Source organism: Corynebacterium kalidii (assembly GCF_022869005.1).
GTDB classification, from domain to species: Bacteria; Actinomycetota; Actinomycetes; order Mycobacteriales; family Mycobacteriaceae; genus Corynebacterium; species Corynebacterium kalidii.
Genome location: NZ_JALIEA010000012.1, coordinates 1 through 56,202, shown reverse-complemented (window position 1 = coordinate 56,202; position 56,202 = coordinate 1). Strand labels below are relative to the sequence as shown.

General features: G+C 69.0%; 54 protein-coding genes and 4 tRNA genes (1 of these 58 only partly in view). 25 read left to right on the top strand and 33 right to left on the bottom strand.

Features of this window, described 5'->3' with window-relative positions; all coding sequences use genetic code 11:
- The 6 genes from MUN33_RS06075 to MUN33_RS06050 form a co-directional block, all read right to left on the bottom strand.
- Window positions 1–127, bottom strand: the beginning of a protein-coding gene (locus tag MUN33_RS06075) for a DUF8185 domain-containing protein (protein WP_244804017.1). The gene continues 611 nt to the left of window position 1, outside the view; 127 of the gene's 738 nt are visible here — the first part of the coding sequence; its start codon is at window positions 125–127; its stop codon lies off the left edge, out of view.
- 55 nt (window positions 128–182) lie between these two features.
- The gene (locus MUN33_RS06070; protein ID WP_244804016.1) at window positions 183–686 is read right to left on the bottom strand and encodes an acyl-CoA thioesterase; all 504 of its coding nucleotides are present in this window, start codon (window positions 684–686) and stop codon (window positions 183–185) included.
- 101 nt (window positions 687–787) lie between these two features.
- The gene (gene ettA, locus MUN33_RS06065; protein WP_244804015.1) at window positions 788–2,458 is read right to left on the bottom strand and encodes an energy-dependent translational throttle protein EttA; all 1,671 of its coding nucleotides are present in this window, start codon (window positions 2,456–2,458) and stop codon (window positions 788–790) included.
- A gap of 217 nt (window positions 2,459–2,675) precedes the next feature.
- Window positions 2,676–3,605: a putative endonuclease domain-containing protein gene (locus tag MUN33_RS06060; RefSeq protein ID WP_244804014.1), complete on the bottom strand. Its 930-nt coding sequence runs from the start codon at window positions 3,603–3,605 to the stop codon at window positions 2,676–2,678.
- Window positions 3,606–3,749: 144 nt separating this feature from the next.
- Window positions 3,750–4,352 carry a single-stranded DNA-binding protein gene (locus MUN33_RS06055; protein WP_244804013.1) on the bottom strand — a complete coding sequence of 201 codons (603 nt, stop codon included), beginning with the start codon at window positions 4,350–4,352 and terminating at the stop codon, window positions 3,750–3,752.
- A gap of 226 nt (window positions 4,353–4,578) precedes the next feature.
- Window positions 4,579–6,783: a bifunctional copper resistance protein CopD/cytochrome c oxidase assembly protein gene (locus MUN33_RS06050; protein ID WP_244804012.1), complete on the bottom strand. Its 2,205-nt coding sequence runs from the start codon at window positions 6,781–6,783 to the stop codon at window positions 4,579–4,581.
- An 80-nt stretch (window positions 6,784–6,863) separates the two neighbouring features.
- Here MUN33_RS06050 and MUN33_RS06045 point away from each other — a divergent pair.
- Window positions 6,864–6,937 (top strand) — tRNA-Arg (locus MUN33_RS06045).
- 56 nt (window positions 6,938–6,993) lie between these two features.
- Here the strand turns inward: MUN33_RS06045 and MUN33_RS06040 are convergent.
- The 3 genes from MUN33_RS06040 to MUN33_RS06030 all read right to left on the bottom strand — a co-directional run bounded on the left by MUN33_RS06040 (window position 6,994) and on the right by MUN33_RS06030 (window position 10,866).
- The gene (locus MUN33_RS06040) at window positions 6,994–8,043 is read right to left on the bottom strand and encodes an acyltransferase family protein (RefSeq protein ID WP_244804011.1); all 1,050 of its coding nucleotides are present in this window, start codon (window positions 8,041–8,043) and stop codon (window positions 6,994–6,996) included.
- Window positions 8,044–8,088: 45 nt separating this feature from the next.
- Window positions 8,089–9,195 carry an acyltransferase family protein gene (locus MUN33_RS06035; protein WP_244804010.1) on the bottom strand — a complete coding sequence of 369 codons (1,107 nt, stop codon included), beginning with the start codon at window positions 9,193–9,195 and terminating at the stop codon, window positions 8,089–8,091.
- Window positions 9,196–9,282: 87 nt separating this feature from the next.
- Window positions 9,283–10,866 carry an SLC13 family permease gene (locus MUN33_RS06030; RefSeq protein WP_244804009.1) on the bottom strand — a complete coding sequence of 528 codons (1,584 nt, stop codon included), beginning with the start codon at window positions 10,864–10,866 and terminating at the stop codon, window positions 9,283–9,285.
- Window positions 10,867–11,084: 218 nt separating this feature from the next.
- On the opposite strand from MUN33_RS06030, the gene cmrA reads away from it, so the two are divergent.
- The 3 genes from cmrA (at window position 11,085) to MUN33_RS06015 (ending at window position 12,737) form a co-directional block, all read left to right on the top strand.
- Entirely contained in the window at window positions 11,085–11,918 is an 834-nt protein-coding gene (cmrA, locus tag MUN33_RS06025; protein ID WP_244804008.1) for a mycolate reductase, read from the top strand.
- A gap of 19 nt (window positions 11,919–11,937) precedes the next feature.
- Window positions 11,938–12,567 (top strand): oligoribonuclease, encoded by a 630-nt coding sequence (gene orn, locus MUN33_RS06020; protein WP_244804007.1) that lies wholly within the window; start codon window positions 11,938–11,940, stop codon window positions 12,565–12,567.
- Window positions 12,568–12,664: 97 nt separating this feature from the next.
- A tRNA-His gene (locus MUN33_RS06015) sits at window positions 12,665–12,737 on the top strand.
- A gap of 115 nt (window positions 12,738–12,852) precedes the next feature.
- Here MUN33_RS06015 and MUN33_RS06010 read toward each other — a convergent pair.
- Window positions 12,853–14,082, bottom strand: a complete 1,230-nt coding sequence (locus MUN33_RS06010) for an NADH:flavin oxidoreductase/NADH oxidase family protein (RefSeq protein ID WP_244804006.1) — start codon at window positions 14,080–14,082, stop codon at window positions 12,853–12,855.
- Window positions 14,083–14,216: 134 nt separating this feature from the next.
- Window positions 14,217–14,546 (bottom strand): CHY zinc finger protein, encoded by a 330-nt coding sequence (locus MUN33_RS06005; protein ID WP_244804005.1) that lies wholly within the window; start codon window positions 14,544–14,546, stop codon window positions 14,217–14,219.
- Window positions 14,547–14,892: 346 nt separating this feature from the next.
- Between MUN33_RS06005 and MUN33_RS06000 the strand changes: the two genes are divergently transcribed.
- The 3 genes from MUN33_RS06000 to MUN33_RS05990 all read left to right on the top strand — a co-directional run bounded on the left by MUN33_RS06000 (window position 14,893) and on the right by MUN33_RS05990 (window position 18,662).
- Complete coding sequence (locus MUN33_RS06000; RefSeq protein WP_244804004.1) at window positions 14,893–17,022, top strand: RecQ family ATP-dependent DNA helicase; 2,130 nt, start codon at window positions 14,893–14,895, stop codon at window positions 17,020–17,022.
- A 147-nt stretch (window positions 17,023–17,169) separates the two neighbouring features.
- A complete protein-coding gene (gene lplAB, locus MUN33_RS05995) occupies window positions 17,170–18,237 on the top strand; it encodes a lipoate-protein ligase LplAB (protein ID WP_244804003.1) in 1,068 nt (355 codons plus the stop codon).
- Between the two features lie 47 nt (window positions 18,238–18,284).
- Window positions 18,285–18,662, top strand: coding sequence for a PH domain-containing protein (locus MUN33_RS05990; protein ID WP_244804002.1), 378 nt, complete (start codon window positions 18,285–18,287; stop codon window positions 18,660–18,662).
- A 123-nt stretch (window positions 18,663–18,785) separates the two neighbouring features.
- Here the strand turns inward: MUN33_RS05990 and MUN33_RS05985 are convergent, their stop codons facing one another.
- Entirely contained in the window at window positions 18,786–19,685 is a 900-nt protein-coding gene (locus tag MUN33_RS05985) for a cytochrome b/b6 domain-containing protein (RefSeq protein WP_244804001.1), read from the bottom strand.
- 122 nt (window positions 19,686–19,807) lie between these two features.
- Between MUN33_RS05985 and MUN33_RS05980 the strand changes: the two genes are divergently transcribed.
- The 9 genes from MUN33_RS05980 to MUN33_RS05940 all read left to right on the top strand — a co-directional run bounded on the left by MUN33_RS05980 (window position 19,808) and on the right by MUN33_RS05940 (window position 27,866).
- Window positions 19,808–19,996: a hypothetical protein gene (locus MUN33_RS05980; protein ID WP_244804000.1), complete on the top strand. Its 189-nt coding sequence runs from the start codon at window positions 19,808–19,810 to the stop codon at window positions 19,994–19,996.
- Window positions 19,997–20,920: 924 nt separating this feature from the next.
- Window positions 20,921–21,424, top strand: a complete 504-nt coding sequence (locus MUN33_RS05975; protein ID WP_244803999.1) for an HdeD family acid-resistance protein — start codon at window positions 20,921–20,923, stop codon at window positions 21,422–21,424.
- A 21-nt stretch (window positions 21,425–21,445) separates the two neighbouring features.
- A complete protein-coding gene (locus tag MUN33_RS05970; RefSeq protein ID WP_244803998.1) occupies window positions 21,446–22,441 on the top strand; it encodes an LLM class flavin-dependent oxidoreductase in 996 nt (331 codons plus the stop codon).
- 326 nt (window positions 22,442–22,767) lie between these two features.
- On the top strand, window positions 22,768–23,793 hold the full coding sequence (locus tag MUN33_RS05965) for a siderophore ABC transporter substrate-binding protein (protein ID WP_244803997.1): 1,026 nt from the start codon (window positions 22,768–22,770) through the stop codon (window positions 23,791–23,793).
- Window positions 23,794–23,859: 66 nt separating this feature from the next.
- Window positions 23,860–24,879 (top strand): ABC transporter permease, encoded by a 1,020-nt coding sequence (locus tag MUN33_RS05960; RefSeq protein ID WP_244803996.1) that lies wholly within the window; start codon window positions 23,860–23,862, stop codon window positions 24,877–24,879.
- Window positions 24,869–25,909, top strand: coding sequence for an iron chelate uptake ABC transporter family permease subunit (locus tag MUN33_RS05955; protein ID WP_244803995.1), 1,041 nt, complete (start codon window positions 24,869–24,871; stop codon window positions 25,907–25,909). Before MUN33_RS05960 ends, MUN33_RS05955 begins: the two co-directional genes overlap by 11 nt.
- Complete coding sequence (locus tag MUN33_RS05950) at window positions 25,906–26,661, top strand: iron ABC transporter ATP-binding protein (protein WP_244803994.1); 756 nt, start codon at window positions 25,906–25,908, stop codon at window positions 26,659–26,661. Before MUN33_RS05955 ends, MUN33_RS05950 begins: the two co-directional genes overlap by 4 nt.
- 15 nt (window positions 26,662–26,676) lie before the next feature.
- The gene (locus MUN33_RS05945) at window positions 26,677–27,300 is read left to right on the top strand and encodes an ABC transporter permease (protein ID WP_244803993.1); all 624 of its coding nucleotides are present in this window, start codon (window positions 26,677–26,679) and stop codon (window positions 27,298–27,300) included.
- Between the two features lie 17 nt (window positions 27,301–27,317).
- On the top strand, window positions 27,318–27,866 hold the full coding sequence (locus tag MUN33_RS05940) for a flavin reductase family protein (protein ID WP_244803992.1): 549 nt from the start codon (window positions 27,318–27,320) through the stop codon (window positions 27,864–27,866).
- Between the two features lie 24 nt (window positions 27,867–27,890).
- Here the strand turns inward: MUN33_RS05940 and MUN33_RS05935 are convergent, their stop codons facing one another.
- Window positions 27,891–29,084: a L,D-transpeptidase gene (locus MUN33_RS05935; RefSeq protein ID WP_244803991.1), complete on the bottom strand. Its 1,194-nt coding sequence runs from the start codon at window positions 29,082–29,084 to the stop codon at window positions 27,891–27,893.
- A gap of 359 nt (window positions 29,085–29,443) precedes the next feature.
- On the opposite strand from MUN33_RS05935, the gene MUN33_RS05930 reads away from it, so the two are divergent.
- Window positions 29,444–29,516: transfer RNA gene (locus MUN33_RS05930), tRNA-Lys, on the top strand.
- A gap of 358 nt (window positions 29,517–29,874) precedes the next feature.
- A complete protein-coding gene (locus MUN33_RS05925) occupies window positions 29,875–31,110 on the top strand; it encodes an MFS transporter (protein ID WP_244803990.1) in 1,236 nt (411 codons plus the stop codon).
- Window positions 31,111–31,153: 43 nt separating this feature from the next.
- Here the strand turns inward: MUN33_RS05925 and MUN33_RS05920 are convergent, their stop codons facing one another.
- The 3 genes from MUN33_RS05920 to MUN33_RS05910 all read right to left on the bottom strand — a co-directional run bounded on the left by MUN33_RS05920 (window position 31,154) and on the right by MUN33_RS05910 (window position 33,018).
- On the bottom strand, window positions 31,154–31,570 hold the full coding sequence (locus MUN33_RS05920; protein ID WP_244803989.1) for a phage holin family protein: 417 nt from the start codon (window positions 31,568–31,570) through the stop codon (window positions 31,154–31,156).
- 30 nt (window positions 31,571–31,600) lie between these two features.
- Complete coding sequence (locus MUN33_RS05915) at window positions 31,601–32,668, bottom strand: AbrB family transcriptional regulator (protein WP_369414939.1); 1,068 nt, start codon at window positions 32,666–32,668, stop codon at window positions 31,601–31,603.
- Window positions 32,669–32,736: 68 nt separating this feature from the next.
- On the bottom strand, window positions 32,737–33,018 hold the full coding sequence (locus tag MUN33_RS05910) for a DUF3618 domain-containing protein (protein ID WP_244803988.1): 282 nt from the start codon (window positions 33,016–33,018) through the stop codon (window positions 32,737–32,739).
- Between the two features lie 161 nt (window positions 33,019–33,179).
- Between MUN33_RS05910 and bcp the strand changes: the two genes are divergently transcribed.
- Window positions 33,180–33,662 (top strand): thioredoxin-dependent thiol peroxidase, encoded by a 483-nt coding sequence (gene bcp / locus MUN33_RS05905; RefSeq protein ID WP_244803987.1) that lies wholly within the window; start codon window positions 33,180–33,182, stop codon window positions 33,660–33,662.
- Window positions 33,663–33,693: 31 nt separating this feature from the next.
- Here the strand turns inward: bcp and MUN33_RS05900 are convergent, their stop codons facing one another.
- The 3 genes from MUN33_RS05900 to MUN33_RS05890 all read right to left on the bottom strand — a co-directional run bounded on the left by MUN33_RS05900 (window position 33,694) and on the right by MUN33_RS05890 (window position 37,504).
- Window positions 33,694–34,941: an RNA polymerase sigma factor gene (locus MUN33_RS05900; RefSeq protein WP_244803986.1), complete on the bottom strand. Its 1,248-nt coding sequence runs from the start codon at window positions 34,939–34,941 to the stop codon at window positions 33,694–33,696.
- A 16-nt stretch (window positions 34,942–34,957) separates the two neighbouring features.
- A complete protein-coding gene (locus MUN33_RS05895; RefSeq protein WP_244803985.1) occupies window positions 34,958–35,314 on the bottom strand; it encodes a YciI family protein in 357 nt (118 codons plus the stop codon).
- A 129-nt stretch (window positions 35,315–35,443) separates the two neighbouring features.
- Entirely contained in the window at window positions 35,444–37,504 is a 2,061-nt protein-coding gene (locus MUN33_RS05890; RefSeq protein WP_244803984.1) for a neutral/alkaline non-lysosomal ceramidase N-terminal domain-containing protein, read from the bottom strand.
- A 203-nt stretch (window positions 37,505–37,707) separates the two neighbouring features.
- Between MUN33_RS05890 and MUN33_RS05885 the strand changes: the two genes are divergently transcribed.
- Window positions 37,708–38,253, top strand: a complete 546-nt coding sequence (locus MUN33_RS05885) for a hypothetical protein (protein ID WP_244803983.1) — start codon at window positions 37,708–37,710, stop codon at window positions 38,251–38,253.
- An 18-nt stretch (window positions 38,254–38,271) separates the two neighbouring features.
- Here MUN33_RS05885 and MUN33_RS05880 read toward each other — a convergent pair whose 3' ends face one another.
- The gene (locus MUN33_RS05880; protein ID WP_244803982.1) at window positions 38,272–38,412 is read right to left on the bottom strand and encodes a hypothetical protein; all 141 of its coding nucleotides are present in this window, start codon (window positions 38,410–38,412) and stop codon (window positions 38,272–38,274) included.
- A gap of 445 nt (window positions 38,413–38,857) precedes the next feature.
- A tRNA-Leu gene (locus MUN33_RS05875) sits at window positions 38,858–38,941 on the bottom strand.
- A 90-nt stretch (window positions 38,942–39,031) separates the two neighbouring features.
- Here MUN33_RS05875 and MUN33_RS05870 point away from each other — a divergent pair.
- Complete coding sequence (locus MUN33_RS05870) at window positions 39,032–39,487, top strand: hypothetical protein (RefSeq protein WP_439647837.1); 456 nt, start codon at window positions 39,032–39,034, stop codon at window positions 39,485–39,487.
- Window positions 39,488–39,495: 8 nt separating this feature from the next.
- Window positions 39,496–39,879 carry a DUF3817 domain-containing protein gene (locus tag MUN33_RS05865; protein WP_244803981.1) on the top strand — a complete coding sequence of 128 codons (384 nt, stop codon included), beginning with the start codon at window positions 39,496–39,498 and terminating at the stop codon, window positions 39,877–39,879.
- Between the two features lie 24 nt (window positions 39,880–39,903).
- Here MUN33_RS05865 and MUN33_RS05860 read toward each other — a convergent pair whose 3' ends face one another.
- The 9 genes from MUN33_RS05860 to clpS form a co-directional block, all read right to left on the bottom strand.
- Entirely contained in the window at window positions 39,904–41,274 is a 1,371-nt protein-coding gene (locus tag MUN33_RS05860) for an amidohydrolase (RefSeq protein WP_439647836.1), read from the bottom strand.
- A gap of 90 nt (window positions 41,275–41,364) precedes the next feature.
- Entirely contained in the window at window positions 41,365–42,009 is a 645-nt protein-coding gene (locus tag MUN33_RS05855; RefSeq protein ID WP_244804415.1) for a non-canonical purine NTP pyrophosphatase, read from the bottom strand.
- Between the two features lie 2 nt (window positions 42,010–42,011).
- Window positions 42,012–42,782, bottom strand: a complete 771-nt coding sequence (gene rph, locus MUN33_RS05850; protein ID WP_244803980.1) for a ribonuclease PH — start codon at window positions 42,780–42,782, stop codon at window positions 42,012–42,014.
- An 11-nt stretch (window positions 42,783–42,793) separates the two neighbouring features.
- Complete coding sequence (locus MUN33_RS05845) at window positions 42,794–43,621, bottom strand: MBL fold metallo-hydrolase (protein WP_244803979.1); 828 nt, start codon at window positions 43,619–43,621, stop codon at window positions 42,794–42,796.
- A 100-nt stretch (window positions 43,622–43,721) separates the two neighbouring features.
- Window positions 43,722–44,564: a glutamate racemase gene (murI, locus tag MUN33_RS05840; protein ID WP_244803978.1), complete on the bottom strand. Its 843-nt coding sequence runs from the start codon at window positions 44,562–44,564 to the stop codon at window positions 43,722–43,724.
- Window positions 44,565–44,712: 148 nt separating this feature from the next.
- Entirely contained in the window at window positions 44,713–45,372 is a 660-nt protein-coding gene (locus tag MUN33_RS05835; protein ID WP_244803977.1) for a rhomboid family intramembrane serine protease, read from the bottom strand.
- Window positions 45,373–45,389: 17 nt separating this feature from the next.
- A complete protein-coding gene (locus MUN33_RS05830; protein ID WP_244803976.1) occupies window positions 45,390–46,439 on the bottom strand; it encodes a P1 family peptidase in 1,050 nt (349 codons plus the stop codon).
- Entirely contained in the window at window positions 46,432–47,067 is a 636-nt protein-coding gene (locus MUN33_RS05825; protein ID WP_244803975.1) for a DUF2017 domain-containing protein, read from the bottom strand. Before MUN33_RS05825 ends, MUN33_RS05830 begins: the two co-directional genes overlap by 8 nt.
- 9 nt (window positions 47,068–47,076) lie before the next feature.
- Entirely contained in the window at window positions 47,077–47,391 is a 315-nt protein-coding gene (gene clpS, locus MUN33_RS05820) for an ATP-dependent Clp protease adapter ClpS (RefSeq protein ID WP_244803974.1), read from the bottom strand.
- Between the two features lie 32 nt (window positions 47,392–47,423).
- Between clpS and MUN33_RS05815 the strand changes: the two genes are divergently transcribed.
- From MUN33_RS05815 to MUN33_RS05805, 3 genes are all read left to right on the top strand, one after another.
- On the top strand, window positions 47,424–48,788 hold the full coding sequence (locus MUN33_RS05815; RefSeq protein WP_369414929.1) for a nicotinate phosphoribosyltransferase: 1,365 nt from the start codon (window positions 47,424–47,426) through the stop codon (window positions 48,786–48,788).
- A complete protein-coding gene (locus MUN33_RS05810; protein ID WP_244803973.1) occupies window positions 48,785–50,866 on the top strand; it encodes an ATP-dependent DNA helicase in 2,082 nt (693 codons plus the stop codon). Before MUN33_RS05815 ends, MUN33_RS05810 begins: the two co-directional genes overlap by 4 nt.
- Before the next feature lie 171 nt (window positions 50,867–51,037).
- Window positions 51,038–52,603, top strand: coding sequence for an AMP-binding protein (locus MUN33_RS05805; protein ID WP_244803972.1), 1,566 nt, complete (start codon window positions 51,038–51,040; stop codon window positions 52,601–52,603).
- 10 nt (window positions 52,604–52,613) lie between these two features.
- Here the strand turns inward: MUN33_RS05805 and MUN33_RS05800 are convergent, their stop codons facing one another.
- From MUN33_RS05800 to MUN33_RS05790, 3 genes are all read right to left on the bottom strand, one after another.
- Window positions 52,614–53,453, bottom strand: coding sequence for an aminoacyl-tRNA hydrolase (locus MUN33_RS05800; RefSeq protein ID WP_244803971.1), 840 nt, complete (start codon window positions 53,451–53,453; stop codon window positions 52,614–52,616).
- Between the two features lies 1 nt (window position 53,454).
- Complete coding sequence (gene serB, locus MUN33_RS05795) at window positions 53,455–54,726, bottom strand: phosphoserine phosphatase SerB (RefSeq protein WP_439647835.1); 1,272 nt, start codon at window positions 54,724–54,726, stop codon at window positions 53,455–53,457.
- Window positions 54,727–54,810: 84 nt separating this feature from the next.
- On the bottom strand, window positions 54,811–56,202 hold a 1,392-nt coding region (locus MUN33_RS05790; RefSeq protein ID WP_244803969.1), incomplete at its 5' end, for a cbb3-type cytochrome c oxidase subunit I.

Below are 56,202 nucleotides of genomic sequence, written 5' to 3'. Positions count from 1 at the left end.
CACGCGTCGCCACCGCCGCGGTCCTCCGCAGCTCGGACGCCAGGGACGGGGCCCGGCCGTCCGCCGCCCCGGTCAGCGTCAACGACAGTTCTTCAGCGGCGCCGGACCCCGGCAGGTTGAGCATCATGGTCCCAGCGTATCGCCCTCCCCCACGGCGGGCACAGGACCCCCGCCGCGTCCTGCTACCGGCCCCGGCTCCCGACGACGGTACCGCCGCCGGACACCCCGTCCGCCGCCGCCTCGTCGTCGTCCAGCGGGATCAGGAACTTGTCGATGACCTCGATGTCACTGTCCGACCAGGCGCGGCTCTTCCCCGAGATCGGGTCGATGCCGACGTTGACGGTGTCGACCACGGCGACCAGCCGGTGCTGCGAGTTCCTGATGTACTGCCGCATCTTGAAGGACTTCACCCCCACCTGGTAGATGAAGGACTCCACCACCACGGCCACCTCGCTTGAGGACACCGACTTCTGGTAGTCGACCGACGCCCACCGCACGACGAACGCCGGCACCGCCATGTCGATCTCGGTGACCACGTCGCGGACGAAGTCGATCCGGGCATCCTGGGAGAACTCCAGGTACGCTGCGTTGTTGACGTGCTGGAACTGGTCGAAATCCGACCAGCGGAGGTTCACACGTGTGCTGTGGTAGCGGGTACCGGTGGCCTCGTGGTCAACAAAAGGCATCGAAGTCTCTCCTTACACAGGCCAAGGACCCCAGCGAATGACGCTGAGGCCCTGCCTGGACGGCTACGCCGCAGTAGTCCTGTTTTGTCTCCTAGAGGATTCTATCGGGAAAGGCGGCGATGTGTTACCCGGGTCGGACGCGCGGCCTCCGCACCGAGTCGCTCCACCTTGTTCTTCTCGTAGTCCTCGAAGTTGCCCTCGAACCAGAACCACTGCCCCTCGGCCACATTGCCCTCCCAGGCGAGGATGTGGGTACAGGTGCGGTCCAGGAACCACCGGTCGTGGGAGATCACCACGGCGCAGCCCGGGAACTTCTGCAGCGCGTTCTCCAGGGAGCTCAGGGTCTCGACGTCGAGGTCGTTGGTCGGCTCATCCAACAGGATCAGGTTGCCGCCCAGCTTCAGGGTCAGCGCGAGGTTCAGGCGGTTGCGCTCACCACCGGAGAGGACCTTCGCCGGCTTCTGCTGGTCGCCGCCCTTGAATCCGAAGGCGGAGAGGTACGCACGCGACGGCATCTCGTTCTGCCCGACGATGATGTAGTCCAGGCCGTCGGAGACGATCTCCCAGACCGTCTTCTCCGGGTCGATGTTCTCGCGGTTCTGGTCGACGTAGCTGAGCTGCACCGTCTTACCCACGACGACCTCACCGGCGTCCGGCTCCTCCAGACCGACGATGGTCTTGAACAGCGTGGACTTACCGACACCGTTCGGGCCGATCACGCCCACGATGCCGTTCCGCGGCAGGGTGAAGGACAGGTCCTTGATCAGGGTGCGGCCGTCGAAGCCCTTGGTGAGGTTCTTCACGTCGACGACCTGGTTGCCCAGGCGCGGCGGCGTCGGGATCTGGATCTCCTCGAAGTCGAGCTTCTTGTACTGCTCGGCCTCCGCCGCCATCTCCTCGTAGCGCTGCAGACGCGCCTTGTTCTTGGCCTGGCGGGCCTTGGCACCGGAACGCACCCAGGCCAGCTCCTCCTTCAGCCGCTTCTGCAGCTTCTGGTCCTTCTTGCCGGCGACCTCGAGACGCTCCGCCTTGGTCTCCAGGTACTTCGAGTAGTTGCCCTCGTAGCCGTGGAGCTTGCCGCGGTCGACCTCGCAGATCCACTCGGCGACGTGGTCCAGGAAGTACCGGTCGTGGGTGACCGCCAGGACAGCACCCTTGTAGTTGGCGAGGTGGTTCTCCAGCCACAGGACACTCTCGGCGTCCAGGTGGTTGGTTGGCTCGTCCAGCAGCAGCAGGTCGGGCTCGCTGAGCAGCAGCTTGGCCATGGCCACGCGACGACGCTCACCACCGGAGAGGTGGGTCACCATGTCCTCGGACGGCGGGCAGCGCAGGGCGTCCATCGCCTGCTCGATCTTGGAGTCGAGCTCCCAGGCGTCGGCGGCGTCGATCTTCTCCTGGAGTTCGGTCATCTCCTCCATGAGCTCGTCGGTGTAGTTCGTCGCCATCTCCTCGGCGATGGCCTCGTACCGGGTCTTGATCTCGAAGATCTCCCCGAGCCCCTCCTCCACGTTCCCGCGGACGGTCTTCTCCTCGTTCAGCGGCGGCTCCTGGAGCAGGATGCCGACGGTGGCGCCCGGGTCGAGGAAGGCGTCACCGTTGGAGGGCTGGTCGATGCCCGCCATGATCTTCAGGAGCGAGGACTTGCCGGCGCCGTTCGGCCCGACCACGCCGATCTTCGCACCCGGGTAGAAGCTCATGGTGACGTTGTCCAGGACAACCTTCTCGCCATGCGCCTTGCGTACGTTCCTCATCGTGTAGATGAACTCGGCCAATGTGTTCCCTCCGGTTCGCGCGGCTGCGTGCACCTGTGCATCCAGCCCTGTCGTATACGGTTGACGAGCCTACCCCACCGGACCGGGGTTCCCCGAAGCTGCGCTCCGGCGGTCGCTCGTCCGGGGCCGACGGCGTCCGGTGGATGGACGAAGTCGAGCCTGGAGGCGTAGCGACAGCCCCTCCGGACCATCCTGTGCTCGATTCGGCACGCACGGTTCAGCCGGACCACCTCAGCGCCGGATGCCACGTCCAGACCGCCCCCGGCAGACCGTCATCCTGCACCTCCGACCGTCCCCGGATGCGGGGCAGGACCGCCCGCCGTATGTCCTCGGCCACCTGTGCGGCCGCGAAGCGGATGCAGGCGTCCGTGTAGTGCTGCAGCACCCAGCCACGGTGGGTCGCCTCGTTGTCCTTCCACCGCTCCTTGACGAAACTCCGTAGCGTGGACCCCTGCCCCGTGGCGGCGTGGTACATGTAGCTGTCGATCTCGACGGCGACCTTGGCCTCGGGGATCACCAGGTCATAGCAGTAGTTGCCGACCATCTGGTTGAGCAGCACGGTCACCGGGAGGTCCGCCAGCGCCTCCCGGACGATCCCGAAGGCCTGTCTCTCCAACAGGCTCACCGCGCCGACGGGCGTGTCCTGGACCAGGGCCCTGGCACGACTCCGGTGTCCTGCCAGTACAGACAGGTCGTTCTCCAGGGCGTGCCCTCCGCCTCTACCGTGGTACGCGTCCGCCAGGAACGCCCGGAGGTCCTCGTCCGGGAGGTCGGCGTCCATCACCGCCTGCAACGGACTGACCAGGGTGATCCCCTGGCTCTCCCGGAGCCCGCCGGGGATCCCCGACCGGACGACCGCGCAGTCGGTGGTCCGGCCCGGCCCCCGGTGCCTGGCCTGCACCGGCCAGGTGACGGGCGCACCGACGTAGAGGTCCATGGCCGTCCGCCCCGTGTAGACCAGGCCCCGGTGTTCGTGCAGTCCCCGTAGGGTGAGCATGTCGTCCGGCTTCTCGGTGCTGTAGATCCCCCGGACGAGAGGGTGCAACGTCCCGTCACGGACCTCCCGTTGGATCTGCCTTCTCGTCTTGGTGGCCAGGAGCTGGCCCGTCGTCCAGAAGGTCCTGTCTGCGCCGTCTGTGCCGTCCATACCGTCCATCCCGTCCATCCCGGCGTGTCTCCCCCTCCTCCGCGGCGTCGGCCGCGACCGGCCCGTACCGAGTCGAGCCCGGAGCCGGTCAACTACTGCTCGTCGCCGGCTCCAGGCTCGATTCCGTACACCCCCGTCAGGACGTCAGAACGGTGCCGACGAGTCGCCGGCGGTGGCGAGTTCCTGGTCGGCGTCCCCGGACGCCGCTCCCCCGGCGCCGTCACCGTCACCCTCGGCGACGGCGGAGAATCCGCCGAACGACGACGCCTCCGCACCGCCCGCACCGCCCGCACCGCCAACACCGCCGGCACCACCGGCACCGCCGTCCCCGGACGTAGCGCCCTGGCCGTCCTGCGGCTCCCTGATCCTGTCCCGCAACGACCAGGTCGACACCGAGTGGCTCAGGTCCAGACCCACGTTGGTGGCGGTCAGTCGCCAGACGGTCTCGGGGACCTCCTTGCCGTCCTTGTTCGTCCGCGGGTTCTCCGGGACGTAGGAGTAGGAGTTCATCCTCCCCGCGATCACCAGAGGCGCCCCGGTCACCACGCCGGTCAGCACATTGTCGGCCAGCCGGCCCCAGCACTGGACCTCGATGAACAGGGTACCGGCGTCCTTCCATTCGCCGTTGTCGTTCCAGCTCGGCGTGGACGCCATCCGGAACGTCACGAGCTTCGTGATCGTCCGGTGTCGTGCAGGGTGGGTCGCGGCGAACCCCGTCATCGTCACGGACATCTGTTGTGTCGCCATTTCCGGCACACTCCTCCCCCGGGTCCCCCGGGATCCACGGCCCCCGTCGGCCGGTGGGGCCACGGACACCTCCCGGCGGACGGTGGAGCCCTCCCCCACCACTCATTCCCCCGGTGGAGTCATCCTCCCCACTGCCGTGTCACCGGGTCAACGACTCCCCTCGCAGCTGTGGACAACACGCCGGAAATCGGACGGAATCTGTCCACAGCCTCCCCGACGCCGTGTATTAGACCGGTCCCGGGCCGCCGTCGCGGTGCCGCTGCCCCCGCTTGGCCTTCTCACTGTGCACGTACCCCTGCACCTCGTCCCCGCGGTACTCGGTGCGGTAGTACGCCTCAGCGTCGGCGTCGCGTCCCTCCCGGAGTCCGGCGAGCATCGCGTTGTACTCGTCCAGGTCGGCGTCGTTGTCGCGCTCGGCCTTGCGGTCGTACCGGGCGGCCTCCTTGCGGTCCTGCCGCAGCCACTGCACGGCGTGGGCGGTGCTGACCACCAGCAGCGGGAGCTCGCTGAGCCCCCAGGCGATCGCCCCTCCGGTGTGCTGCTGCTCCATCAGGTCGACGTCGAACGGCAGCTGCAGCGACAGGTAGTACGACTCCGCCAGCGGCTGCGCCATCTGCATCATCGCGATCCCGAACCAGGCGTGGAACGCCATCGACGCCAGCGTCATCAGCAGTTTCATGAACGGGCTCAGCTGGCGCGGCGCGGCGTCGACCCCGATGACGACCCAGTAGAAGATGTACCCGGAGATCAGGAAGTGCAGCATCATGAACAGGTGGCCCGCATGCTCGGCGGCGAGGTCACTGAACAGGTCCGAGAGGTACAGGGCGTAGAACCCGACGACGAACTGGAAGGACGCGACGATCGGGTTGGTGAGGAACCGCGACACCGGGTTGTTGATGAAGACCACCAGCCACTCGCGCGGCCCCTGCAGGCCGTCGCGTCCGGCCGGACGCAGCGCACGCAGCAGCAGGGTCATCGGCCCGCCCAACACCCAGAACACCGGGATCAGCATGGTCAACGCCATGTGCTGCAGCATGTGCGGGGCGAACATCGCCATGGAGTACATGCCCAGGCCGGAGCAGGTGACGAAGATCAGCACCAGGTTGGCCAGCGTCCACCAGACCACACGGCTGGTCCTCCACTCCACGCCCCGGCGACGCACGGTGATCCACGCCCACATGTACACGCCCTGGAGCAGCAGGGCGATCGTCCCGAAGACCATGTCGAAACGCCAGGTGGTCAGCACGGCGACCAGGCTGAAGGGTTCGGTGACGTCGAAGCCCATGATCAGCTCGGCCGGGGTGATGTCCGCGACGACCTCCACGGGCGGCGGGATACGGGTCAGCGACAGCGCGACGCCCACCGTCGCCGCCATCACGAAGATCTCCACGAGCGCCAGACGGACGAAGGGACGTCGCCACCAGGCACCGGCGGCCGGCGCGTCCAGCTGCGGGATCGTCGACCGCCGGTGGGCGAACCCGATCGCGGCGAGGATGAGCGTCAGCACCGCCTTCGCGGCGATCACGCGGCCGTAGTCCGTGGTGAACCATTCGGTGAACGACAGGCGGATCCCCGCGTTGATCAGCCCGGACAGTGCGATACCGATGATGCAGAACAGGGCGACCACGCTGTAGCGCCGGGTGATCTCCGCCAGGAACGGTCCGCGTCGGGCGGCGTGCGCGACCAGGGCCATGAGCCCGCCGATCCAGATCGCCGACAGGACGACGTGCCACAGCAGCGAGTTCACGCCGTAGTCGTGGTTGCCGCCGGACGCGGAGTGCCCCTCCAGGGCCACCGGGACCAGGGAGGCCACGGCGATGACGAAGAACACCGGCTGCCAGATCCACCGGCGCGTCAGCAGGGACAGGACGGTGACCGCGCCGGCGATGATGGCGATCCACAGCATCGCCTTCGCCGTCGAGACCTGCGCGATCGCGAAGCCCCACATGTCGGGGCGCAGCGTGTCCAGCAGCGGCTGGCTCGAGGCGTCGGAGAGGTAGAGCGGCACCAGCAGTAGTGCGCACACCGCCCACGCGGCCATCGCCCACGTGCCGGTGCGGGACGCCCGGAACCCGTCGAGGTCGAGGTAGCCGTCCTTGCGCGGCTGGGCACCGAAGGCGCTCATCATGAACGACCCGATGCCGAGGCAGGCCATCACCGTGCCGATGCCCCGGACGAGCGGCACACCCCAGGACGTCACGGGGCCGGGATCCGGGATACCCAGGGCAGCGAGCGACTGCCCGAGGAACGCATCACCGATCAGGGCGGCGACGAGGCCGCCCATGACCGCGGCGATGATGTAGAGCCCGATCGGCGAACCGAGACGTCCGGCGGTGCGTGCAGCGGACGGGGGGTTCCCGGCTGGGGATCCGGTGGCTGGTGCAGGGGCTGATTCGGGGGTTGGTTCGGTGCCTACGGCCGCGTCTGACATGCCCTGAACGTTACTATCCAGACCCCCTCTACCCCGATTCCACGCCGCACCACCCGTGTGCATTACGATGACTACCGCAAGCCTCCGTAGCTCAGTGGATGAGAGCAACCGGTTTCTACCCGGTCGGTCGCGGGTTCGAATCCTGCCGGGGGCGCTATTACCCACCGGACGCCGCAGCCTGCTGCCGCTGCGTCCTGGTGGCCCGGGGGTTCAGGTCGGTGCACCACCGCGGGTGCGCGTGGAATCCGCACCCACCCCGGCGGCCGGACGTAAGGACCGGAACGGCGACAGCAGCAGGTCGGCGACGGTGGAGGCGTACCGCCGCAGCGCGCGGTCGAGCGGTTCCCAGGCCAGCAGCCACGTCGACACGACCGACAGGACGACGCAGATGCCCAGCACCGTGAGCGACCCGTAGGCGGCGATGCTCCCGTCGAGCACGGGCTGCAGGGCGCGGACGACGAAGCCGTGGAGGACGTAGACCGAGAGGCTGTGCCGGCCGATGGTGGCCAGCGGCGAATTCCGGTCACCGACCCACGCCAACAGGGCCAGTGTCATGAGCAGCGCGGCGACGTCGAGGACGAGCCTGATGCCCACCCCCTCGGGGACACCGACGTCGACGTGGGCGAACCTCTCCTTGCCGTAGAACCAGTCGTTGTCGAACTCGTCGAGGTAGAGGATCCCGGTCACGGTCACGGCGGCGACGGCGAGGGAGATCCGGCGTCCCACGTCGAGGCCGCCCGCCCAGCGCAGCATCCGCGCACCGTAGAGCTTCCCGACGACGAAGAACGGCCAGAAGACCAGGGTCCGGACCACGGAGAGTTCACTGTCGACGGTGGGTACCGCGGCACCGACGAGGCCGGTCACCAGGGAGATGGCGAGGACGGCCCGGGGGAACCGTTCGATGACGGGGACGGTCAGCGTCCACCACGCCATCGACAGGAGGAACCACGAGTACCAGAACGGGGTGAGGAAGGTGTAGTCCGGCGACAGACCGAACAGCCGCATCCAGACCCACATCAGCGGCAGCACCGTAGCCAGCAGGACGAGGAACACGAGGATGCGCTGCGCCAGTCGGCCGGACTTCGCGGTGATGCCCGCCAGGAAGATGAACGCCGGCATGTGGAACGAGTAGATCAGGTACATCGGTGCGCGCAGGAGATCGGATTCCCACGGCGACGCCCGTGCCAGCAGATGGCCGAGGACGACGGTGAAGATGAGGACACCTTTGGCGCGGTCGAGTCGGTGGTTGCGGGTCGGCATCCGGCCACCCTAACGCGGGCCCACCCCGTTTTTCAGCCGCTCTTTTCAGCGGCCCGCAGCCAGGAACCGGCGGCGCGTCCACGCCGGACGCCGGAACAACCAGGTCAATCCGCACGCCGTGAGTACCCAGTGCAGGCCCAGGCTCAGGACGACCGCGATGCCGCCGAGGATCAACGGCTGCAGCGGGAGTCCCGGGTCGGCGGGCAGGACGAGGTCGAGGACGAAGGTGACGGTCGCGAGCACCATGATGTGCATCAGGAACACCGGCAGTGTGCGCGACCCGACCTTGCTGAACGGTACGGTGACGCGCCAGGACTCCATGTAGGAGAAGACGCCGATCGCCGCGATGATCCCCACCGTCGCCAGGAACAGCCGCACCGGACCACTGAGACCGAAGTTGAAGTGGGCGTAGGTGGCGTCGATCCAGAGTGCGAGCACCGTGTAGACGGTGATGGACACCGCGATGAGCGGCAGGGAGCGACGTTGCGCCATCCGGTGGATCCACGGCGCGCCGTACATGCCGAGCAGGTAGAAGAAGTAGGTGTGGAGGATGTCGTTCCACGGCCAGCCGAAGTTCGCCGTGGGTGCGGTCACGCTCACCGCCCCCGCGAGCAGCAGCTGGACCACCGGCGGCACCTTGCGCGTCAGTTTCGACAGCACAGCGAAGAGCGCGAGTGCGTAGACGAACCACAGGTAGGACTCGGGCCCGAGGACGGCCCGTCCCATGTTCTCCAGCATCGGTCCCCAGTTCACCGGGTCGGCCGCGCGTGGGGCGGGGACGGGGCCGTCGTGTCCGACGGACGTGGCGGGCACCATGGCCAGCCAGATCTCGCGGACGGGTACCCAGAGCACGAACAGCCAGACCATGATCCATACCCGGCGGTCGGCGAAGGACCGCCAGTTCTCCGACAGGGCCTTCGCGGCGAACAGGCCCGACAGGAGGAAGAACAGCGGCATCCGCATCGGGCCGAGCATGAGGTTGATGCGTTCCCATTCGCCGGTCAGGTACCCGTTGTTGTTCAGGTTGTTGACGGCGTGGCCCGCCACGACGAGGAGGATGCAGAAGCCCTTCGCCGCGTCGACCCACCCGACGCGGCCGATGACGCCAGGGGTGGCGGTACCCGACGACGATACGGTCAAGTCGGGGGGCACTGCATCCGCTCGCTCTCTGTCCTGGTCCGGGGTTCTCTCGGTGCGACGCTACTATGCCGCACCCCGGCCCCGGGAGGACAGGTCGTGCTAACCGAAGGTCAGTCCGAACACCGGCACCGCCAGGGCGAACACGGTGAGGGTGATCAGGAAGACGGCGATGATGTTCAGCCACACCCCGCCCTTGATCATGTCCCCGGCGCGGACGTAGCCCGAACCGTAGGCGATGGCGTTCGGCGGCGTCGCCACCGGCAGCATGAACGCACAGGTGGCGGCCAGCGCGGTGGGGATGATGAGGACCATGATGTTCATCATGCCGTCGCCGGTCAGGCCGATACCGATGGCGACCCCGCCCATGATCGGGATGAAGGTCGCGGCGGTCGCGGTGTTCGAGGTGAACTCGGTCAGGACCAGGACCACGGCCGCGATCGCCAGGACCAGCAGGACCAGCGGCAGGACCTCCATCCCCTTGACCATCTCGCCGATCCACAGCGACAGGCCCGAGGCCGTCACCATCGACGACAGGGACAGGCCACCACCGAACAGGATCAGGACGTCCCAGGGCAGTGCCTTGGCGTGCTCCCAGTCGATCACACGGGTACCACGCCGGTTGACCGGCACGGTGAACATGGCCACGGCGGCGGCCATCGCAATGGCGGCGTCGGCGATGGTGATCGACCACCAGTCCACGTACTCGGCCAGCAGCGGGATCGTGATCCAGGCGACGGCGGTGCACACGAAGATCACACCGGCGACGACCTCGGGGCGGGTGATCCTGCCCATGTCGTCGATCTCCTTGCGGATCAGCTCCTTGCCGCCGGGGATCTCGTCCATCTCGGGCTTGAACACGGTCACCAGGACCAGCCAGGCCACGACCGTGAACACGACGGCGAGCGGCAGCCCGACCATCATCCAGCGTCCGAAGCCGATCTCGATGCCGTGGGTCGAGGACATGTACGCCGCCATGAACGCGTTCGGCGGGGTACCGATCAGCGTGCCGAGGGACCCGATCGAGGCGGAGTACGCGATGGCCAGCATGAGCGCGGTCGCGAACTTCCTCTGGTTCTGGTGCCCGCCGACGCGCTCGGCGGTCAGCGCCAGCACGGACACGCCGATGGGCAGCATCACCACGGCGGTGGCGGTGTTCGACACCCACATCGACATGAAGCCTGTGGCGACCATGAACCCGAGGACCAGCTGCTTCGGCTTCGTCCCGACGGCGTACACCACCAGTAGCGCCAAGCGCCGGTGCAGACCCCACCGCTGGATGCCGAGGGCGAGGACGAAACCGCCCATGAACAGGAAGATCGTCGGGTCGGCGTAGGGGGCCGCGGCGTCCTTCATCGTCGCGACCTGGAGGATCGGGAACGCCACCAGGGGGACCATGGCCGTGGCTGCCAGCGGCAGCGCACCGGTCATCCACCAGGCGCCCATGAGCACCATGACGGCGGCGGTGATGGCCATGGTGCCGACGGAGTACGGTCCGCCCTCGTCGTCGGGGTGTGCCTCGTTGACGAGGTCGGCGCCGTTGGACGGGAACAGGAAATAGATCGCGACGGCCAGGACGAGGCCAACGCCGAGGCCGATGAACTTCTTCCGGTTACCGGCCCGTTCCGCCTCACCTGCCTCGCGCTGTTCTTCTGCGGTGAGGGTGTCACCGGTGGTCTCAGACATGTCGTGTCCTCTCATGGATCGTGAACGTCAGGCACAACACTAGGGTCCGCTACTATCCCGAGGCTAATGTTGTTCCGGACGGGGTTGCCCCCTCCCCAACCCCGGACGGCCTGTGTCCCGGCGGGTTCCCGTTCGGCGTTCGTGTCCGTCCCCCCGTGTAACCCCCGTGTAGCCTGAGATGGCACGTCATCCCGACCACACCGAGGAGTCCCGCCATCGTGTTCCGTCGTCCCCCCCGCCATCCTTCCCTCCCCGCCCCCGGCCCGGACCGCGTCGCCGTCGTGACCGGCGCGTCGTCGGGAATCGGGCAGGCGATCGCGGTGGAGCTCGGCCGCCGCGGGCACAACCTCCTCCTCGTCGCCCGGACGACCGGGCCCATGGAGCAGGTCCGCGACGAGGTCGCCGCCGCGCGTCCGGATGTCCGCGTGGAGATCCGCGCGTGCGACCTCGCCGACGCCGCCGCCCGCGCCGTCCTCGTCGACGAGCTGGCGGCACGGGACGTGCACATCATCGTCAACTCCGCCGGCGTGGCCACCTTCGGCCAGTTCCGGAAGCTCGACCCGTCCTATGAACGCCTTCAGTTCGAGCTCAACGCCACCGCCGTCTTCGAGCTCACCGCCGCGGTGTTGCCGGGGATGGTCGCCGGTGGCGACGCCGGCATCGTCAACGTGGGGTCGGTCGCCGGTAACGCCGCCATCCCGAACAACGCGACCTACGTCGGCACCAAGGCCATGGTGAACACCTTCACCGAGGCCCTGCACTACGAACTGAAGGGCACCGGTGTGCGGTGCACCCTGCTCGCCCCGGGGCCGGTGCGCGAGGAGGTGAAGGCCGATGCGGAGCGTACGGTTGTCGACCGTGCCACCCCGGACTTCGTGTGGACGACCTACCCGGACTGCGCGACGGAGACGCTCGACGCCCTCGCCGCGAACAAGCTCCGCGTCGTCCCCGGCGGGCTGTCGAAGGTGGCCAACGTACTGTCCACCTACCTCCCCCGGCGGCTGACCGCCCCCCTGTTCGGCGCGGCGTACTCGCGCATGGCCGAAGACTAGACACGAAAGGGCCCCATCCATGACCCCGAACCAGATCGCCAAGAACGACCGGATCGTCTGGGCCGACTGCGAGATGACCGGGCTCGACCCGGACCGGCACGTGCTCGTCGAGATCGCGGTCGTCGTCACCGATGCCGAGCTGACCCCGCTGGACGACGGTATCGACATCGTGATCCACGCGTCCGAGGAGGAGCTCGCCGGTATGGATGACTTCGTCACGAAGATGCACGCCACCTCCGGGCTGACCGAGCAGATCCGCGACAGTTCGGTGAGTGTCTCCGACGCCGAGGCACAGGTCGTGGAGTACCTGAAGAAGTACGTTCCGGTCGCCGGGGCCGCCCCGCTGGCGGGGAACTCGATCGCCAGCGACCGCAAGTTCATCTCCCGGTACATGCCTGACCTGGACGCGTTCCTGCACTACCGCATGATCGACGTGTCCTCGATCAAGGAGCTCGCCCGCCGGTGGTACCCGCGGGCCTACAGCAACCAGCCGGACAAGGGGATGCAGCACCGTGCGCTCGCCGACATCCGTGAGTCCATCCGGGAGCTCGACTACTACCGCCGCGCCCTGTTCGTGCCCTCCCCCGGCCCCACCAACGGTGAGGCGAAGGAGTTCGCCGCCCGGGCGTCCGAGGCCACCCCGATCTGACAGCGCACGGCTCGTTTTGGCGCGTACGCCCAGCGTGGTCTAGTATGAATCCCGCTGCAGCAACGACGCCGGGCCTGGTTGCCGTTATGCATGCATGGTGGCTGTAGTTCAGCTGGTAGAGCACCAGGTTGTGATCCTGGGTGTCGCGGGTTCGAGTCCCGTCAGCCACCCCGAGAAATGAACCCCGCACCGTCTCCCCGAATCCGGGTCGGACGATGCGGGGTTCATGTCATTCAGCACCCCTCCCCCGGATCACGGGGCAGCGGGTGACCGCCGGCCCCGCGGTCACCGGCGCGGGAAGACCGCCCGCATACCGTGGCGCTTCGCCGCGAACCACAGGGCCGCCAGACCGTCCCCGCTGATGGCACGGCCGTCGGTGATCCGGTCCATCTGCATCTCGTACCACGAGATCCCCATCAGGGACTCCGCGTGCTCGTCCAGTGACCCGATGTGGGTCGTCAGCCGCGGCAGCCGGACCCGCTCGCGGTCACCGTGGACGAGGATGTCGTTGGCCAGCTCCGGGATGAGCACCATGGGGCGCGCCATCCCGATCAGGTCCCCGAGCCCCTGCTCCAGTCCGTTCTCCACGTCGGCGGCGCACCGGAACCCTCCGGTGACCAGCACCGGGACGTCCACTGCGTCCCGGATGCGTCGGGCGTGGTCACCGAAGAACACCTCGCCGGTGTCACCGGTGGCGTCGACCTCGTCCCCGAGCATCAACGGCGTGGCGTAGGTGCCGCCGGACACCTCGATGACGTCGACGCCCAGCTCGGCGAGCTTCGTCGCCACCTCGAACGACTCCTCCTCTCCGAATCCACCGGGGATCCCGTCCGAGGCGTTGATCCGCACGGACACCGGGAAGTCGTCGCCGACCTTCCGGCGCACCGCCTGGTAGACCTCGACGAGCAGACGCATCCGCCCCTCCAGGTCGCCGCCGTACTCGTCGGTCCGCAGGTTGTCGGCCGGGGACAGGAACTCGTTGATGAGGTAGCCGTGCCCCGCCTGGATCTGCACACCGGTGAACCCGGTCTCCCTGGCGATCAGGGCGGTGTACGCGAAGCGCCACACGATCAGCTCGATGTCGGAGACAGTGAGCTCACGCGGCTCGGCGAAGTACCGCCGGATACGTCCGGACACCGGCACCGCACTGGGCGCCACCGGGTACCTGTTGACGCTCCGCGGGGACTGCTTACCCGGATGGTTGAGCTGCATCCACAGGTGCGTGTCGTTGACCGTGCCGGCGGTCGCCCAGTCGCGCAGCATGTCGAGGTGCCGGTCGTCGGTGACCACGACGGATCCCGGCTCCCCCCGGTGTTCGGAGTCCACCATCACACCACCGGTCACCACGAGCCCGGAACCGCCGTGGGCCCATCGGCGGTACAGGTCGAGATGCTGGTTGGACGGTCCACCCGCCGGGGTCGCCAGACCCTCGTGCGTCGCGGCCTTCACGAGACGGTTCTTCAGGGTGGTGCCGCACGGCAGCTCCAGGGGCGCGGCAACCGGTGTAGGGGTCACGGTGACTCTCCAAAAGTGTAAGTATCCGGTGTGTATGTCTGTCACGGGCCGCCCGACGGCCCGTCACCCGCAGACTGTACCTGCTGGTCCCTGCCTGCATATCATGCCGCAGCACACAGACTCAAGACCCCCCTTTACCACCCCCCGTCCACCTCGAAGTACAGGTGGGCGTGCAGCGAGCACCCGGGATTGAAGTCCGCCCCGCATCCGGGACAGGACGAACCGCTGCCGAGGTACTCCCGCACCGTCATCCAGTGCCCGCACACACGGCACAGGACGGCATCCCCGGTGTCACCGCACCCGCGGGGCCACGGGACGATGCGGTGGTCCTCGGCCTCGTCGTGACAGTGCAGACAGGGGTACGTCCGTCCGCAGCAGTGGAACCTGATCGCCACGACGTCCAGCTGCGACGCCCAGTGCGCGCAACCGACACCGCCGACCAGGCGTGCGGGACCGGCGTCCATGGTGGCCTCCTCCGCGCCAGTGGGAATCACGGCGACCGTGTGAATCAGTGCGTCCCCTAGACTAACGACATGAGTACCTCAGCGACGCTTGTGGGCATCCTGACCGTCATCGTGATGTTCGGCGGCATCCCCATGGGCGTGGCCGTGGACCGGCCCCTTCGTCGTGTCGCTCGCCGGTCTGGCGGGGTTCTCGACCTCCTATGCGGTCGGCGGAATGATCGTGCTGGCACTCGTCAGCGCGGGGATCGTGGTGGTCCGGTCTGCAGACTGGACCCGCTGACGCCACCTCGCCCGGCGCGGCACACGCCGGGGTTTCATGTCCGTACCGTGTTCTAGTGTGGACCCCATGCCGAGCGACAACCCTTTCGACGACCCCCTCCGCGTCCGTGCCACGGAGATCCTGCGCGAGCTGACCGGCCGTGAGGACGCCGCATTCCGCGACGGCCAGTTCGACGCGGTCGCCGCCCTCGTCCGGGACCATAAACGGGTCCTCGTGGTGCAGCGCACCGGATGGGGGAAGTCGGCGGTCTACTTCGTCGCCGCGCGCCTGATCCGCGAGGGGTACGGCGCCGAACGGGGGCCGACGTTGATCATCTCCCCTCTCCTGGCGTTGATGCGCGACCAGGTCGCCGCCGCTGAGCGTGCCGGAGTGCGTGCGGCGACGATCAACTCGTCGAACGCGACGGAGTGGGACGCGGTGTTGGACAGCCTCACCGCCGGCGAGCTCGACGTGCTGCTGATCTCGCCGGAACGGCTGACGAACCCGAAGTTCCGCACGAACGTCCTCGACGTCCTGCTCGATCCCGCACGGGCCGGGGTGGGGATGATCGTGGTGGACGAGGCGCACTGTATCTCGGACTGGGGCCACGACTTCCGTCCCGACTACCGGCGGATCGGCACGCTGCTCGACGGGCTGCCCGCCGAACTCCCGGTGTTGGCGACGACGGCGACGGCGAACAGCCGCGTGGTGGCCGATGTCGCCGCGCAACTCGGTGAGGACACCATGGTCGTCCGTGGCCCGCTGTCGCGCGACTCGCTCCGCCTCGGTGCCGCGCCGACGGCCACGGCCGAACACCGGATCGGGTGGCTCGTCCAGCACCTCGGCGATTTCCAGGGGTCGGGCATCATCTACGCGCTGACGGTGTCCGCGGCCGAGGACACCACCCGTGCCCTGGCCGAGGCAGGGTGGGACGTGGCCTCCTACACCGGCCGTACCGACGCCGAGGAGCGTGCAAGGCTGGAGCGGTCACTGAAAGACAACGAGATCAAGGCGCTGGTGGCGACCAGTGCGCTGGGGATGGGATTCGACAAACCCGACCTCGGTTTCGTGGTGCACCTGGGTGCCCCGAGCTCCGCGGTGGCCTACTACCAGCAGGTGGGGCGTGCCGGGCGTGCCACGGACAACGCGGACGTCCTGCTGTTGCCCGGTAACGAGGACCCGAACATCTGGGAGTACTTCGCCACCGCCTCGATGCCGGACGAGGACGAGGCCCAGGCTGTGCTGGAGGCGTTGGCCGACGCCGGTTCGGCGCTGTCCGTGCCGGCGCTGGAGCCACTGGTCGGGGTGAAGCGCTCCAGGTTGGAGCTGTTGTTGAAGACTCTGCAGGTCGATGGTGCCGTCGACCGGGTACAGGGTGGGTTCGTCTCCACGGGTGTCCCGTGGACCTACGACGCCCGTCGCTACGCGGCGGTCGCCGAGGCACGGCGGACGGAGGCCGAAGCAATGCTGGAGTACGAGGCGGGGCGCCGGTGCCGGATGCGTTTCCTCGCCGAGACGCTCGACGACCCCCATGCCCGGGACTGCGGCCGGTGCGACGTCTGCGCCGGTCAGTGGTGGGACTCCGGGGTCAGCGACGACAGTGCCTCCGGGGCCCGTCGCATCCTGTCCGGGATCGGTATCCCCGTCGAGCCGCGGGGCCAGTGGCCGTCGGGCATGGCGACCATCGGCGTACCGCTGAAGGGGAAGATCCCGCCCGAGGAGCGGGTGTCCGCCGGACGTGCCGTCGCCCGGTTCACCGACCTGGGACCGGGCCAGGTGCTGCGCGGCTTCCTCGCCGACGGCGCCGAGGACGCCCCGGTGCCGAAGAACATCGCCGACTGGTGCATCCGGGTGCTGAAGGAGTGGGACTGGGACGAACGGCCGACGGTGGTGGTCGGGATGCCCGGCACGACGCGTCCGGTGACCTGTGCGGATCTGGCGACCGGGCTGGCGAGGATCGGCAGGATGACCGACGGCGGGCAGCTGTCGTACACCCGTGACCCGGGTTCCCCCGACGTGAACAGTGCCTACCGGGTGCAGAACCTCCACGGCGCCGTCCACGTCGAGCCGACCACCGCCGCGGCGGTCGACGGACAGGTGGTGATGCTCGTCGACACCGAGATCGGTTCCCGGTGGGCGATGACACTCGCCGGCCGTGAACTGCGCCGGGCCGGTGCCCATGCTGTCCTCCCCTTCGCTCTGGCGCTGCGCGGCTGACGGTCGGTGACCGTCTCCCGGGAAGTCTGCCCGTCCCCTGTCGCCCAAGGGGGCCAGCGTAGGCTGGTCGGCGGAACAACAACCGGGGGCCTTCTACCCTGCCCTCCCCCACACCCCCACGCCCCGCACGAGAGGAAGAGCCAGCCGATGCACGGAGAGTACAAGGTCCCGGGTGGGAAACTGATCGTCGTCGATCTCGACGTCGCCGGGGCCGGTGACACCTCCACCGGAACGCTCTCCGGGGTCCGCATCGCCGGCGACTTCTTCCTTGAACCGGACGAGGCACTCGTGCGGATGACCCGTGCCCTGGAAGGTGCGCCCGCGGACCTGAGCGCCGCCGACGTGTCCGCGAGGATTTCCGGGGCGCTCCACCCCGACGACGTCCTGTTCGGCATCACCGCCGACGGTGTGGGTGTGGCCGTCCGGCGTGCACTCGGTCACGCGGTGAGCTGGGAAGACCTTGACCTCGAGGTCATCCACGGTCCCAGCGTCGACCCGATGGTCAACGTCGCACTCGACGAAACCCTCACCGAGGAGGTCGCGGCAGGCCGCCGGAAACCGTTCATGCGGCTGTGGGAGTGGAACGCCCCGCAGGTGGTGATCGGATCCTTCCAGTCCTACTCCAACGAGATCAACCAGGACGGCGCCGACCGGCACGGGATCACCGTCTCCCGGCGGGTCACCGGCGGTGGCGCGATGTTCATGGAACCGGGCAACTGCGTGACCTACTCCCTGGTCGTCCCCCAGGCGTTGGTGGACGGGCTGAGCTTCGCGCAGTCCTACCCCTTCCTCGACGAGTGGACCATGGAGGCACTGGAGAAGGTGGGGATACGCGCCCGCTACGTCCCGCTGAACGACATCGCGTCGGAACAGGGCAAGATCGGCGGCGCAGCCCAGAAACGCTTCAGCAACGGCTGGATGGTCCACCACGTGACGATGTCCTACGACATCGACGCGGAGAAGATGATGGAGGTCCTGCGCATCGGCAAGGAGAAGATTCGGGACAAGGGGCAGCGCTCCGCGGTGAAGCGCGTCGATCCGATGCGCTCGCAGACGCAGATGCCCCGCTCCGAGATCCTGGAGGTGTTCTTCAACCACTTCCGCGACAAGTACGGCGCCGCGGAAGGGACGATCACCGAGGATGATCTCGTGAAGGCCCGGGCACGCTGCGAGGAGAAGTTCTCCACCGAGGAGTGGACCCGCCGGCTTCCGTGACGGTGGCGCGTGCCGGCCGGGGCATCCCGGTGTGTTAGAAGTTTCCCATGTCGACAGAACTCAACGCCATCACATCCTGGATGTTCCAGTCGGAGGTTCCGGTCCCCGAGGACATCGGTCCGGTGCTCGTCCACGGCGAGCGGCCGATCGCCGCCTACAAGACGTTCCGTGATTCCGCGGTCTTCACCGACCGGCGGCTCATCGTCCGCGACGCCCAGGGCCTCCGCGGAAAGAAGGTGGAGATGTACTCGCTGCCGTACTCGGCGATCAACATGTGGTCGTCGGAAAACGCCGGCAAGCTGGACTTCACCGCGGAACTGGAGTTGTGGACCCGTGCCGGCAAGATCAAGATCGAGCTCGGGAGGGGCGTCGATGTCCGCAAGCTCGACCAGTTGATCGCCACTGTCGTTCTCTCGGGAAGCTGATCCCCTCCCCGTACCTCCCGCAGACGACAACGCGGGGGATGGACGTCCGCATCCGGACGTCCATCCCCCGCGTTGTCGGCGCCGGGCCCCGGAAACCACCGGGGCACCGTCCGCTCAGCAGGACTAGCGGGCGCTGACCTGGCCGAACCGCGACGCGATCGGCGCCAACACCAACGGACGTGTGGCGAACAGCACCCCGATGGTGAGGAACACCGCGCCGAGCATCCAGAAGAATCCGCCCCAGCCGTCGACCGGGGTTCCGGCGAACATGTGGTTCAGGTTCTTGGTCATTCCGGTGGCGAACACCAGGAACACGTGGGCGATGATGAAGAGCACGAAGAACAGCATCGTCGGGAAGTGGATCTTGCGGGCCACCGGCGCCGGGTAGATCTTGTTCAGCTTCGTGGCGTTCTTCGGCCACCACTCACTCATCCGCAGGCCGGAGATGATCGCCAACGGTGCGGCGACGAACACCACCAGGAAGTACATGATCTGCTGCAGGCTGTTGTAGTTGACCCAGCCGTTCTCCTCGGGCCACTGCATCGAGGCGTACTGCAGGATCGAGGACGCGGCGTTCGGGAACACCTCCCAGCTGGTCGGCACGATCCGTGCCCAGTGCCCGGAGATGAACAACAGCACCACGAACACCACACCGTTGAGGATCCACAGCAGGTCAAGGGAGGTGTGCAGCCACAGGTGGATGCTGATCTTCTTGCCACCCTTCTTGGGCTGCCACACCGCCGGTGGCTTCTGCTGCTGCCTGACGCGCAACCCGGACTGGATGATCATCGCCATGAAGAAGAAGTTCAGGAAGTGCGTCCACCGTGCCCAGGCGGGGAAGCCGTCGTCGACGAAGTCCGGCAGGTGGTACTCGCCGGGGTAGCGGTCCATCCAGGAGGAGACGGACTCGAGACCGGTGAACCAGCGGGCGGCGAGGATGACCACCGCGGCGAACACCGCAGCAGCCACCAGGCCGATGCCGGCGAGTTTGCCGACCTGGCCCAGGGTGCGCTCGCCGATCATGATCGGTTCACGCTTGGGCTTCTGCTCGGACTTCGGCTTCTGCGCCGTCGCGGCGGCCGGCTTCGACGCCGGGGCGGCAGCGGCCGGGGCACCCGGAGCAGCGGGTGTGGCAGGTGCGCCGGGTGCACCGGGAGCACCGGGAGCACCGGGAGCCGTGGGAGCGCCGGGAGCTGCCGGGGCGGCAGGCGCACCGGGAGCACCCGGGGCCGCAGGAGCACCAGGAGCACCGGGTGCACCCGGGGCCGCAGGAGCGCCAGGAGCACCGGGAGCTGCCGGGGCGGCAGGCGCACCCGGGGCAGCGGGAGCACTAGGCGCAGCAGGAGCTGCAGGTGCACTCGGTGCCGAAGGAGCGGCAGGAGCTGCAGGAGCACCCGGCGCTGCCGGCGCGCCCGGAGCAGCCGGGACAGAGAGTTTCATCGGCGCGCCCGGAGCAGCCGGTGATGCCGACACCTCCGAGGAAGCCTCCTGCGGTGCAGCACTACCGGCCGCCGGAGCCGCCGGAGCGGCCGGGGTCGCCGGCGCTGCGGGGGCCGTCGCGTCCGGTTCGACCGGCGCTGCGGGGGCGGCCGGAGTGGCGGGCGCTGCCGGTGCCGCCGGTGCACTCGGCGCACCAGGCGCCTGGGCGACAGGCGGCGTCAGCTTCATCGGCTGAGCCTTGTTGTCGTCGTTGGACATTATGTAGTCTCCTACTGCTTTCGCTCGTCAATAGCGCTGGTGAGTTGTGGAACTGGCGCGGACAGGTCATCTCCGCCACCACCGTCGTCCGTCACGAGGATCATAGCCTCCGACACCACCGGGATCCCCGAACACGGGCCTTCCGGTCGCGTCACGACCGAGGTCGAGGAGAAGGGCCGTACCGAGCCCGCCGGGCGTGTGCCCGGAACCGGATGACCGGTGTCGATGACGGAACTCATGTGACCTGGACCTCTTCTGAAACGATAACTACCTCAGAAGACAGGATAACCCACGTGTGCCCCGTGTCACGAAAAATCGCGGAATCCCGCGCACAGGGCGCGCCCGCGCCCACCCAGAACCCCTGTTACAGCAGGTCAAGACGTAGATTCACGGGGCGCACAATCAGCGTGTTCACAGCCGGCCCCATAGGAGTTGTGCGGTCTCCTCACGCAGGTCTACGATCGGTCGCCATGATTACCCGTCCTGGGGACACCACCGAGTGTTCTTATGCAGTACCCGGCCCTCACCTCGGTCGGCATCTCCGCGACACCGGCGGTCGGATGCTCCTGTGGCGAGGCGGGCTGAGCATCGTCGTCGGACTGGCACTGCTCCTGTTCCCCATGGAGACCGCCGCGGTCGTGGGGCTGGTCATCGGACTGTGGCTGCTCGTCGACGGATTCAGCACGGCCGGCCTCGCGCTCCAGCAGCGCTCACACGCCGCCTCCTGGGGCTTCACCATGTTCTCCGGCGTCGTCACGGCCCTGGCCGGTGTCGCCGTGATCGTCTTCCCCGTGGGCTTCGCCGTCGTCGGCGCGATGGCCGTCCTGTGGATCATGGCGCTCGGTCTTGTCCTGACCGGCATCGCACGGACCGCGTCCCGTGCCAGCGGGTGGAGCCTGGTGACCGGCCTGCTCAACATCGTCTTCGGCGTCCTGCTCGGCGGCCTCGCCCTCGCCGAGCCGGCCGGCGGCCTCGTGGCCCTCGCCTGGCTCCTGGGCGTCTACGGCCTGCTGTTCGGCGCCCTCTCCGTGGTCATCGGAATCCGGTTGCGGCGCTGCCACTGACCCCGGCGTACCGTCGGGGTCATGCATACCGACCAACGGCACGTCCCCCTCTCCCTCATCGACTTCGCGACCGTCTACGACGGGGAGCGTCCCGGAGACGCTTTCCGGCGTTCCGTCGACCAGGCGCGACAGGCCGAACGGCTCGGCTACTCACGTATCTGGTACGCCGAGCACCACAATATGCCGCATATCGCGTCCAGCTCGCCGGCTGTGCTGATCGCCCACGTGGCGGCGAAGACCGAGACCATCCGTCTCGGGTCGGGCGGGGTGATGCTGCCGAACCACTCGCCGCTGGTGATCGCCGAGCAGTACGGCACCCTCGCTGAGCTCTACCCTGACCGGATCGACCTGGGGCTCGGGAGGGCCCCCGGCACCGACCAGCGGACCGTCCTCGCCCTGCGCCGTGACCCCCGGTCCGCGGAATCGTTCCCCGACGACGTGCGGGAACTCCAGGGGTACCTCTCCGGCCATTCCCGGGTCGGCGGCGTGTCGGCGACGCCCGGTGCCGGCACGCACGTGCCGCTCTACATCCTCGGGTCGTCCCTGTTCGGCGCACAGCTGGCGGCGCAGCTGGGACTGCCCTACTCCTTCGCCTCGCACTTCGCGCCGGACGCCCTGAAGGAGGCCGTCACGGTGTACCGGGAGACCTACCGGCCGTCGACGGAGCATCCGGAACCCTATGTGATCGCCGCGGTGAACGTGACTGCCGCCGACACCGAGTCCGACGCCGCCGAGCAGCATGAACAGGTCCGTCGCAACCGGGTCAAGGCGATGGCACTGCGGGGGCGGAAGGTCTCCGAGGAGGAGCTCGACCTGCTCATGTCGTCGCCGGCGGCCGACCAGATCCTGTCGATGCTGCGCTACTCCGCCGTCGGGACGGGCGACCAGGTCCGCGACTACCTGGAGGGGTTCACCGCCACCGCCCAGGCGGACGAGCTGATGGTCGCCATCCAGGCACCGTCCACCGAGAAGTCGCTGCGGGCGACGGAGATCCTCGCCGGCGCCTGGGGACTGTGACCACCCCCTGCCACCCCGTACCGTCCCCCGCGATGACACCCCTGGTTTCACCCCCGATAGCGACGGGCAGGAAGGCACGACGGTGCGGGACGACACCGGTGTGACCTCGTGGTACACCGGCCCCCGTCCGACGTCGACGCGGACATACCCGGGCGGGTAACCCACCCGACCCTATCTTCTAGTTAGGGTGTGCTTTGCTGCATTCGGTTCGGCTCAGCTAATCTGCACCACGAACGAGTTTTGCTCAGCCAGTTCACGACCGCGACCTCGGGGCTCCTGACGTTGGCTCCCCCAGCCCGGTCGCCGAGACATAAGGAACCTGTCGAATGCGCATCACCTTCCGTCGCACCACCAGCCGCGCGCTGGCCGTGTCCATGACCGCCGTACTCTCCATGGGCGCCCTCGCCGCCTGCTCCTCCGATTCCTCGGACAGCGACGACTCCGCCTCCGGCGAGACCCGCACCGTCACCGACGCCCGCGGCGAAGTCGAGATCCCCGCCGACCCGGAGCGCGTCGCCGCCTTCGACAACCGCATCTTCCAGGTGCTCGCGGACTGGGACATCGACCTGGTCTCCGCCCCGGTCACCCTGATCCCCGACACGATCGAGAAGTACCACGACGACACCGAGATCCACGACACCGGCTCGCACCGTGAGCCCAACCTCGAGGAACTCGTCGCCGCCGACCCCGACCTCATCGTCACCGGCTACCGCTACGCCAGCCAGTACGACGAGATGAAGGAACTCCTCCCGGACACCCCGATCATCGACCTCAGCTTCGGTGAGGACGCCGAAGGCGAGGCCAACCAGCCGCTGGAGGAGACCCTCAAGCAGATCACCGACCTCATCGGCGAGGTCTTCGGCAAGGAGGACGAGGCCGACGCACTGGTCGCGGACTTCGACGAGGCCAAGGAGCGGGCCAAGGCCGCCTACAACCCCGAGGAGACCGTGATGGGTGTCATCGTCTCCGGTGGCGACATCTCCTACTCCGCCCCGACCACCGGCCGCTCGATCGGCCCGGTCTTCGACATGCTGGAACTGACCCCCTCACTGGAGCGTGACGGCTCCTCCAACCACCAGGGCGACGACATCTCCGTCGAGGCCATCGCCGAGTCCAGCCCGGACTGGCTGATCGTCATGGACCGCGACGCCGCCGTCTCCTCCGCCGGGGAGGACGCCCGCCCCGCCGACGAGGTCATCGCCGACTCCGAGGCGCTGCAGAACGTCCCGGCGGTCAAGGACGGCAACATCGTCTACTTCCCGGACGACTTCTACACCACCGAGGACATCGAGGCGTACACTACCGCGCTGAACAACATCGCCGACGCCTTCGAGGCCAACGACTCGAAGTAGTCACCCGTCACCGGTGGTGCCCCTCCCCACGGCCCACCGCGACACCGCAGGACAGACAGGACCCCCATGACCGTCGCACCATCCCGGGCCGCCGATGAGGCGCCACCGTCCCCCGCGTCCTCGCCGACGCAGTCACGGTGGCGCACCACCTGGCCCCTGCTGGCAGGTGTGGCGTTCACGCTCCTGCTGATCGTGATCTCCCTGTTCGTCGGGGTCTTCGACATCACCGGGCACGACGACGGCTGGATGATCTTCGGGGTCACCCGCGTCCCCCGCACCATCGCCCTGGCGCTCGCCGGTGCGGCGATGGCCATGAGCGGGCTGGTGATGCAGCTGCTCACCCAGAACAAGTTCGTCGAACCCACCACCACCGGCACCACCGAGTGGGCCGGGCTGGGGCTCATCGTGACGATGATCATGATCCCGGGGGCCAGCCTGCTCACCCGGATGGTCGGCGCGATCCTCTTCGCCCTCGTCGGCACCATCGTCTTCTTCCTCTTCCTGCAGCGCGTCACGCTCAAGTCGTCGCTGATCGTGCCCATCGTCGGCATCATGCTCGGCGCCGTGGTCGGGTCGGTGTCCAGCTACGTCGCGCTGAAGACCGACATGCTCCAGCAACTCGGCATCTGGTTCGCCGGAAGCTTCACCAGCGTGGTGCGCGGCAGGTACGAGCTGTTGTTCATCGTGCTGGCGGTCACCGTCCTGATCTTCGTCATCGCCGACCGCTTCACCGTCGCCGGCCTCGGCAAGGACATCGCGACCAACGTCGGGCTGAACTACACCCGCGTCCTGATGCTGGGGATCCTCATGATCGCCGTGGTGTCGGGCGTCGTCACCGTGGTCATCGGATCGCTGCCGTTCCTGGGGCTGATCGTCCCCAACATCGTCTCGCTGTTCCGCGGCGACAACCTGCGCTCCAATCTCCCGTGGGTCTGCATGCTGGGCATCTGGGTGCTTATCGTCTGCGACATCATCGCCCGCACCGTCATCGCCCCGTTCGAGATCCCGGTGTCGCTGATTCTCGGCGTCGTCGGCGCGGTCGTCTTCATCCTCCTCCTGGTCAGGAGCCGCCGGTATGCCCGTTAACGCCCCCGAGTCCGACGTCCGGTCCACCCCACGGCACTCCGGTCCGTTCGCCACCCCGCGACAGCGCCTGAAGTACATCACCCTGGTCACCGTCCTGATGGTCGCCGCCCTCGGGTTCACCGTGGCCCACCTGAGCTACGGCAACCCCCTGGACTTCGGCACCGAGGGCTACTGGAAGATCGCCCGGATGCGCGTCGACACGCTCATCGCGATGCTGATCGTCGCCTTCTGCCAGGCGTTCGCCACCGTGTCCTTCCACACGGCCACGAACAACCGGATCATCACCCCGTCGATCATGGGTTTCGAGGCCCTGTACGTCGCCGTCCAGACGGCGGTGATCTTCTTCCTCGGCTCCGCCGGGCTGGCCGCCTTCACCGGTACCCCGCAGTTCATCGTGCAGTCCGTCCTGATGATCGTCTTCGCCGTGGGCCTCTACACCTGGCTGCTGTCCGGCAGGTTCGGCAACATCCACGTGATGCTGCTGGTCGGCGTCGTTCTCGGCGGCGGCCTCGGCGCACTGTCGACGTTCATGCAGCGGCTGCTCGAGCCCAGCGAGTTCGACATCCTCACCGCCCGCACCTTCGGCAACGTGGGCAACGCCGACACCGACAACTTCGCGCTGGTCATCCCCATTGTCGCGGTGACCTGCACGATCCTGTACCTGCGGTCGCGCCGGCTCAACGTCGTCGCCCTCGGACGGGACACGGCCGGCAACCTGGGCATCAACCACAAGCGTGAACTGATGATGCTGCTGTTCATGGTCGCCGTCCTCATGGCGATGACGACCTCGCTGGTCGGCCCGATGACCTTCCTCGGTTTCCTCGTCGCCACGCTGGCCTACCAGCTCACCGACACCTACGACCACCGTCTGATCCTGCCCGTCGCGGTCCTGGTGGGCTACATCGTGCTGTCCGGCTCGTACTTCATCATGCGGAACTTCTTCTACGCCGAGGGCGCGGTGACCATCATCATCGAGCTCGTCGGTGGTAGCGTCTTCCTCTTCTTCATCATGCGAAAGGGTCGTCTGTGATCTCGCTCGACAACGTCTCCAAGTCCTACAGCGCCGAGACCACCATCGGGCCGGTCACGCTGGACATCCCCGCCGGCGGCGTCACCGCGCTCGTCGGCCCCAACGGTGCGGGCAAGTCGACCCTGCTGACCATGATCGGACGCCTGCAGAAGCCCGACACCGGGACCATCACCGTCGGCGGCATGGACGTGGCCTCGACACCGTCGGGCGAGGTGGCCAAGCACCTGTCGATCCTGCGGCAGGAGAACCACTTCGTCACCCGGCTGACCGTCCGCCAGCTCGTCGGTTTCGGACGCTACCCCTACTCGCACGGCCGGCTCAACGTCGAGGACGAGAAGTACATCTCGGAGGCCATCGACTTCCTCAACCTCACCGAGTTCGAGAACCGCTACCTCGACCAGCTCTCCGGCGGCCAGCGCCAGCGCGCCTACGTGGCGATGGTCCTGGCCCAGAACACCGAGTACGTGCTGCTGGACGAACCGCTGAACAACCTGGACATGAAGCACTCGGTCCAGATGATGAAGCAGCTGCGCCGCGCCTGCGACGAACTCGGCCGCACGGTGATCATCGTGCTGCACGACATCAACTTCGCCGCACGCTACGCCGACAACATCTGCGCGATGACCGACGGCGCGGTCAACATCTTCGGCACCCCCCGGGACGTCATCCAGGACGACGTGCTCACCGGGATCTTCGGCACCGACGTCCGCGTCCTGGAGACCGCGGACGGTCCCCTGGCCAACTACTTCTGACCGCCCCGCCCCGCCATGCCCCTCTCCCCCGAGCTCTGGCGTACGCTGGCCGCGGTGGCCGTCCTGGGGACGGTGGCGGTCACGGTGCTGTCGGTCGCCGGGGTTCCCCACCGGTGGGGTACGGCCGTGGCGGTGGCCCGGGGGACGCTGCAGCTGGCCCTGCTCAGCGTGGTACTCACCGGGGTCATCACCGACCCGGTGTGGGTCGGTGTCGCCCTGGCGGTGATGTTCACCGTCGCCGCCGTCACCGCCACCGTGCGTCTGGGGTGGTCGCTCCCCCGCTTCCTGGTGGTCTCCGGCGCCATGGGCGCCGGGGTGACGACGGTCCTCGCCGTGGTCTTCCTCACCGGCGCGGTGGAGTTCTCACCCCGCTACGTGCTCGCCGTCGGCGGGATCGTCGTCGGTGGGGCGATGTCGACCGCCACGCTGGCCGGACGGCGGCTCGCGCAGGCGACGGACGAGCGCTGGCCCGAGGTCGAGGGGTGGCTCGCGTTGGGCGCCACACCGCGGCAGGCCACCGTCGACATCGCACGGTACGCCGTCCGGGAGGCCCTGGTCCCCTCCACCGACCAGACGAAGACCACCGGCCTCGTCATCGCCGCCAGCCTCGCCCCCACCCTGCACCGGGCCTGCGACTGAGCGGTAGGTTGGGTGCCATGTCATCTGCCGAATCCGACACCGTCGCCGAACGGTTCCGCACCGCGTTCCGACGCCATCCCACCGGCGTCGCGCTGATCACCGCCCACGTGTCCGGGCAGGACGTCGGCCTGACGGTGTCGAGTCTCGCCTCACTGACGGTCGACCCACTGGCCGTCTCGTTCTCGCTGTCGAAGCCCGGGGGCAGTGCCGGGGCGATCCTGGAGGCCGGGTCGTACCTGATCCACTTCCTCGGCGAGGACCAGGCGGGCATCGCCTACGAGTTCTCACGCTACGAAGGCCGGCGGTTCACCCCGGACCAGCAGTGGTCGCGGGCGCCCGGTGGTGAACCGCTGCTGTCGGACGCCCTGGCCGTGCTGCGCGCCCACACCGTGGACACGCTGCAGGTCGGCGAGGCCACCCTCGTCGCCGCCGAGGTCACCGACGTCAGCCGTGGTGCCGACGGCCACGGCGAGGCCCCCGCCTGCGCTGACGTGGCCGCCCCGTCCCCCCTGATGTTCCGCAGCCACCAGTTCTACCGCTTCCCCACCGACCAGCCCCCGCTGTGACCCGGTCGGGGGACGCGGCGAGGCTCACTCGTCGGCGTTGCCCGCCGACCAGGTGGACCACGGGATGTTCCAGTCCCCGAGCCCGTCGTAGCCTTCCAGCTGACCGCCGCCGGTGCCCTTGACCTCGGCGATGTCGCCACGCTTGAGGTTCTCGTAGACCCACCGTGCGTCCTCGACGGACAGGTTCAGGCACCCGTGGGAGGTGTTCGTGTTGCCCTGCGCCCACACGGACCACGGCGCCGCGTGGAAGTAGATCCCGGAGTAGGACATCTGCGTGGCGTACTGCACGTCCGTCACGTAGCCGCCGGCGTCGAGAGCCAGGCCGAAGGTCTGCGAATCCATCGTCAGCGCCTCGAACTGGTCGCCGATCTGGTAGATGCCCTCGGGCGTGTCATGGCCCGGCATGCCCATCGACGTCGGCATCGTCCGGACGACCTCGCCGTTGCGGGTCACGGTGACCGTCTTCGTCGCGTTGTCGGCGACCGCGCGGACGTCGTCACCGATGGTGAAGGAGGCGGACCGGTCGATCTGGCCGTACATGCCGCCGAGGTCCTTACCCACCAGGTCGGCGTCCACGGTGACCTCCGTGCCGGGCTCCCAGTACTCCTCGGGACGCCAGCGGACCTCGTTGGCGGTGATCCAGTAGAAGGCCCCCTCGACCTTGGGCTCGGTGGTCACCGTGATGGCGTCCTCCACGGCCTGACGGTCCCCCGGCGCCTCGTCGAAGCGCAGGGCGACCGACTGGCCGACGCCGACGGTGGAGCCGTCCAGCGGCGCCAGCGACGCATTCGTCAGCAGCGCGGGGCTGAAGGTCGTGAAGGACGTGGACAAGGTCTCGTCGCCGGCCGTGGCCTCCAGGCTGTAGGTGCTGGAGTACTCCATCTTGCCGTCGGCGGTCCACTCGGTCTTGTCCTCGTTGAAGGAGCCCTCGACCTCGTTACCGACACCGTCGGTGAGGGTGACCGAGTCGATCCCCTCGTCGTCGCGCACCGTGACCGGTTCATCCACCTTGACCTCGGTGTCGCCGTCGTCGACGTTGGCGGTCAGCTCGACGGCGTCGTCCCCCTCGTCGGAGGCGCCCTGGTCCGCCACCTGTTCGGTGTCCGTGTCGCCGTCGTCGTCGATGGTGCAGGCGGCGGTGGCCAGCAGGGCGGTGGCGGCGGAGGCCGCCGCGATGGTACGCAGAACCCGGCCCGTGCGGCCGAATCGGAAGTGCATGGTGTCTACAGTCTCTTTCCGCACCGGGCCAGGAGGACCCGTGGCGATGAAATGTCGTGGTGAAATCAGGTCGACGGTGGTGACGCACCGGTCACACCGCAGTCACGCCGCGCCCGGCAAGGTGAGGGTCGGGCCCGTCTCGCCGACCATCATACGTCTGGGGTGCGCGTCACAAGGAACGGAAATCGCCCCGGCGAACATATTGTGTCCGAATCGTTACCCACCGCGACCGCCACACACCCATCCGAAGACAAACGGAAGTAGAACCACATGTGACCTGCAAATTTGCCACAGATACGGCGTGGAGCTATAGTTTTCCTCGTTGCCGAGGACGGGACATCCGCTCCAGCGAACAACATGCGTCATTAGCTCAATTGGCAGAGCAGCTGACTCTTAATCAGCGGGTTCGGGGTTCGAGTCCCTGATGACGCACAACTCACACCCCGTGACCTTACTCCAAGGTCACGGGGTTTCGTGTATTCGCCATCGATCCCACGGGCGGGCCGCGCCTCCGCCGGTCTGCGGCAGCGAGCACCCCTCGGGGAGCTCCACAACAGCCCGGACTGTTGTCGGTTTCAGCACCCCGATTCCGACAACGCCCCGGGCTCCCGCGCAGATGCTGTCGGTGATCCACCGCTGAGCACCGACGACACCCACCACACCGGTCCCCCACCGCACACCGCGCCACACCACCCCACCGCCGTGCCCCGCCACGACCCGCACGCACAACCCCCGGGGGCACACCGGGCACGACCGGTACCACATGCGATGGCGGCGTTATGATGTCCTGATGCGATTCTCCCGTCCCCGCCGGCACCATTCACCGCTCCCGGTGGAGGTGTGGGCCCTGGTGGCCGGCGCGTTCGCCGTCGCGCTCGGCTACGGGGTCGTCGCCCCGGCGATCCCGCAGTACGCCCACGCCTTCGGTGTCTCGAATGCCGCGGCGTCGGGGATCGTCAGTGCCTTCGCGCTGATGCGGCTTGTCGGTGCTCCCCTGGCGGGCCGTGTCGTCGTCGCACTCGGGGAACGTCGGACGTACACCGTCGGTATCCTCATCGTCGCCGCGTCCACCGGGGCGTGCGCCCTCGCGGCGAACTACACGCAGCTGCTGATCCTCCGGGGACTCGGTGGGCTGGGGTCGATCATGTTCACCGTCGCCGCCACCGCCCTGTTGATCAAGGTCAGTCCGGTGGACGCCCGCGGTCGCGTCTCCAGTGTGAACGCCGCCGGCTTCCTCCTGGGCAACCTGATGGGCCCCGTGTTCGGCGCCCTGGTCGCCGGGTTCGGGCTCCGGGCACCGTTCGTCTTCTACTTCGTGATGCTCGTCGTCGCGGCCACCGTGGTGTGGTTCGCCCTGCGCAGGTCGCCTCTCGCGGGGGCCCGGGCGGACGACAGCCCCCGTGAGCCGCTCTCCCTGGCCACGTCCCTGGGTGTCCCCCAGTACCGGGTGCTGCTCGGCTCGGTGTTCGCGTTCGGGTGGACGTCCTTCGGTGTCCGGGTGTCCATCGTGCCGTTGTTCGTCGCCGCCGCATTCCACGGCGATGCCGCTGTCGCCGCCTGGGCGCTCGCGGCCTACGCCGCCGGCAACGCGGTCCTGATCATCCCGTCGGGGCGGTGGAACGACACGCTCGGACGCAAGCCGATGCTGGTCCTCGGGATGCTGGTCACCGCGGTGGGGTACGCGGCGTTCCCGATGTCACCGACCATCGTCGTGGCCTGTCTGGCGATGGTCGTCGCCGGCGCGGGTTCAGCGCTGGTGAACCCGGGTCAGCAGGCGGTGCTCGCCGACATCGTCGGTACCCGGCGCGGTGGGTCCACGGTCGCGGGGTACTCGATGTCGCAGGATCTGGGCGGGGTCCTGGGGCCGCTGGCCGCCGGTGTCCTGGTGGATGTCGCGGGGTTCGGTTGGGCTTTCGGGGTCAGCGGGGTGCTGCTGGTGCTGGCCGCGGTCGGGTGGGCGTCGGTCGCTGATTCGCGGACGTTGCAGAGTCCCCGTGGGCCCGACGACGCGGCCGGGGCGCCGTAGCAGACGCCGCAGCGCCGCGCCACAGCACCACGACATCGCCGGCTCAGCGCCGCGCCGAGAGCGCCCCGGTGAGCGGCCCCAGGATCCAGCTGACCAGCGCCATGATGATCGCTCCCCAGAAGGCGGCGCCGAAGGTGGCGATGTGCAGCCCCAGGCCCACGGCCTGTGCCACGGTCTCGGCCAGCAGGAACACGGCGGCGTTGATCACCAGGGCGAACAGGCCCAGTGTCAGAATCGTCAGGGGGAGCCCCAGGAGCCGCAGGACGGGCCGGACGGTCATGTTGAGCAGCAGGATCACCGCCGCGCAGGCGAGGAAGACCCACAGCCGGTCGTTCTGCCCGTCACCGACCAGGGGCTCGGCGGGGGCGGTGACCGTGACCCCGGTGACGAAGTAGGTCACCACCCACAGTCCCACGGCGGTGCCGACGGCGCGGACGAGGAAGTTCCAGAGAAGACCCATGCCCCGAAACTACCATCGGTTCCGCGGGGGTCAGGTGTGCCGGCGTCGTCCCCACCAGCCGATGACGGTGGGCAGGTAGGCTCCGATGACCAGCATCGCCAGGGTGCGCATCACCTGCACCACGGTGACGATCGGTTCCGAGCCCGCGTCGTGGGCGAAGGCGAGGACGGCGTAGATACCCCCGGGGACGGTGGCCAGGTAGGCGTCGATGAGGGGGATACCGCTGGAATAGGCGATGAGGACGGCGGCGAGGATCGCCCCGAGGATCATCGCGGCCACCGCGGACAGGATCAGCGGCAGGCTGTGGCTGAACTGGCGTAGGGCGGACACGGTGAGCGTCCCTCCGGCCTGGACGCCGATCACGGCGTAGGCGAGGACGAGGACTAGACCTTCCGGCCGCAGCCACTGGTCCGGCACCCCGGCGAGTCCGGCGACCCAGGTCAGCAGCATCGCCAGCAGGAGGTACGGCACCGGCAGGGTCACCACCCGGCGGGTGAGGCGCACGGTCACCCACACGGCCGCCCAGATGACCAGCGCCCCGAGAGCCGGGTGCAGGCCCGGGTCCCACCATGCCGGCGCGTCGCCGTCGGCGGAGGTTCCCCCGCCAAACTCGTCCCCGCCACCGGCGAAGAAGTGGACGAAGACGGGCAGCGTCAGCACCACCAGTGACATCCGCAGGTACTGGGTGAGGACGACGAAGCGGACGTCCTCCTTCAGTTCCGCGGCGAGCACCGTCATGCCACTGGCACCGCCGGCGAGTGTCGCCAACAGGGAGCTCACCGCGCTGGCCGCCCCGGAGCGGTACAGGAGGAACGCCGCCGCGGCACACACCGCCAGGGTGACCACCAGGGCCAGGACGGTGGGCACGATGTAGCCGACGACCGTCGCCCCGTCGAGTTGGCTCAGCGGGGCGACGCACACCATCGCGATGACCACCTGCGCCGGTTGCATCAGCGTCGGCGGCGGGGTCGTCTGCCGGTCGGAGAGGATGGCGTAGGCGCCGAAGGAGACGAGGAAGGCGACGATCCAGGAGGCCGGGACACCCAGGTGGGTGCACAGCGCGCCGAGCGCGACGGCGCATGCGGAAACCCCGGCGATCTCGACGGCACGTCGTGTGCCGGAGATCCGCCGGGGCTGTCCGGGGTCGCGTGGGGCGGGGATGCCGGTCAGGACCTGGCGGAGGCCAGCAGACGCTGGATTTCCTTGATCTGCTTCTTCTCGTTGCGCCGACCGGCGACTGTGAGGGCGACGACGAGACCCACACCGGCGACGACGCCGCCGATGATCATCTGGACCTTGGGCTGCGAGAGCACGTGGGACGCCTGGCTCTTGGCCTCGTCCGCCAGGTTCTTCGGAGCCGCGCGGACGCTGAGCTCGTCCAGAGTCCTCGCGAGCTGTTCACGGGTGCGTTCGATGTCGCTCTGGATAGAGTCGATGGTGCGGGCCACTGAAGTCTCCTGCATTACTGGTCGTGACTGACGGATTGGGGGATTGTCCCTGAATTGTACGTTCCCGGGTCACTGCGGTGCAGAAGAACCCGGCGAACTGTGTCCGACGTGTGCCCCGCCTGTGCTCGACAGGACCCGGGATCACCGTACACTCGGAGGGCATGAGCACTTCCGAGAACAACCGCACCATCCTGGAGGTCGGCGACGTCGCGCCGGACTTCACCCTCACCGACGACCGGGGCCGGCAGGTCAGCCTGTCCGACTACAGCGGGCGCCGCGTCATCGTGTACTTCTACCCCAAGGCCGACACCCCGGGCTGCACCACCGAGGCCTGCGACTTCCGGGACTCCCTCACCGAACTCAACGACGCCGGGGTGGACGTCCTCGGCATCTCCCCGGACCCGGTGGAGAAGCTGGAGGCGTTCCGCGAGAAGCACGACCTCACCTTCCCGCTGCTGTCGGACCCGGAGAAAACGACGCTGACCGCCTACGGCGCCTTCGGCGAGAAGAAGAACTACGGCAAGGTCGTGCAGGGGGTCATCCGGTCGACGTTCCTGGTCAACGGGGACGGCACCGTGGGCCTGGCGAAGTACAACGTCAAGGCCACCGGGCACGTCGCCCGGATCATCCGGGACCTCTACTAACCTCGCCTTACCCCGATCAGGAATGTCTGGCTTACCCGCGGGTCACCTCCGAGAGCATGTCCTCCAGGAACCTGTCCTCGGCACCGTTCCCCGGTAGTTCCAGTGCCCGCCGGTAGGCTGAGGCGGCGCGTTTACGGTCCCCCAGTTCCCGGTAGGTGACCGCCCTGGCCACATGGAACGGCCGGTAGTCGTCGAAGTCCTTGCCCGTGGACAGTTCGTCGAGGAGCTCACTGCCCCGCTGTAGCCCTTCGGCGCGTCCGACGGCGATAACCGTGGCCAGTCGTACCGCCGGACCGGACTCGTACCGTCCGAGAATTCGGTACAGGACGGCGATCTGACGCCAGTCGGTGTCGGCGAAGGTCGGTGCCTCGGCATGCACCGCGGCAATGGCGCCCTGGATCGCATAGCTCCGGGCCCCTGCCATTCGGGCGGCACGTTCGGCCAGGACCAGCCCCTCGTCCCTGAGCCGAGCGCTCCAGCGTGTCCTGTCTTGGTGTTCCAGGGGCACCGGCCGACCGTCCGCGGTAACCCGGGCGGGGCGCCGGGCCTCCGTGAGCAGCAGCAGCGCCAGCAGTCCCGTGGTCTCCGCGGACCCCGGTTCAAGCCGATGCACCAGGCGTGCCAGGCGTACCGCCTCCTCCGTGAGGTCGTCCCGGACGTGGGCCTGCCCGGTGCTGCGTGCGAATCCGTCGGTGTAGATCAGATAGATCACCTTCAGCACGCTGTCCAGTCTCTCCGCCAGTGCCTCGCCACCGGGCACTGCGAAGGAAATGCCGAGCGTGCGAATGCGCCTCTTCGCGCGGGTGATGCGTTGTTGTAACGTGGGCACCGAAAGCAGGAGCAGGTCGGCCACCACGCGGGTGTCTCTTCCGGCGGCAAAACGCAGGGTCATCGCGACACGGTCAGCCGGTGTCAACGCAGGGTGACAGCAGGCGATGAGCATGGCGAGGCGGTCGTCCCGGCCCGCCTGCCCCTCACCGACTGCGTCACCGACGGGGTCGGCCCCGTCGGGGCGGTCCTGCACGATGTGCAGCTCCGCGATCTTCCGCGCGAGGAGATCTTCCCGACGGACGGCATCGAAGGCTTTACGTTTAGCGACGGTCGTCAGCCACGCGACCGGGTTATCGGGTTCCCCTGACCCAGGCCACGTCCGCACCGCCTGGAGCACCGCCTCATGCAGACTGTCCTCCGCGAGATCGATGTCACCGAAGCGGCGGGTGAGAGTCGCGATCAGCCGGGCTCGGGTCTCCGCGTCCAGGACGACAGGCGGGTCGGACATGGTGTGGGGCCGCCTGTCAGTAGGGAGCCAGAGGCCGGATCTCGATGTGTCCACCCGCGCCGGACGCCGGACTCTTCTTCGCCCACGCGACCGCCGTGTCGAGGTCAGGTACGTCGATGACGTAGCCACCACCGACGAACTCGCTGACTTCCGGGTACGGCCCGGAGGAGACGACGCGGTCACCTCCTCCCGCTGCACCGTCGCTGCCGACGATGACCGAATGCTCCGGGTCCTCCAGGGCGAACGAGTAGAGGACCACCCCCGCCGCCTCGATCTCCTTGTCGAACTCGAAGAACTCCTCCGGAGAGGCACCTCCGTCGTCCCCGCAGACCGGGTCGTCGGTGTGTCCCATCAACAGTAGTGCGTACTTCATGACTCCTCCGTCACGGTAGTCAGTCCCCGGCGGTTCCGGATGCCTGCGCTGCCGGCCTATTCGGCCTCTGCACAATGATGACGTACGGGATCCCCGGATATCGACAACCCCGGCAGGATTCCGTCGAATCTATCTGACGGTGACAGGGCAGTTGCCCTCGAAGGGACGCACCGTGCCGCGGATGTCCTTCCATTCACCACGCAGGACGACCCGGTACTCCCCCGGCGCCTGACCGGTGGTGTCCCATTCCACGGTGGTGGTCGTCACGGTCATCTCGCGGTCGAAGGTGAGCAGCGTCGACCAGGACGAGTCGTGGGCGACGACGGTCCCGTCGTCGCGTTCGACCCGGAGGTAGCTGTCCTCCAGCCGGAGGTCGTTGTTGGGGTTCGCCCCGACGAAGCGGACGGTGGCGGTCTGCCCGACGCTGACGCCGCCGTCCGCGGAGAGCACGTCGCCGAAGCGCCGTCCCGGCGGGGCGGTGTCGACGACCGACACCGCCGCGGGGCTGGCGGGGATCACCCCGGTGAGGTCGCCTGCCGGTGCCCGGTGGTCGACCTGTTCCCCGGTGGCCAGGGCGGTGGCGAGCCGGTCGACGACCTGCTGGACGGCGGGGAGTTCCAGGCGTCCGAAGGCCGTGGCCCCGCCTTCGTAGTCCTGCTGTTCGTACTCCTCCGGGGTGGTGATGTAGTGGCCGTAGCCGCAGGAGTAGCCCTGCACCACGATGTTCTCCGGTGGCAGGCCCATCGCCTCGGCCACCGTCCTTCGGATCCGCAGGCCCGAGGTCACCGTGGGCTCGAACCCCAGGTAGACCAGGACCAGCCCGCCGATCCGCCACACCCCGAACAAGTGTCGCTGCTGGATCATGCCGTCGATGTAGCCCATCGGCAGGAGCATGTCCTTCGGCGCGTGGATCCGGCGGACGTCCTCCGGGACGGGGGCGAGCTCGTTGAGCCGCCGCACCCACGGTGCCCCGCCGCGTTCGCCTTCGTCGATGCCGAGGTCGATGTCCAGCCCGCCGCCGTCCTCCTGGCTCGACGCCGCGAACGCCGCACCGAGTACGGCCGGCCCGGTGCGCCCGCGGGTGCCGTCGGGCGTCCACCGGCCGTCGACCTCGACGGAGTCCATGTCCACCCAGCAGGTCCGTCCCTCCAGGGCGCCGCGCCCGTCGAGCGGGATCCGGGTGGCGCCGGACGGCTCGGCGGCGTCCGCCTGGCGTCGGCCGAGGACCGCGACCGACTCCTTCTGGCCGTCCTCCCCTGCCCCGCCCGGCCCGGAGCCGGGGACGAGTCCGTGGTTGGGCGTGACGTCCCCGGGCGTCCCCTGGGCGAACGCGGCGACGAAGGGGGCCGCGGCCAGGTCGAGGTGGTCCACCCCGGCGGCGGACTCGTAGGAGTACGCGGCGAAGCCCTTGTTGTCGCCGGAGATGTGCCGGATGTGGTGGCTGAAGCTGGTGGCGTGCACCGAGTACCAGTTGATCAGGCCGACCGGGACGCCGTCCCGGGCGACGTGGAGGGTCACCGACCGGCGGTCCACGCCGTCGGGGTTCTCGGCGATGTCCTCGGCCGGGTTCCGGTCGAACGCCATCCGGGAGCGGTTCTCGCCAACGCCGTCGACGGTGCGGCTGACGAGGGTGAGCTCGGCCGGGGCGATGTCGTCGTGCGCCCGACGGATCGACTGCACGATGCCCGCCACCTGGGCCTCGAAGGTCACCGGACGGAAGCCGAGGGTGACCAGGTCCACCATCGCGTGGCCGGAGCGTCCGCCCGGTCCGACGTGGGTGTGGGTGGCGGTGAGCACCACGTTGTCGGTGCGGTAGCTGTCGCCGTAGTGCCTGCGCAGGCGACGCAGTACCTCGAGGAAGACCGACTGGAACATCAGCGGGGTGTCCACGGTGACGTGGCAGAACCGGCGGGCGCCGTCGTCGAAGATGAAGGCACGGGAGTACAGACGCTGCCGGATACCGACCGACGTCTGCTCCTGTACCGCGTAGCCGTCCATTCCCGCGCCCAGGGGCTCGCCGGTGGCGTCGGCGATTCCCCGGCCCACCGACAGACCCGCCGCCGACGCTGCACCTCCGGCGGTCCCGGCGTGCGCGTGCGGGACGGTGGACGGCCCGACGGACGACCACAGTACGGTGCCGCCGAGTGCGGAGAGTCCGGCGAGGAATGTCCTCCGTGAGAATCCGGTCATCAATGCTCCCCTCGTGTCTGCACTGACCCTACTTCACGGCAAACATTCTCGTATCCGAAACAGAGGGGAATCGACGCCGGAATCACCGGAATGACCGTTGATATCCGGATAAGTACAGGTCAGACCGCTGCCCCCGCTTGAATTGTATCGACTCCTATAGGATTCGATGGTGGACGACCCCACCCGACGACCAGGAGAGAACCATGACCGGACGACGCAGCCTCGCCGCACTTGCACTCACCGCTTCTCTCGCCCTCGCCGCATGTGGCAACAACGTCGACGGCGACACCAGTGACAACGCCGACAGCACCGGCACCGCCGCCAGCACCCCCACCGGCACCGCCGTCGACACCTCCGCGGACGATCCAGCCGCCGACTCCGACCTGCCGGCGGTCGGTGAAACGATCAGCATCGACAAGGCGGACATCACCGTCGACAACCTCCGCGCCTTCGATCGCGGGACCACCACGCAGGTCTGTGCGGACGTGAACTTCACCGTGACCAGTGAGACGGAGCCCCTGCAGGTCCGCGGGCTCGCAGCCTGGAAGCTCTATGATCCGCAGCAGCTGCCCCGGACGCAGACCGTCTCCGAGGAAACGGACCACGTGCTCGACGAGGTCGGTCCCGGACAGAGCGAAGACGGGACCATCTGCTTCGACGGGCCCGCCGACCCCGGTGAGTACCGGCTGAGCTTCCAGGAGAACTTCGACGCACAGACCGAGCGGGCGGAATGGATCGGTACCCTCTGACGTCGCACCTGTGACCGCTCAGGGAGCGGAATGATCCACGCCCTGCGGCAGCTGGAACAGCGCGTCGTATTCGACGGCGACAGTCGGGTGGTTCGGCTCGGTCGGTTCTTGTGCCGGTCCGGTGAGGGTGTTGATCAGCTGGCGGAAAGTGCGGGGCATGGTCACTCCTTTCGACAAGGTTTCGGTGGTCCCGTCGACGGGGTCGACGGGGTTTTCTCGTGGTCTTTCGGGGGCGGACGCCGCGACGTACCTGTCCGGCCGGGGAGGCCACCGACAAAGTACGCCTCAGAGCGGCGTGAGATCCGGGATGTCCCCCTGCGTTCTGGATGGAGGGGGTGCCTGTGCAGGCATGGATGTGCGGACCCGGCGCCGTCCGGGGCGACAGCCGCATTCCCGCAGAAGCGCGACCTGGCCTGTACCGAGTGCTACCTGCGACGTGACACCGATGACTGAGCAGGACGCCGGATTTTAGCACAGGAAAGGATCCGCGCAAGTGGAAGGCGGCCCGACCCCTCTGGGCAACCGGGATTCCTGGCTGCACCCCGGGGTGGCATGCGCCGGAATGTGCGCCACCACAGGGTTGGCGATCCACGCCCCCTCACTGTGCGCCCGGGGGGACTTGAACCCCCACATCCGTCAGGACACCAGGACCTAAACCTGGCGCGTCTGCCAATTCCGCCACGGGCGCGTGGACGGCCACATCGTGGCCGTCGACACAACCGGCATACCGGCTGCTCCGGGTTATGGTACCAGCACCACCAGGGGTACCCTGGAACCCGTGCCCGAAGACTCACCCGGAACCGAGAACAGCTCGACGACCACCGGATCCCTGCAGCCGCAGTCGCTGCGAGTCCGGGTGGTCCAGGTCGTCTTCCTCGTACTCGCCGTCGTGGCCACACTCTGCCTCGCCTGGTGGCAGTGGGGCCGGTGGTCCAGCGGGGACGGCTCCTACCAGAACCTCGGTTACGCACTGCAGTGGCCGATCTTCGGCCTGTTCTTCATCTTCGCCTACCGCAGGTACATGGAGTACGAGCGGGAACGCGCCGCCGGCGCCACGGCCCCCGCAGCACCCGAGCCGTCGTCCGACGCCGCCCCCCGCGAGATCCCGGACGACATCCTCCCCACCCGCGACACCCACGCCGCCGCCCGGGAGTACTTCGAGGACGACCGACGGCGCCAGGCACGGCGCTCGGCGGGCCACAGCAAGAACGACAACACAGCAAGGACGGACTGAGAACACCGATGACCACCCCGACCACCCCTGTCACCGCACCGGTGACCCCGGCGCGTCAGCGCCGGGTCAAGGGGGCACTGACGCGCTACTCCGTGCTCGCCTACATCACGGGTCTCTTCCTGCTCTTCCTGTGTGTGGAGATGATCCTCAAGTACCTGGTCTTCCCCCCGATGGACATCGACGCCCCGGGCTGGTTCTCCCTGGTGGCCATCGTCCACGGGTGGATCTTCCTGATCTACTGCGCCACCTGCCTGGACCTGGGGGTCAAGGCCCGCTGGGCACCGGCCAAATGGGTGACGACCATCCTTGCCGGTGTGATCCCGGTCCTGTCGTTCGTGCTGGAGCGCCGCCGCCGCAACGAGGTCATCGAGGCCTTCGGCCTCGCCGGCTGACCGAGGACGCCACAGCCGTGCGGTTCAGTCCGCCTGGGACGTCTCCACCTTCGCCCGGCGCACCGCCGCGGCGTCGATGTCGGACGCCTCGGTCCCGGTGGCCGGTGACCACCCTGCCGGTGTGCCCGGCCACTGGTGGGTCAGGCAGCCCAGCACGGCCAGCGCGGCGGCCTGCGTCGTCACCGGCAGCGTGGACAGGTCGGGCAGGAAACCCGGGTTGTGGTTCGAGGGGATGTCGATGTCGAGCCGCTCGGCGGCCTCCGCCCGTCGCCACTGCTTCAGCGGCGTGATCCCCACCGTCCAGAACAGGTACGGGGCGTTGAACGCCCGGGGGATCACCGAGAAGTCCTCCGAGGCGGTCCAGGGCTCCATCTCCTGGGACTGCGCGCCGAAGAACTCGTCGAAGTGGGGGCGCACCACCGCGTAGGCGGTGCTGTCGTTGTCGGTGGCGGCGAGCAGGCCGAGGAACCGGAACTCCGGTTCCCGCTCACACCCCGCGGCCGCGGCCTCCGACCGGACGATCCGCTTGATCGCGTCCACCGCCCTGGTCCGCACCGACTCCTCGTAGAAGCGGCAGCTCAGGGCGAGCCGGGCGGAATCGGGGATCACGTTGTTGGCCTTGCCCGCCTCCACGGACGCGACGGTGACCACGGCGAACTTCCCCGGCGGCAGCTCACGGGACACCACCGTCTGCAGCTTCATCACCACCGACGCGGCAAGCACCACCGGGTCGACCGCCCGGTGCGGCATCGAGGCGTGGGCCCCACGCCCGAACAGGGTGATCTCGATCGTCGTGGAGCTGGTCAACACCGGCCCGGGGGCCGTGTACACCTGACCGGCCGGACCGGGCACCACATGCTGGCCGAGGCAGACGTCCGGACGCGGGATGATCGTCCGCAGCCCGTCGTTCACCATCCGGTGGGCACCGATGGAGGCCTCCTCGGCGGGCTGGAACAGGAAGACCACGGTGCCCTGCCACTTCTCCCGCGAGGCGTCGATGATCGACATCGCCCCCAGCGCACTGGAGGTGTGCGCGTCATGGCCGCAGGCGTGCATGGTGGGCACCCGCTGGCCCTGGGCGTCCAGCTGGGCGTGGGTCGAGGCGTAGTCGACGCCGGTGTTCTCGGCGACGGGCAGGCCGTCGAAGTCTGCGCGGAACAGCACCGTCGGCCCCTCACCGTTGCGCAGCACCGCGGTGATGCCGTGCCCGCCGATACCGGTGGTCACCTCCCAGTCGCTGAACCGCCGCAATTCCTCGGCGATGCGCCCGGCGGTCCACTCCTCGGCGCCGGAGAGCTCCGGACGCCGGTGGAACTCCTTGTACAGGCTGGTGAGCCACTCCCGGTCAAGCGCTGTCCCGGCGACGATCTCAGCGGGTTCGACGGTCACGGGCACGGTCTCACGGTTCCTTCCAGGAAGCGGGGTTCTGTTGTCCCCACCACCCTACCGCGAAACCCGGTCGCTCAACCCCTCATCAGCCACACATCAGCCACGCAGTGCGGTGAGGTACGGCACGAGTTCCGCCAGGGCGCGGCCCCGGTGCGACAGCTCGTCCTTGCGTTCCGCCGACAGCTCCGCCGACGACTTGCGCGGCTCCTCGTCCGGGGAGAACAGCGGGTCGTAGCCGAAGCCGTTGGTACCGCGCGGTTCGCGCAGCAGCATGCCGCGCCACACGCCCCGGACAGTGACCTCGGTCTCCCCGTCGAACCGTCCCGCCATCTCCTCGGGCACCACCAGCGCGCACGCGGAGACGAACCCGGCGCCCCGTCGTTCGTCGGGGACGTCGGCGGTCTGCCCCAGCAGCAGGCGGTTGTTCGCCTCGTCCACCGAACCGTCGCCGGTGTCGTGGGTGCCCGACCAGCGGGCCGACAGCACCCCCGGCATGCCGTTGAGGGCGTCGACGCACAGTCCGGAGTCGTCGGCGACGGTGGGCAGGCCCGCGTAGCGCACCCCGTCCCGGGCCTTGATCAGCGCGTTCTCCTCGAAGGTGGCGCCGGTCTCCGGGGTCTCGGGGTACGCCTCGACGTCGCGCAGGCTCAGCAGCTCGATACCGTCGACACCCGCGGCGTCAAGCACGCGGTTCAACTCGGCGAGTTTCTTGGCGTTGCGCGAGGCAACCAGGACCTTCACACTCACAGCGTCACCGTCTCCCCCAGGTCGGCGGCCAGGGCCGCACGCTGCAGCGCGGTCAGCTCACGCAGGCCGCCCTCGGCCAGGTCCAGCATCACCGACAGCTCGTCGCGGCTGAACTCGGCGTTCTCGCCGGTGCCCTGGATCTCCACGAACCGGCCCTGCTCGGTCATCACCACGTTCATGTCCACGTCGGCGCGGCTGTCCTCCTCGTACGGCAGGTCCAGGCAGGCGACACCGTCGACGATGCCGACGGATACCGCCGCCACCGGGGCCAGCAGCGGCTCACCCGGCATGACTCCGCGCTTCTTCAGCACCGCCAGCGCGTCCGCCAACGCCACGTAGGCGCCCGTGATCGAGGCGGTCCGGGTGCCGCCGTCGGCCTGCAGCACGTCGCAGTCGATGTTCACGGTGTTCTCGCCCAGGGCGCGCAGGTCCACCGCCGCACGCAGCGACCGGCCGACCAGCCGGGAGATCTCCTGGGTCCGTCCCTTGACCTTGCCCTTGACCGCTTCACGCTGCATGCGCTCGGCGGTGGCGGACGGCAGCATGGCGTACTCGGCGGTCAGCCAGCCTTCCCCGGAGTCCCGCTTGAACCGGGGCACACCCTCGGAGACGCTGGCGGTGCACATCACGCGGGTGTCACCGAACTCGACGAGGACGCTGCCTGCCGGGTTGGTGGTGAAGCCGCGGGTGACACGGACGTTCCTCAGCTGGTCGACGGCCCGTCCGTCGGCGCGGGTGGTGGGCGCGTTGTTCTCGGAAGCACTCATGTCTCGACAGTCTAGCTGCCGACGGTCACGACCATCCCGCGGCGGGCCAGCTCGACCGGACCGTCGTAGTAGCGGCGGGCCCCCCGGAGCGCACCCTCCGGATCCCCCCACGGCGGGACGTGGGTGATGATCAGCCGCCCGACCCCGGCCTGCGCCGCGGCCTGCCCCGCCTCCTCACCGGACAGGTGCATCTGCGGCGGGTTGTCGCCGTTGTCGCGTTCCCCCCAGGTCGCCTCGCACAGCAGGACGTCGGCCCCGTGGGCCAGGGCGGCGAGGTGCCCGGTGGCGGCGGTGTCGCCGCTGTAGACCAGGGAGGAGCCGTCCTGCTCCTCCACCCGGATCATGTACGACTCCGTCGGGTGCACCGCCGGCGCGGCGTACAGCGCGGTCTCCCCGATGTGGTGCACCGGGTACACCGTGCCCCGTGAGGACGCGTCGAAGGCGACCGGGGTGTCCTGCAGGTCCGGCGCCCGCCAGGACCGCACGTCCAGGATGTCGGAGAAGTCGTCGACCCGTGACGGGTGGTCGGCCGAGGCACGCCCCAGGTGCAGCGCCGCGATCGACGGGCCGATCATCGTGTGCCGCGACGAGGCGGCGTGGGTGGGGTGGAAACGCTGCCAGACCACCAGGGACGGGAAGTCCGAGCAGTGGTCGGGGTGCAGGTGGGAGAAGATCACGTCGACACTGCCCGGGTCGCCGTCCCCCTGCAGGCCGGCGAGGACCCCGGGGCCCATGTCCATGAGGATCTCGCGCCCGTCCGACATCCGCAGGAGGTAGCCGGACGCGGGGTTGTCTGGTGCAGAGAGACTCCCGGAGCATCCCAGAATGGTCATGTCCATGACAGATATTGTTACATGAACCCTGCCGTGCACCGGGAGCCAGGCAGTGATTCCGCTGAAAGCTCCCCTCAAGACGCCCCGGGAGACTCCCCGGGATCCGCTACCGCAGCATCTCCGGGATCCGGCTGACACCGGCCACCGACGGCCCCAGGAAACGGGTGGCCAGACCGGCGAACCGAGCCGGGTCCCCGGTGGACTCGAAGGTCAGCTCGGGGGCGTGGCCCGGCACCGGTTCGGCCAGCAGGTCGTTCTCCGACAGGGTGCGGTAGACCATCTTGGCGGTCTCCTCCGCCGACGACACCAGGGTCACGTCGTCGCCCATCACCAGCTGGATCACACCGGTCAGCAGCGGGTAGTGGGTGCATCCGAGCACCACGGTGTCCACCCCGGCGTCCTTCAACGGCTCGAGGTAGGTCTCCGCCAACCCCAGCAGTTGACGCCCGGAGGTGATCCCCCGCTCGATGAAGGGCACGAACTGCGGGCACGCCTGCGCGACCACCTCGACACCCGGGCTGGCGGCGAACAGGTCCTGGTACGCCCCGGAGGTCACCGTGGCCTTGGTCCCGATCACACCGACGCGGTTGTTCCTCGTCGCCGCGACCGCGCGCTGCACCGCCGGCAGGATCACCTCTACCACCGGGACCGGGTAGCGTTCACGGGCGTCGCGCAGGAACGCCGCGGAGGCGGAGTTGCAGGCGACGACGATCATCTTGCACCCGCGCTCCACGAGTTGGTCGGCGATGGCGGTGGCCAGCTCCCGGACCGTGGCCAGGGGTTTGTCCCCGTAGGGGGAGTTGGCGGTGTCGCCGATGTAGATCACCGATTCGCCGGGGAGCTGGTCGACGACCGACCGTGCCACGGTCAGTCCGCCGACCCCCGAGTCGAAGATGCCGATGGGTGATGAGGCGGTCGGTGCCGGGTGCACCACGGGGAGAGCGTCCATGGTGGATGAGTCTACTGCGCGACCGGCCCGCGCCGTACCGGACTGTCCCCCACCGGTTACGCCTCTACCCCAGGGGACGACGGCATCGTGCCTGGTCGCGCTCCCCTCCCCTGTGACGGAGGCGTCATCGACGGCCGGCGCCGTCCGGTCACTTCACCGCACCCGCCGACCGCGCCGCCGTGACCTGCCTGCGCTCCTTCGCCGCGGGACGTCCCGCCGCCCAGGCGGTCACCGCTCCACCGACGCCGCCGAACAGGTGCCCCTGCCAGCTCACCCCGGCCTGGTTGGGCAGGATCCCCCAGAACAGCCCGGCGTACACCACGACCACGGCCAGCCCCAGCAGGATCTCCAGGATCCGGCGGGTGAAGAACCCGCGGACGGCGAGGAACACCGCCCAGCCGTAGACCAGTATCGACGCCCCGACGTGCACCGTGTTCTCCCCGCCGATGAAGAACACCCCGAGGCCACCGACCACGGTCGCCACGACAGTGGACGCCCACACCGCCTTCTGCCCGGACAGGGCCACGAGGAAGAGCAGGACGGCGATGGCCGGAGTGTTGGCGACCAGGTGCGCGAAGTCGACATGGATGAACGGCGCCGGGAGGATCCCCCAGAACCGGGAGAAGTCCAGCGGGTGGATGCCGAGGGACACCAGACGGTTCCCCGAGGCCCAGTTGACGATCTGCACCACCCACAGCACCGCGAGGAACACCAGGGTGGTGACCAGCGCCTGGCCGAATCTCCCGCGGTCCCGGAACCGGGTTTTGACTGTCTTCGCGGTCGTGGCCGCCGGCGTGTGCCCGGTCATGGCTCTCCTCGCTCTCCTCAGGGTGTTCCGGTCATGATGTCCCGCCAGGACGGGACGTCGAAGGCTGTCTCGGCGGCGAGCACCGCCTGGACGACCGCGCGTTCGGCGCAGGACGCCGCGGCCGCGCAGAGCAGCGCCAGGTCGGCGGTGCCGGCACCGGCGCGGGTGCCGGACGGCGCCAGGGCGAAGAAGGTGTCGCCGTCCATCGGCAGGTGGGACGGGCGGACGGCGCGGGCCAGGCCGTCGTGCGCGGTGGTGGCGAGCCGCTGTGCCTGGGGTTTGTTCACGTCGGCGTCCGTGGCGACCACACCGATGGTGGTGTTCAGCGGTGTCGGACCGGACGGGGTCATCTTCGTCCCCCCGACACCGCGGTCGAGGATGGCGCGCAGACCGGCCTCCGTCGGCTCGGGCACCCCGGCGGCCGCGGCGCCGGTGCTCCCCCAGAGCCGGCCGGTCGCCGGGTCCACCACCGAGCCGACGGGGTTGGCGACCAGCCCGACGGCGACGGTGGCGTGGCTCCCGTCGCTGAGCCGGACGGACTCGCTGGCCTGGCCGAAACCGCCTTTCACGGCTCCGGCGGTCGCCGCGAGTCCCGCACCGACGTTCCCGGCGCGGGAGGGTCCCGCCGCGGCACCACCACCGGTTCCGGGTGTAAGCGCGTCCTCGACCGCCCGGCGCCCGGTGTCGGCGGTGGGCCGTGACGCGGGGTCGCCGACGGGCAGGTCGAAGATCACCGCCGCCGGGACGATCGGCACGGTGAGGTCAGGCACGGCGTCGCCGAGGACCCGCAGGCCGATGCCGCGGGCCTCGAGTTCGGCCATGACTCCCCCGACGGCGTCGAGGCCGTAGGCGGAACCGCCGCACAGGGCGACGGCGTGCACCGTCTCGACGGTGTTCGACGGCGCCAGCAGGTCGGTCTCCCGGGTGCCCGGTCCCCCACCGCGCACGTCCACGGCCCCCACCGCCCCGTCCGGGCACACGACGACGCTCACCCCGGAGCTGCCGACCTCGGCGTGGCCGAGTGCGAGACCGGGGACGTCGAGGAGTGTGCCGGCCGGGTCAGTCACGGCGACCACCGTCGTCCCCGTCCCCGTCGCCGTCGCCACCGTTGCCGGGGTCGGCGAAACCGTCGGGGACGTCCATCGGCCCCATCATGGCGGTGATCAGGCTGTCCTGGTGGTAGCCGAGCCACTCGAGGTAGTTCTCCATCGCCGCGACCTCGCCGTCCTGCGCCTCGCCACGGACCTGTTCGAGACGTCCGTGGTGGTAGGCGCGGACGTCGGTGAGCGCGGCGAGCCAGGCGGAGGTCTGGTCGGCGGTGAGGCTGACGTGCACCGAGCCGTCCGGGCCGAGGACGTCGCTGACCAGCCGCAGGTTCACCAGCTTGCCCTTGATGATGTCGGTCTCGTTGAACTGGCGGGACACCCCGGCCTCCCCGTCGACTTCCTCGTCGCCGTCCCGGAAGAACGCCGGGAGCATGGCGGCGAGGACGGGGTCGTCCGGGGCGTCGGTGTGCCCGGACGGCAGCCCGGTCATCTCGGCGAGTTCGTCCCTGGGCGCGGACCTGGCCCGGCCGATGAGCAGTTCACCCACGGTGGCGGCGCTGTTGCCCAGCATCTCGCGCTCCATCGGTTCGAGCTCGGTGAGGTACCTGACGCCGCGCATCAGGCTCTTCTTCTTCACCCACGGTTTCATGGTCTCCGGTCACCCTTCCGCGCGCTGCATCGTGGCCCACAGGCCGGCGGTGTGCAGTTTCTTGACGTCGCCCTCGACCTTGTCGCGCTCCCCGGAGCTGACCACGGCCTTGCCCTCGGTGTGGACCTGCATCATCAGCTCGGTCGCGCGTTTCCTGGAGTAGCCCAGCACGGTCTGGAAGACGTAGGTCACGTAACTCATCAGGTTCACCGGGTCATCCCAACAGATGCACAACCACGGGAGGTCGGCCTCGGTGAGCGAGTCCGGCAGCTGTTCCTCCACGGGAGTGACCGCCGGTGCGGCGGGAGCGGCAGGCGAAGTCATGGTGTCCAGACTACCGACTAGGATGGACGACCGTGACCGAGCACACCACCAACGAGCACACCGCGACCCCGGGACCGTCTGCACCGCCTGAAGCGTCGGGACCGTCGACCGCTCTGCTGACGGACATGTACGAACTGACGATGCTGCAGGCGTCGCTACGCGACGGCACCGCCGACCGTCCGTGCAGTTTCGAGGTCTTCACCCGCCGGCTGCCGAACGAACGCCGCTACGGGGTCGTCGCCGGGACCGCCCGGGTCCTGGAGGCCGTCCGCGACTTCCGGTTCACCGAGGCGCAGCTCGCCGGCCTGGACTTCCTCGACGAGACCACCCGGGAGTACCTGCGTTCCTACCGCTTCACCGGGCACGTCGACGGCTACCGGGAAGGTGAGCTCTACTTCCCCAACTCGCCCATCCTCACCGTGCGCGGCACCTTCGCCGAGACGGTGATCCTGGAGACGGTGATCCTGTCGATCCTCAACCACGACTCCGCCGTCGCCTCCGCCGCCGCCCGGATGGTCACCGCCGCCGAGGGACGTCCGATCATCGAGATGGGCTCGCGCCGCACCCACGAGCAGTCCGCAGTGTCCGCGGCCCGGGCGGCCTACCTGGCCGGTTTCCACTCCACCTCGAACCTCGAGGCGGCGCACCGCTACGGGCTGCCCGCCGGCGGCACCAGTGCCCACGCCTGGACGCTGCTGCATGTCGACGACGACGGCCGTCCGGACGAGAAGGCCGCGTTCCGTTCGCAGATCGCCGCCCAGGGCCCCGGCACCACCCTGCTGGTCGACACCTACGACATCACCCAGGGCGTGCGCAACGCCGTGGAGGTGGCCGGTACAGCACTGGGTGCCGTGCGGATCGACTCCGGTGACCTCGGTGTGCTCGCCCGGCAGGTCCGCGACCAGCTCGACTCCCTCGGTGCGTACGACACCCGCATCGTGGTCTCCTCGGACCTCAACGAGTTCGCCATCGCCGCGCTGCGCAGCGAGCCGGTGGACATCTACGGCGCCGGGACGTCGGTGGTCACCGGCTCCGGCGCCCCCACCGCCGGGCTGGTGTACAAGCTCACCTCGGTGGACGGGCACCCGGTGGCCAAGCGCAGCAGCCACAAGGCCAGCCACGGTGGGGCGAAACGGGCGCTGCGGGCCTGCCGCGACACCGGCACCGCGGTGGAGGAGGTGGTGTACCCTTTCGACGCCGCGATGCCGGAGCTGGGCATCCTGCACCCGGTGGAGCTCACCGTGCCGCTGATGCGCGACGGCGCGGTCGTCGACGGTCTGCCGACCCTCGACGAGTCCCGTGACCACCTCGCCCGCCAGTTGGTGACCTTGCCGTGGGAGGGCCTGGCCCTGTCCCGCGACGAGCCCGCCCTGAGCGTCCGGTTCGCCGGCCTGTGAACGCCCGGGAGAAGCGCACCAGTGAGCTGCTCGACAATGCCGTCGCGGCACTCGGCGGCTCGCGACGTGACGGGCAGCGCCGGATGGCGGCGGCGGTGTCGACGGCGATCGCCGACCGCAGGCACCTCGCCGTGCAGGCCGGCACAGGTACCGGTAAGTCCCTGGCGTACCTCGTCCCGGCCCTGGAGCACGCGGTGGGCGCCGGCGAACGGGTGGTGGTCTCCACGGCGACGATCGCCCTGCAGCGCCAGCTGGTCGACCGTGACCTGCCGCGCGTCACCGAGGCACTGGCCGCGGGGCTGGGGCGGCGTCCGAGCTTCGCGATCCTCAAGGGCCGCAACAACTACGTCTGCCTGAACCGGATCGGCGGCACCGGCGGCGGGGACGACGACGGCGACACCGGGGCCCTGATCGACGAGGCGGAGGTCACCGCCACCGGCGCGCAGGTCGCGCGCCTGCACGAGTGGGCCCAGGAGACCGAGGACGGCGACCGCGACACCCTGCCCCGCGGGGTGTCGGACCGGGCGTGGCGCCAGGTCAGCGTCACCAGCCGCGAGTGCGTGGGCGCGACCCGCTGCCCCTTCGGCGACCAGTGTTTCGCCGAGGCCGCCAAGGAGAAGGCCGCCCAGTCGGACGTGGTGGTCACCAACCACGCGCTGCTGGCCATCGACGCGCTGTCGGAGCAGTCGGTCCTGCCGAACCACGACACCGTGATCATCGACGAGGCCCACGAGCTCGAGGGCCGCATCACCTCCGTCGCCACCGAGGAGCTGTCGGGTGCGGCGGTGGCCATCCTCGCCCGCCGCTGCGAGAAGGTCGGGCCCGACGACTGCGCCACCGAACTGCTCGGTGCCGGCGACACCTGGACCGCCGAGATGGAGGCCGCGGTGACCGGCGGGACGGCCCCCGACGGCCGGTGGACGAGTGTGCCCGTCACGCTGGTGGAACCGCTGCACGCCCTGCGTGACGCACTGTGGAAGACCCGCAGCCGCCTGCAGGGCAGCGGCGGGACGGGCGCCCTCGACGGTGGTGCCGACAACGACCCGGAGAAGACCGCGGAGATCTTCTCCTGCCTCGCCGCGTGCGAGGAGATGCACGACACCGTGGTGCGCATCCTGGAGGCCTCCCCGGCCGACGCCACCGAGGGCGGCGACGGCAGCGGGGGCGGCAGCGACGGCGGCAGCGACGGCTCCGCGGACACGGAGGACACGGCGGACTCACTGCTCGGCGAGGACGTCGTCTGGCTCTCCGGCGACCGGCAACGCCGCAGCGTCTACGTCGCGCCGCTGAGTGTGTCCGACCTGCTCCGCGGCCGTCTGTTCGCCGACCAGACCGTGGTGCTCACCTCAGCGACGCTGGCCCTCGGCGGGCGCTTCACCTCCATGCTGGCGACCTGGGGCCTCGCCGCGTCGACATGCACCACCCTCGACGTCGGCACGCCCTTCGACCCGGCGACACACGGCATCCTCTACACCGCCCGCCACCTCCCTCCCCCGGGGCGCGAGGGCACCTCGCCGGAATCCCTCGACGAACTCGCCCAGCTCGTCACCGCCGCCGGAGGCCGGACGCTGGGCCTGTTCTCGTCGCGCCGTGCCGCGGAGAACGCCGCGGCCGAACTGCGTACCCTGGTGCCCTACGAGATCCTCTGCCAGGGCGACGACTCCCTCGGCGCCCTGATCGACCGGTTCCGCGCGGAGCCGGAGACCTGCCTGTTCGGAACCCTGAGCCTATGGCAGGGTGTGGACGTCCCCGGACCGTCGCTGTCCCTGGTCGTGATCGACCGGATCCCGTTCCCCCGGCCCGACGACCCGCTGTCCCAGGCACGCAAGGACGCCGTCGACGCCGCCGGCCGCAGCGGTTTCATGGAGATCGCCGCGACCCACGCGGCACTGCTGATGGCGCAGGGGGCCGGACGCCTGCTGCGCGCCGTCGACGACCGCGGCGTGGTCGCCGTCCTCGACCAACGACTGGCCACGAAACGCTACGGTTCCTTCCTCCGCGCGTCGATGCCGGCGTTCTGGCAGACCGTCGACGGTGAGACCGCGCGGGGGGCGTTGCGACGCCTCCGCGCCGGCTGAGACGCACCGACTGGTGTGGGTCCCCCGCCTGCGCCGATCCCCGTCGTCCCGGAGTCGGGTGTGCCGCCGCGGGGGATTGTGGGCGGAGTCACCCGCGGTCACGGGTAGGATTGGCCACGAACACATGTACCGGGCCACGACGACCCCGAAATCCCGCGCAGGAGGACACCCATGCCAGTCACGAGTGACCGTCCCGACGTCACCATCCCTGATGTCGGACTCCACGAGTACCTCTACGGTGGCCTGTCCCCCGAGGACGAGGACCGCGTCGCCGTGGTCGACCTCGCCGGCGGCACCGAGACGTCCTACGCCACGCTGCGCAGCCACGTCGACTCCGTCGCCGGCTGGCTGTCACGCCACGGCGTCGCCAAGAACGACGTCGTCGCCCTCCACTGCCCGAACTCCGTGGAGTTCATCATCGCCGCCCACGCGCTCTGGCGCCTCGGGGCGGTCCTGACCCCCGTCCCGCTGCTGGCGTCGCCGGCCAGCGTCGCCGAGCAGCTGCGCGACTCCCACGCGGTGATGCTGATGACCCTCGCCGGACTCGGGGACGGCGGCGAGGAGGCCGCCGAACTCGCCGGCCTGCCGGACGACCGGTTGATCCACCTCGACACCTCCCGGGGTCTCACCCAGATGCTGGCGGAGCGCAGCACCCCGCCGGCCGTCTCCTTCGACCCGGCGACACAGCTCGCCGCCCTGCCCTACTCCTCGGGCACCACCGGGCTGCCCAAGGGCGTGCGGCTGACCCACCGCAACCTGGTGGCGAATATGGCGCAGGTCGAGAACTCCGACCTGATCACCCGCGACGACGTGGTCTTCGGCGTGCTGCCCTTCTTCCACATCTACGGCCTGTCCACCCTGGCCAACCTGGTGATCCGCCTGCGTGCCCGGCTGCTCACCGTCCCCCGCTTCGAGCTCAACACCTTCCTGCGCAACCACCAGAAGCACGGGGTGACCTTCACCTTCATCGCCCCGCCCGTGGCCGTGGCCCTGGCGAAGCACCCGGAGGTCGACAACTACGACCTCTCGACGCTGCGGGCGGTGCTCTCCGGGGCGGCGAGCCTCGACGAGGACCTCGCCCGCGCCGTGGAGAAGCGGCTCGGTATCGACGTCTACCAGGGCTACGGCCTCACCGAGACCAGCCCGGTGACCCACGTCAACGCCGACAGGAGCCTCTCCCCGGGATCCGTCGGTCGTCCGGTGTCCAACACCGAGCACAGGATCGTCGACCCGGACTCCGGCGAGGAGATCCCCGTCCCGGCCCAGGAGGGGTCCCTGAGCGACGCCGGTGAACTGTGGGTCCGTGGACCCCAGGTCATGGAGGGCTACCTAGCTGACGCCGACGCCACGGCGCTGCCCGGTGACGGGTGGCTGCGGACCGGGGACCTCGCCCGGCACGGCTCCACCGGTGAGGTGTTCATCGTCGACCGGCTCAAGGAGCTGATCAAGTACAAGGGACACCAGGTCCCGCCCGCCGAGCTCGAGGCCCTGCTGCTCACGCACGACGATGTCACGGACGCCGCGGTCGTCGGGGTGACCGACACCGACGGGGAGGAGGTCCCGAAGGCCTTCATCGTGGCCCGCGACGCCGACGCCGCGGGGGACGCCCTCAGCGAGGCACTGGTCGGCTTCATCGCCGAGCGGGTGGAACCCTACAAGAAGATCCGCGCCCTGGAGTTCGTCGAGCAGATCCCGAAGTCCGCGACCGGGAAGATCCTGCGCCGCTCCCTGCTCTGACCCGGCGCCGTCAGCCCCGGTCCAGCGCCACCACCGTGACCGAGCCCGGGGCGACCTCGGTGTAGCCGGCGTCGCGCACGACCGCGGCGGCACCCCGGCCGGAGTCCCCCACCTCACCTGCACCGTCGGCCTCCCGCGATTCAGCGGCGGCGCGACGGTCCGCGAACCGTGCGGCGTCGACCTCGCAGACATGCAGCGGGAATCCCTCGTCCCGCCAACGCCGCGCGCGGTCCCGGCCCATCGCCGCGGCCAGCAACATCGAACCGTGCGCGACCTGTGCCGCTGCCTTCCCCACGCTCATCCCCAGGGACGCGTCGACGTAGACCACCGGGTGGTCGTCCCCGGCGGTCACCCCCTCCGCGTCCTCGGGCAGCGGCAGGTCCGTGCCCTCGATCTGCAGCTTGTTGAGCGCCGCCGGGGTGTCCACCACCGGGCACGGGACGAAGGCGCGGGCCTCGGCGCCCCGCACCTCCGCGGTCACCCCGGGCAGGGCCTGTACGTCAGTCCACTTCTTGTTCCGTGCCCGCCGGGCGATCTTGCGGATCCGCACGCCGTACCAGGCCACCAGGGCACGGGCCACGTCACCGTCTGCCTCCTCCGGGGTGTCCGCAGCGTCTGTGTCGTCCGCGCCGGACGCCTCGGCGAGACCGACCCCGGCACGCTCGTCCAGACACAGCGACACGCACGCCACCGCCGCTGCCTCCAGCAGGTCCCGCCGTTCCGGGCGGGGCTCATGCGGGATGTGCAGTACCAGGGGCATGGCGCGGATGCTCGAGGGGTCGTCGGGGTTCTCCCCGTCGTTCTCCCCCAGGACCGTCCTCAGGCGGTCGTGGGCGCGCTCGAAGGACAACTCACTGCTCCAACGGGACGCGGCGGTAGGAGCCGTCCTGGAGGTCTGCGGCGTCGATCTCGTCGCGGTCGATCCCGAGCATGAAGAGGACCTCGTCCAGGAACGGGTGGTTCACGGTGGCGTCGGCGACCTCACGCAAGGCGGGTTTCGCGTTGAATGCGATCCCCAGGCCGGCCACAGACAACATGGCGATGTCGTTGGCCCCGTCGCCCACGGCGACCGTCTGGTGCAGGGCGATGCCGTTCGACCAGGCGAACTCCTTCAGGCTCTCGGCCTTGACGTCGCGGTCGATGACCTGGCCGATGACCCGTCCGGTGAGCTTGCCGTCGACGATCTCCAGGGTGTTCGCACGGTAGAAGTCGAGGCCGAGCTCGCGGGCCAGAGGTTCGAGGACTTGGACGAAGCCCCCGGAGACCGCACCGGTGCGGAAACCCAGCCGCTTGAGGGTGCGGATCGTCGTCCGTGCTCCGGGGGTCAGCTGGACCATGCGGGAGACCTCGTCGATGACGGAGGCGTCCAGTCCGGCGAGCGCCTTGACCCGTTCATGCAGCGACTCGGAGAAGTCGAGTTCCCCACGCATCGCGCGCTCGGTGACCTCGGCGACCTCCGCCTCACGTCCGGCGTGGGCGGCGAGCATCTCGATGACCTCCTGCTGGATCAGCGTGGAGTCGACGTCGAAGCAGATCAGCCGGGGTGCCCGGCGGGTGAGGCCGGCCCGCTGGATGGCGATGTCCACGCCGGTGGCGTGGGACACCGTGGCCAGTGACTGGCGCAGGGCCGCGCTGCCGCCGGGGCTCGGGTCGGCCGCGGTGACCTTGAGTTCGAGTCCGGTCACGGGGTAGTCGGCGATGCCGCGGATGCGGTCGATGTTCGCGCCGTGGTCGACGAGGGTCTGGCCGATCGCGGAGATGTGTTCGGCGGTCACAGGGTTGCCGAGGACGATGACGGCGTGCGTGGAGCGGGGACGGCTGCCCTGCAGCCCGTCGTCCACGTCGAGGGTGACGGTCATCTCGCGGCCGGCGAGTTCGTCGGTCAAGGCCTGTCGCATGGCCTCGGTACTGCCGGCGACGACACCGATATAGGCGGCGAGGTTGAGGGTTCCCCGGAAGTTGGCTTGTTCGACGTCCAGGAGTTGGACGCCGTGGTCGGCGAGGATGCGGAAGAAGTCCGCGGACACGCCGGGGGCGTCGGGCCCGGTGACGGTGACGACGCCGGGGAGGAGTCCGGGGGCGAGGCTGACGGTGAGGTGACGGGAGGAAGTGTGCTGGTCCACACGTCTCATTCTTCCATGCACCCCTCAGACGGAAACAGCCGCACCCCGCGTAGTTGGGGTGCGGCTCATCTCAGCGAGCGGGGACTAGAAGTGGCGTCCCACGTGTGCTTCCTCGCGGGCGGTCTTGACCATGTGCGGGTGGTGCAGCTCGAACGCCGGACGCTCCGAACGGATCTTCGGCATCGAGGTGAAGTTGTGCCGCGGCGGCGGGCAGGAGGTGGCCCACTCCAGCGAGTTGCCGTAGCCCCACGGGTCGTCCACGGTGACGACCTCACCGTAACGCCAGGACTTGAACACGTTCCACACGAACGGCAGCACGGAGATACCGAGGATCAGGGCACCGATGGTGGACACCTGGTTCAGGACGGTGAAGTTGTCCTGGTCGAGGTAGTCGGCGTAGCGGCGCGGCATACCCATGTTGCCCAGCCAGTGCTGCACCAGGAACGTGGTGTGGAAGCCGACGAAGGTCAGCCAGAAGTGGATCTTGCCCAGCTTCTCGTCCAGCATCCGGCCGGTGATCTTCGGGAACCAGAAGTACACGCCGGCGAAGGAGCCGAAGGCGACGGTTCCGTAGAGCACGTAGTGGAAGTGGGCGACCACGAAGTAGGTGTCCGAGAGGTGGAAGTCCAGTGCCGGCGAGGCCAGCATCACACCGGTCAGACCACCGAACAGGAAGGTGGCGAAGAACCCGACGGCGAACACCATGGGGGTCTCGAAGGTGATCCGGCCCTTCCACATCGTGCCCAGCCAGTTGAAGAACTTCATGCCGGTCGGCACGGCGATCAGGAAGGTCATGAAGCTGAAGAACGGCAGCAGCACCGCACCGGTGACGAACATGTGGTGCGCCCACACCGCCAGCGACAGCGCCGCGATCGACAGCGTGGCGAACACCAGGCCGACGTAACCGAACATCGGCTTACGGGAGAACACCGGGAAGATCTCGGAGACGATGCCGAAGAACGGCAGGGCCAGGACGTAGACCTCGGGGTGGCCGAAGAACCAGAACAGGTGCTGCCACAGGATCGCGCCACCGTTGGCCGGGTCGTAGATATGGCCGCCGAGCAGGCGGTCGTAGAGCACACCGAGTGCGGCCGCGGTCAGCAGCGGGAAGATCAGCAGCACCAGCAGGGACATCACCAGGATGTTCCAGGTGAACACCGGCATGCGGAACATCGTCATACCGGGCGCACGCAGGCACAGGATCGTGGTGATCATGTTGACGCCGGCGAGGATGCTGCCGACGCCGCCGACACCGACACCGACGATCCACAACTGCGAGCCCACACCGGGCGAGTGGATGGCGTCCGCCAGCGGCATGTACATCGTCCAGCCGAAGTCCGCCGCGCCACCGGGGGTGAGGAAGCCGGTGAGCATGATGATGCCGCCCCAGGTGGTCAGCCAGAAGCCGAAGGCGTTCAGCCGGGGGAAGGCCACGTCCGGTGCACCGATCTGCAGCGGCATGATGTAGTTGGCGAA

What these genes read in the sequence shown, in the direction of transcription:
- MUN33_RS05935 (WP_244803991.1), bottom strand. Translation starts at nt 29,084, where the DNA reads ATGCACTTCCGATTCGGCCGCACGGGCCGGGTTCTGCGTACCATCGCG.
- MUN33_RS05975 (WP_244803999.1), top strand. Translation starts at nt 20,921, where the DNA reads ATGCTCCTGTGGCGAGGCGGGCTGAGCATCGTCGTCGGACTGGCACTG.
- MUN33_RS05900 (WP_244803986.1), bottom strand. Translation starts at nt 34,941, where the DNA reads ATGTCCGACCCGCCTGTCGTCCTGGACGCGGAGACCCGAGCCCGGCTG.
- MUN33_RS05990 (WP_244804002.1), top strand. Translation starts at nt 18,285, where the DNA reads ATGTCGACAGAACTCAACGCCATCACATCCTGGATGTTCCAGTCGGAG.
- MUN33_RS06000 (WP_244804004.1), top strand. Translation starts at nt 14,893, where the DNA reads ATGCCGAGCGACAACCCTTTCGACGACCCCCTCCGCGTCCGTGCCACG.
- MUN33_RS05845 (WP_244803979.1), bottom strand. Translation starts at nt 43,621, where the DNA reads ATGGACATGACCATTCTGGGATGCTCCGGGAGTCTCTCTGCACCAGAC.
- MUN33_RS06055 (WP_244804013.1), bottom strand. Translation starts at nt 4,352, where the DNA reads ATGGCGACACAACAGATGTCCGTGACGATGACGGGGTTCGCCGCGACC.
- MUN33_RS05955 (WP_244803995.1), top strand. Translation starts at nt 24,869, where the DNA reads ATGCCCGTTAACGCCCCCGAGTCCGACGTCCGGTCCACCCCACGGCAC.
- MUN33_RS06070 (WP_244804016.1), bottom strand. Translation starts at nt 686, where the DNA reads ATGCCTTTTGTTGACCACGAGGCCACCGGTACCCGCTACCACAGCACA.
- MUN33_RS05805 (WP_244803972.1), top strand. Translation starts at nt 51,038, where the DNA reads ATGCCAGTCACGAGTGACCGTCCCGACGTCACCATCCCTGATGTCGGA.
- MUN33_RS05960 (WP_244803996.1), top strand. Translation starts at nt 23,860, where the DNA reads ATGACCGTCGCACCATCCCGGGCCGCCGATGAGGCGCCACCGTCCCCC.
- clpS (WP_244803974.1), bottom strand. Translation starts at nt 47,391, where the DNA reads ATGACTTCGCCTGCCGCTCCCGCCGCACCGGCGGTCACTCCCGTGGAG.
- orn (WP_244804007.1), top strand. Translation starts at nt 11,938, where the DNA reads ATGACCCCGAACCAGATCGCCAAGAACGACCGGATCGTCTGGGCCGAC.
- MUN33_RS05885 (WP_244803983.1), top strand. Translation starts at nt 37,708, where the DNA reads ATGACCGGACGACGCAGCCTCGCCGCACTTGCACTCACCGCTTCTCTC.
- MUN33_RS05835 (WP_244803977.1), bottom strand. Translation starts at nt 45,372, where the DNA reads ATGACCGGGCACACGCCGGCGGCCACGACCGCGAAGACAGTCAAAACC.
- MUN33_RS05880 (WP_244803982.1), bottom strand. Translation starts at nt 38,412, where the DNA reads ATGCCCCGCACTTTCCGCCAGCTGATCAACACCCTCACCGGACCGGCA.
- MUN33_RS05825 (WP_244803975.1), bottom strand. Translation starts at nt 47,067, where the DNA reads ATGAAACCGTGGGTGAAGAAGAAGAGCCTGATGCGCGGCGTCAGGTAC.
- MUN33_RS05940 (WP_244803992.1), top strand. Translation starts at nt 27,318, where the DNA reads ATGTCATCTGCCGAATCCGACACCGTCGCCGAACGGTTCCGCACCGCG.
- MUN33_RS05965 (WP_244803997.1), top strand. Translation starts at nt 22,768, where the DNA reads ATGCGCATCACCTTCCGTCGCACCACCAGCCGCGCGCTGGCCGTGTCC.
- MUN33_RS06040 (WP_244804011.1), bottom strand. Translation starts at nt 8,043, where the DNA reads ATGCCGACCCGCAACCACCGACTCGACCGCGCCAAAGGTGTCCTCATC.
- MUN33_RS05985 (WP_244804001.1), bottom strand. Translation starts at nt 19,685, where the DNA reads ATGATCGGCGAGCGCACCCTGGGCCAGGTCGGCAAACTCGCCGGCATC.
- MUN33_RS05970 (WP_244803998.1), top strand. Translation starts at nt 21,446, where the DNA reads ATGCATACCGACCAACGGCACGTCCCCCTCTCCCTCATCGACTTCGCG.
- MUN33_RS06005 (WP_244804005.1), bottom strand. Translation starts at nt 14,546, where the DNA reads ATGGACGCCGGTCCCGCACGCCTGGTCGGCGGTGTCGGTTGCGCGCAC.
- lplAB (WP_244804003.1), top strand. Translation starts at nt 17,170, where the DNA reads ATGCACGGAGAGTACAAGGTCCCGGGTGGGAAACTGATCGTCGTCGAT.
- bcp (WP_244803987.1), top strand. Translation starts at nt 33,180, where the DNA reads ATGAGCACTTCCGAGAACAACCGCACCATCCTGGAGGTCGGCGACGTC.
- MUN33_RS06060 (WP_244804014.1), bottom strand. Translation starts at nt 3,605, where the DNA reads ATGGACGGCACAGACGGCGCAGACAGGACCTTCTGGACGACGGGCCAG.
- MUN33_RS06050 (WP_244804012.1), bottom strand. Translation starts at nt 6,783, where the DNA reads ATGTCAGACGCGGCCGTAGGCACCGAACCAACCCCCGAATCAGCCCCT.
- murI (WP_244803978.1), bottom strand. Translation starts at nt 44,564, where the DNA reads ATGGACGCTCTCCCCGTGGTGCACCCGGCACCGACCGCCTCATCACCC.
- MUN33_RS05920 (WP_244803989.1), bottom strand. Translation starts at nt 31,570, where the DNA reads ATGGGTCTTCTCTGGAACTTCCTCGTCCGCGCCGTCGGCACCGCCGTG.
- MUN33_RS05945 (WP_244803993.1), top strand. Translation starts at nt 26,677, where the DNA reads ATGCCCCTCTCCCCCGAGCTCTGGCGTACGCTGGCCGCGGTGGCCGTC.
- rph (WP_244803980.1), bottom strand. Translation starts at nt 42,782, where the DNA reads ATGAGTGCTTCCGAGAACAACGCGCCCACCACCCGCGCCGACGGACGG.
- MUN33_RS05865 (WP_244803981.1), top strand. Translation starts at nt 39,496, where the DNA reads ATGACCACCCCGACCACCCCTGTCACCGCACCGGTGACCCCGGCGCGT.
- MUN33_RS06030 (WP_244804009.1), bottom strand. Translation starts at nt 10,866, where the DNA reads ATGTCTGAGACCACCGGTGACACCCTCACCGCAGAAGAACAGCGCGAG.
- MUN33_RS05890 (WP_244803984.1), bottom strand. Translation starts at nt 37,504, where the DNA reads ATGACCGGATTCTCACGGAGGACATTCCTCGCCGGACTCTCCGCACTC.
- MUN33_RS05925 (WP_244803990.1), top strand. Translation starts at nt 29,875, where the DNA reads ATGCGATTCTCCCGTCCCCGCCGGCACCATTCACCGCTCCCGGTGGAG.
- MUN33_RS05895 (WP_244803985.1), bottom strand. Translation starts at nt 35,314, where the DNA reads ATGAAGTACGCACTACTGTTGATGGGACACACCGACGACCCGGTCTGC.